Below are 56,008 nucleotides of genomic sequence, written 5' to 3'. Positions count from 1 at the left end.
CCGACAAGGCCTACGCCACCATCATCACGCCCGAGATGATCGAGCCCGGCATGCACATCAACGGTGTCGGCGGTGACTGCCCCGGCAAGACCGAGCTGCATGCCGATGTGCTGCGCGCGGCGCGCGTCTTCGTCGAGTACGAGCCGCAGACGCGCATCGAAGGCGACATCCAGCAGCTGCCGGCGGGTTTTCCGGTGGTCGACCTGTGGCGCGTGTTGGCCGGCACCGAGACCGGCCGGCAGAGCGCCGAGCAGATCACCGTGTTCGACTCGGTGGGCTTTGCGCTGGAGGACTGCGCCACCTTGCGCTATGTGAATGCGCAGGCCGAACGCCTGCAGTTGGGCAGCCCTGTGCAACTGGTGCCCACCGCCGATGACCCCAAGGACCTGTTTCGCCACACCCGCACGGGTGCGGCACGGGCGGTGATGCGGCGCGTGGCCTGAAGGCGCTGGCGGAGTCCAAGGCATGTGGCAGGGAGCGCAAAGTCAAGTCAAAGTGGTTGACTTGATTGGCGCAGTTCGATGGGGCTCTGGAACTGTTCGCCGCTTTGTTCCCCGCCTTGGTTGAGGCGACCCCCTCGGCTGCGTGGCCGTCACTTCGCAGCAGTTCTCGTCGGACGATATGGCACGGTACAGGGCGGTTGCGTCGGACTGTCCGAAGGCAATCGGATCAGACATTCGGCCTGATGCCTGGGCCCTCGCCCGCCCCCCGCGCCAGAACCGCACGGAGTGGTCTGTCGGAATTGTTTACATGGCGATGTGCATCCGGCCCGTTGCACACCGGCTTGCCAACAAGCGGAAAAAAAATACTTTTGAATTCATCGGGTTACATGCGGCTTCATGGTAAAGCCGTATTTTTGGCACGGTTAATGCTTATCGGTTTGATGGGAAAAGCCCGTTTGTTGTAACCGTTGTTTGGAGGTTTAAGATGAAGTCAGTCATTCGTGTATTTCGTACTCTTCGTTCGGTCGGTCTGGTCACCGCGGCGTTGTCGCTGGTTGCTAGTGCAGCCATGGCTGCGCCTGTCGCGAGCTGGAACTACTCGACGAACTCCAAGTTCACAAGCGCGACCTTCGGGAGCGGCTCTGGGACGACGAACCAACAGGATTACGAACTGTCCTGGGGCAGTGGGTCCGGAAACTTCCAGAGCCCATCAGGGAATTCCGACAATAACCGCAGCGCGCTGACCGTTGGCAACGGCCAGACGGGTGCCCGTACAGGCGGTGGCCCCGTTACCGGCAGCGTGAACACGGCGATTGGGGTGACGCCATCTGTCGGTGCGGGCCAGGTTGGCATCGGCACCTCGTTTACCCATTGGAACAACCCGATCAGCGCGAGTTTCCGAACGCTTCAATCGGGGACCATCAATGACACGCTCACGCTGACGCCGACGGCGCCAAGTGAGTACGTCGGGCAGCCTTTGGTGAATGCCCCGACACTGAACTTCAACTTCAAGTTCCTTGAGACTTCGAATGACGGGACAAATGGGCGCTGCGAAGATGGGCTAGCGGTGCCCGCAAGTGGTTGCGAAGATCTGTTTGGCTTCGACATCACCACCTTGAATCAAGCCTTCCAATATGCTGATTCGGGCGCTGACGGCATCTTGGGCAATGGCGACGATTTCATGCGCACCTACTTCGCCAGCGTTTTCGTGCTGGATCCGAACGGAGGTGCATTCCCGATTGCCCAGCTTGTGGCTGGCGAATGCTCGGCCCTTGGTTTGAACGCTGGCTGTTTTGGATTCCGCACGACAGAGGCGGCTCAAACGACGGCGATCTTCGGCTTTGCTGTGACGACAGATCCGCTTGAAATCCCTGAGCCGGCTTCGCTGGGTCTGGTCGGCTTGGCTCTGGCTGGTGCAGCAGCTGCACGCCGCCGCAAGGCTTGAGCTCTGGCTTCGAGCACGCTGCCATTCCTATGCTCAGGTTTGGCAGCACAGTGAGCGCCCCACGGGGCGCTTTTTTACGGGTGCGATGCTCCGCGCTACTGACTCGAGCGCCTTCATCTTAGGCGGGCAGGCGGTGTGCTTGCAGTCGGCATCGGTCAGCATCTGGCGTTCCCCGGTGTCCCGGATCAGGGAGCCGGGGAACAACTCCCCCAATTTGCCCCGTTACCCCGGTTTGTTCCCCTGGCTACTCTGCGCTGTAGAGCTCGGTCCTGAGTCGTCCTGATAAAGAAAAAGCCCCTAAGCCGTTGATTTGCTTAGAGGCTTGATGCCTTGCGAGGCCTTCTGAAATCTTGCCTTGGTCCCTCCGGCGGGAATCGAACCCACATTTGCCGCTTAGGAGGCGGCCGTTCTATCCATTGAACTACGGAGAGACGCTGGCCCCGGTGAGACAGGGCGGCGCGGATTGTCGCATGAGCTTTGCGCCGGTCAGGCCCAGTTTCACTGCCACTTCCACTGCCAGATCAAGTCCACCGCGTTCTGCTCGCCGCTTTGCGCGCGCAGCGTGAAGCGCTGCGCGATGCGGTAGATCAGCTGCCAGCTGCCGGTGGTGGCGTTGAGGCTGCGTTCGTAGCCGACATACCAGCGGTTGGAGAGTTGCTTTCCAAGCCGCACCACCGTGCCGCGCGTCTCGTCAGCATCCTGCGCCACCGAGATGTCGTCCAGCCCAAGGTTCTTGATCAGCTTGCCCGAAGGGCTCTGGCCTTCGCCGGCCAGCAGGGCCAGCGCGGCGCGCTGAAGCAATGCGGTGTCGGCGCGGCCCAGGCCCTCAGGGCCGCGGCCCAGCAGCAGCCAGGACAGCTTGTCGGTTTCAGCCATTTCGGGCTCGGAGTAGAGCTTGACGCGCGGGTTCTGCGCCGAGCCGCCTAGCGTGACGCCGACGCGCACATCGGTGTTGGGCCGCACCGCCAGCACGTCCAGGCGCGGGTTGTCCAGCGGGCCGATGAAGCTGATCTCACCTTTCTCGATCTCGAGCTTCTGGCCGTAGGCCTCGTAGGTGCCGCCGGCTGTTCGCACCGTGCCGGTCAGTGTCGGTCGACCCTGCGCATGGCTCAGCAGCAGTTCGCCGCGCAGGCGCGTGTCCAGGCCACGGCCGAAGACGCGCAGCTGATCGCCCAGGTCCAGCGCCAGGCGCAGATCGATCTGGCGCGCCACCTTGCTTTTTGGCGCTGCCGCTTCGGCAAGCACGGCCTGCGGCCTGCGCACGCGGACATCGTCATCCAGGCTGGGGGCATCGGCCCGCGAAAAGTCGAACAGGCCTTCATCAGCCCTGAATCGGCCCTCCAGCTTCAGCGACTGCTCGCCTAGATCCAGCCTGGCCTGGCCGCTGGCGGTGAGCCGACGGTCGACGCGCCCGAGCAGACGGAATTTGTCGGCCTGCAGCTCCAGCCGTGCCTTGGGCGACTCGCCCAGTTCGGCGCTGCCCTGCGCGCTGAAGGTGCCCGTGCCGCCTTTGGCGCTCAGCCGCTCCAGCGTGGCGGTTTCGCCCTCCAGTTTCATGGCGAAGCTGCCTTCGCTGACATCCACGCCTAGCAGCGGATTGCGCAGCCCGATGTTTATGCCCTCGGCCTGGCCCTTGATCTCCGGTGCGCCAAGGCGCCCGGCCAGGCTGATGCCGGCTTTGAACTGACCGGCCAGGCGCCAGCCCGGCGGCAGCCAGGCGCCCCAACTGCCGAGCTTGTCGACCTGGGCACTGAGCACACCTTCCAGCGGCGAATCCGGCCCGGGCCACAGCGCGCGCGGGTCGGCGCGAGCCGTCAGTGCGCCGCCGAGCACGCCCAGATTGTTGCCCGCCACCGCCTGTGTGAAGTGCCAGGTGCCGGCGCGCGCCAGCAGCCCCAGTCGCAACTCAGTCAGACCCAGGGCCTGGACACCGGCGTCGTCGGTCACGCTCAGATCGCCATCGCTGCGCTGCAGCGCGATATCGATCTCCACCTCTGGCGCACTGCGCAGCAAGGCGCGTCCGCCCATCACCAGATCGCCCCCCCAGCCGAAGTCGGGCTGCCAACGGGCCAGCAGCGGCGCCACTGCCAGTGGGGCCAGCTCGACATCAGCCAGCACCAGCGGCGCCGCGCCAGCTGTCGGCGCAGCCTGCCATTGCAGCTGCCTCCAGCGAAGCAAGGCCCCGGCGAGCTCGGTGCGTCCTGGCGCCAGCGCCACTTGCTGCAAGTCGCCGCCCGGGCCGAGGCGGGCTGTCATCGAAAGCGACTCGGCATCCAGCCAGGCGGGCAGGCCTGGCTTGCCGGGGCGCAGCAGCACGGATGCGTTGCGGGCCTGCCAATCCATGGCGGCCTTGGCGCGTCGGGCTTGCCAGGGATTGACCGGGAAACTGCCCTCGAGGCTCACAGCCGCATTGAGCGCTGCGCCGTCCTGCCCCGCCAGCACGGTGGCCCAGGCGGGAAGCGGAAGGGAGCCCTGGCTGTCGATCTTCAGCCGGTGGCGCGCCCAGCTGCCTTGCAAGTCGAGCCGGGACTGGGCCATATGCGCGCTGCCCAGCGTCAGTTGCTGCATGCGTGCATCCAGGCGCAGCGCAGCGTCGGCTGCCGTGCCTGCGTCAAGATCGAGCGCGGCGCTGGCGAGCCTGAGAGCGCCCAGCCCTGGCAGGCCCCTGAGCTGCAGTTGCTCGATGCTGACCTGGCCTGTGGCCCGCCACTCGCCGGCCAGCGGCTTCTCTGCAGAGGCCTCACCTTTAGGCATGAGCTCCAGTTGCGCACGTGCGCTGCCGCTGAGCTGCGCCTGTGGCGCCCACAAGGCCAGCACAGGCTGCAGCGAGGCGAGCTGCCGGGCATCCAGCCCGAGCGAGGTCTGTCCGGGCGCCTTGGCCAGCAGCTTCAGCGTGTTCGTGCCCAGCTGCAGCTCAGCTTGCAAGGCCGGGCTGCCGGTGCTGGGGTCTGACGCAGCGCTGCCGCGGTAGTCCAGCGCACCGGTGAGTGCTGCACCATTGAGCATGCTCGGCTCAAGCACCAGTCGAGCCTGTCCCTGCGGCCAGCGCGGCCAGCTGCGGCCGGGCTGCTGCAGCGAGGCTTGCAACGAAAGATTCAACTCGTGGCGGCCGCGCTGCCAGGCACTGCTGGCAGTGCCGGCCCACAGCAGGCGCGGATCGAAGGCCCGCGCGCTGACGCTGCCATCCAGCTGCCAGGCGCCGGACTCACCGAGCAAGGCCTGGCCCCGGGCTTCCAGCATCGAGCCGCCAGCACTGAGTCGCGCCTGTTGCAGCTCCAGGCGGCGGTCCTTGTGGCGTGCCGTCAGAGTCAGCGTCAGTGGCTGCACACCACGGGCCGAATTCCAGACGCCGCTCAGGGCTGTTTCCAGCTGCAAGGCCGGCAGTGGCGTGCCGGTGCTGGCCTGGCCCTTCAGCGTTGCAGGGCCTGAGAGCTGGACGCTAGGCAGGCGCGCGTCCAGCGCGGCCGGTCGCAGCTCGCTGACGCGCGCTTGCAGATCCAGTGCCGAGCCCTTGGCGACGATGCGCCCGCCGGGCTCGGCCGAGCTGCCGAGTTCAAGGTCCAGCGCGTCGATGCGCAGCTTGGCCAGATCCTCTGCCTGGTCCGGCCGGCCCTGCACATCCAGCGTCAGCTGGCGCAGCGCCAAGCGGCCCTGGTCCCAGCGTCCGGCCAGACCGTTGCTGAGCCTGGCCTTGACGAAGGCGGGCTTATCCCGGCTGCTGGCCTGCAGCTGAACATGGCCGCTCAGCGCCGTGTCAGGCAGGCTGCTGTGCAGGCCGGCAAGGTCGAGCTTGTCTGCGCGCAGTTCGGCGCTGTGTAGCGGCCAGGCGGCCAGCGGCCTGAGCTCGGCGCTGGCGCTCAGGCGCTGGCCGGCTCCGCTGACTTCCGCCTTTGCCTGCGGCGCAGCCAGCGGACCCTGCAGGTTCAGATCGGCCTGCCAGTGCGCACCGCCGCCGCCACGCCGCGCCTGCACGTCGGCCTGCAGCATGAAGTCTCGCTGGCTTGCGATCCGGGCCTGTCCGGTGAACTGCCACTGGTCCCAGTTCAGGCCCTGCAGTTGCAGGCGATGCTGCAGGCCTTGCTCGGTGCCGAGCTGCACGCTGGCCTGCAGATTCCGCAATGGCTGCGTGCTGCCCAGGCCAGGAAACTGCAGCTCCATGATCTGCAGACTGTCGACGCGCAGCCCGAAGGGGAGCTCCAGGCTGGCTGGCAAGGCGCTATCGCTCGGCGCGCTGTCGGGCCAGTTCAGCGCGACACGTTCGGCCTGCATCGAGGTGGCGTCGATCTGGGCCCACAGAAGCGGCGAGCTGGTCCAGCTCAGCTTCAGTCCGTGCCAGCGCAGGCTGCTGATTTCAAGCGTCAGGCCGTCGCGACCTTGCCAGTGCAGGCGCCGCGCGGAGAAGTCGCCCAGCAGTGCCCCTTGCGGTTCTTCAACGCGCAGATCCGGCACCTGGCCCAGCAGCCAACGGCTGCCGCCCTCGGTGCTGAGGCTCCACCAGAGCGCCAAGGCGCCGGCAGCCGCAATGCCTGGCAGCAGCAGACTGGCCGTCAGCAGACCGTGGCTGCGCAGCCGTCGGCGCGCCTGGGGCGCCGACGCTGGCGCCGGGTCTGGCTGCGGCTTGCCGGGCGGAAGGTCCGGGGCGAGTTGGCTCACGAGGCGCACTCCGCATTGATGGCTGCAGCCGCAGTGCCCTGCTTCATAGCGCAATCCCGACGCTGAAGTGCAGGCGCCAGCGGCCCAACTCATGGCCGCGCGCCAGATCCAGGCGCAGGCTGCCCACCGGGCTGCGCACGCGCAGGCCGGCACCGTAACCCAGCACCGGCTTGAGCGCGCCGAAGTTCTCCGCCGCATCGCCCGCGTCGACGAAGACTGCGCCCCACAGGCCGGGGTAGCTCTTCGAGATCGGATGCGCGAGTTCGGCGCTGCCGGTCAGCAGGGCGCGGCCGCCGACCTCCCGGCCTCCGACAGTGGGGCCGAGGCTGCGATAGGCATAGCCGCGCACCGAGTTGTCGCCACCGGCGCGGAACAGCAGGCGGTCCGGCATCGCGATGCCGCCCTTCACCAGTACCTGCGCCGCATCCAGATGCAGCTCGCTGTGCCAGCCCTTGGGCAGCGGGCGGTACCAGCCCAGCTTGATCTGTGCGCGGCCGAAGGCGCCGTTGATGCCGCCGGAGTTGTCGGCCCGGCCCAGGCCCAGTTGCAGCCAGGCGGTGTGGCCATCGGTGGGCAGCAGCTTGTCGTCGACGCGCCGTCGCGTCCATTGGCTGTTGATCGACAGCGCGCCGGTATCGGTGCTCAGCGCGCCATTGCGCTCGCGCGAGCGGATCAGCTCCAGATAGATCAGGCGTTCGTCCTGGGCATGTTCGCGCAGCCGTCCCAGGCGCCCGATCAGGCTGGTGTTGATGGTGCTGGATGAGCGGTCTTCCTCGAACGCCAGCGAGCCGAGGTTGCGCTGCATATCGGTCTGCGGATGCGAGGTCAGCTCCAGCTCGGCCGATCGCAGATCGCGGCCGAAATCGATCTTGCTGCGGCTACGCATGTCCAGGCCGAAGGGCTTGCGATGCAGATGCTCCAGCGTGACGCGCTGGCCGGTGTTGGCGTTGAACCCCAGGCCGGTGGTGGCCTGCTGGCGCGGCGCCTCGCGCAGGCGCACCAGCACAGGCGCGCTGGCGCTGCCGGACTCGGCGCTGTCGAGCTCGACGCTGACGCGGTCGAACAGCAGCGTGGCCTGCAGCCGTTCCTGGAAATCCAGCAGCAGCTTCTCGCTGTAGGGCGTGCCGGGGCGGAAATCCGCCAGGCGCAGCACGGTGCTCGGTGGCTGATGCTGAAGGCCTTCGATGCGGATCTCGCCAAGCCGGAACAGCGGCCCCGAGTCGAGGCTGAGACGCAGCACGGCACGGCGTGATTCGGTGTCGAGCTCAGCATCGCTGAGGGCCAGGCGTGCCAGTGGATAGCCGGAGGCGCGGCTGCGGGTCAACAGGGCGGTCTTGGCAGACGACCAGTCCGATTGGCGGAAAGGCCGGCCCTCGGGCAGGCCCCAGCTGCGCTGCAACTCGGCGCGCAGACGCTCGGCCCGCTGCCGCTCGGCGGCATCAGCGGGCGGGGCGTCGCCCTCGGGGGGCTGCAGCGCGCCGCTGAAATCGATCTGCACCGCATTGATGATGACGCGCGGCCCGGGGTCGACCGACACGATGAGGCGCTCGACCGGGCCGCTTTCGCGGCGCAGTTCGATCAGTGGCTCGAAGTAGCCCTCGGTCTCCAGCAGGCTGCGCGCCTGGGCCGGCGCGGCGGTGGCCAGGCGGGCCAGCTCGGAGGCGCTCAAGGCCTGGCCCTCGTCGAGCAGGCGAAAGCGCGCCAGATCCAGATGCTGCAGCAGCAAGGCCCGCAACTCGCCCGGCGCCCGGACTTCCAACTCATAGGCCAGTTTTTGAGGTGCGTCGCTGGCGGCCGCACTGCGCGGCACCGGCGAGGCGCCGCCGAGCAGGGCCGACAGACTTGCGCATCCCGACAGCAGGACGCAACTGGCACCCAGCAGCAGGGCGCCGAGGGCGCGTGGAGTCATTTGCTGAGCAGTCGCATCGCGCCTTCCAGCCCTTGCAGCGAGAGCGGGAACATACGCTGGTGCATCAGCTGCTGGATCAGCGAAATGCTCTGGCGGTACTGCCAGACGCCTTGCGGCTCGGGGTTGATCCAGGCGTACTTGGGAAAAGCGTTGGTGAGCCGTTGCAGCCATTCGGCGCCGGGCTCCTCGTTGTTGTATTCGACGCTGCCGCCGGGCTGCAGGATCTCGTAGGGGCTCATCGTCGCGTCGCCGACGAAGATCAGCTTGTAGTCCTTGTTGTACTTGCGAATGATGTCCCAGGTCGGGAACTTCTCAGCAAAGCGGCGGCGGTTGTTCTTCCAGACAAAGTCGTAGACGCAGTTGTGGAAGTAATAGAACTCCAGGTGCTTGAACTCGCTCTTGACGGCGGAGAACAGCTCCTCTACGCGGTGGATGTGCTCGTCCATCGTGCCGCCCACGTCCATCAGCAGCAGCACCTTGACCTTGTTGTGGCGCTCGGGCTGCATGCGGATGTCCAGCATGCCGGCATTGGCGGCGGTCTTGTGGATGGTGTTGTCCAGGTCCAGTTCAAGCTCGGAGCCTTCGCGGGCGAAGCGGCGCAGGCGGCGCAGCGCCACCTTGATGTTGCGGGTGCCGAGCTCAAGGTTGTCGTCGTAGTCCTTGTAGGCGCGCTGCTCCCAGACCTTGACGGCACTCTTGTTCTTGCCGGCGCCGCCTATGCGCACGCCCTGCGGGTTGTAACCGCCGTGCCCGAAGGGGCTGGTGCCGCCGGTGCCGATCCACTTGTTGCCGCCTTCGTGGCGTTCCTTCTGCTCTTCCAGGCGCTTTTGCAGCGTCTGCATCAACTCGTCCCAGCCCATCTTCTCGATAGCGGCCTTCTGCTCGGGCGTGAGCTCCAGCTCCAGGTGCTTGCGCAGCCATTCGAGCGGCAGTTCCTTGTGCAGGTCGGTGGTCAGCATCTCCACGCCCTTGAAGTAGGCGCCGAAGGCCCGGTCGAACTTGTCGAAGTTGGCCTCGTCCTTGACCAGGCTGGTGCGGGCCAGGAAGTAGAACTTGTCGACCGTCGGACCGCCTTCGTCGTCAATCACGCCGCTCTTCAGCGCTTCCAGCAGGGTCAGGAATTCCTTGACCGAGACCGGCAGCTTGGCGGCGCGCAGCGTGTAGAAGAAGGGGATCAGCATGGGGCGTGGGGCCGTGGATCAGGGCTGAGACGATTATGCCGCCGGGGCGGTTTCAGCCGCGGCGCGGCGTTGGGCGTTTGCGGGCTGCCGGGGCGGCCTTGTCATGCGCCTTCAGCCAGCCGAAGAACTCGCCGTACCAGAGCTTGCTGTTGCGCGGCTTCAGGATCCAGTGGTTCTCGTCTGGGAACCACAGCAGCTTGGCCGGCACGCCGCGCGCCTTCAGCGTGTTGTAGTAGGCCAGGCCTTGGGCATCGGGCACGCGGTAGTCGAGCTGGCCGTGGATCACCAGGGTCGGCGTCTTCATGCTCTTGGCGAAGGCGTGCGGACTCTGCGAGGCGACCTTGGCCGGATCGTCCCAGTACCAGGCGCCCAGTTCCTTGGCATGCCAGGTGTATGCGTCGTCGGCGAACATGGCCTGCCAGTCATAGCAGCCGGCATGGCAAACATAGGCTTGGTAGCGGCCTGGCTTCACATGGCCATTCATCCACGCGACCATGTAGCCGCCGTAGCTGCCGCCGGTGGCGAAGACGCGGTTCTTGTCGGCCCAGGGCTTCTTCAGCAGTAGGTCGGTGGCGGCTTCCACATCCTGCAGCTCCAGCTCGCCCCAGCGGTGCGTGATCGAGTCCAGGAAGGCATGGCCGAAGCTCGATGAGCCGTGGTAGTTGACGCAGGCCACCACATAGCCCTGCGCGGCCATCACCTGGTGGTTCCAACGGAAATGCCAGCTGTCGCCGAAGGCGGTGTGCGGGCCGCCGTGGATCACATGCAGCAGCGGGTATTTCTTCTTGGCGTCGAAGCCGGGCGGGTAGACCAGCCACATCTGCACCTCGTCGCCCTGGGCGCCCTTGTAGAGCACTTCCTCGTGGCGCGAGAACTGGTGGTCGGCCAGCAGGCTGTCGTTGAAGCTCTCGATGCGGCGCGCCACGCAGTCGCTGCCTTCGCCTTCGCTGTCGAGCACCGACAGATGCGGCGGATGCTGCACGCTGTCGTGCTGCACCACCAGCGTGCCGGCCGCCAGCGCGAAGGCAGTGGCATTGCCGCCCTCGAAGAGCTTGAAGGCGGCGCAGGTCTTCACGTCGAAGCGCCACAGATGGCGGCGGCCTGTCTCTTCGGCGCCGAACAGCACGCCCAGATCGTCCTCGTCCCAGCGCAGCGGCGCGGTCACTTCATGGTCCCAGTCTTCCGACAGCACGGCCCAGTGGCCGTGGGTGTCCAGTACCGCCAGCTGATCGGGCATGGTGTGCTTCTTGCCCTGGTTCGAGGCCAAAAAGGCCAGGTGCTGGCCGGCGTGGCTGTAGCGCGGCGCGGTGAAGTGCCAGTCCTTGTCCTGCAGCAAGGTGCGGATGGCACCGCCGCGCAGCTCGATCTCGGCCAGCGCGTAGCGGTTGTCCAGGCGCTTCTCGGCCTGCGGGTCGTAGCTGAAGACGATGCGACGGCCGTCCGGTGCGATGTCGAAGCAGTTCGCGTCGGGGTCAGCGCGGGTCAGCTCGAAGTCGGTGCCCTCGAACAGGTCGCGGGTCTTCCCGGTGGCGATGTCGACGACGTGCAGATGCGCGACGCGGCCCATCGGCACATGGTGGTCCCAGTAGCGGTAGACGGCTTCATCGGTGAGGTAGCCGCTTTCCTTGCGCTCCTTGAACTCCTTCAAGGCTTTGGCTTGTGCCGCCGCGCCCTTGAGCTTGGGCCAGACCCAGGAGATGAAGGCGATGCGCTTGCCATCCGGGAACCACTTGAAGGCTTCGACGCCGGTGGCGATTCCGCCTGTCGGGCCGACGCGGCGCGCCTCGCCGCCGTCCGGCGCGATCACATACAGCTGCGCTTCCTCGTCCTTGCTGCCTTCCTGCTCGCGCCGTGCGACGAAGGCGATCAGCTCGCCGGAGGGGCTCCACTGGGGGGCGCCGTCCTTGTCACCAGCGCTGGTCAGTGCGCGCGGTGCACCGCCCAGCGTGGACAGCAGCCACAGGCTCGAGCTGCTCTTGTTCTTCTCCATCGAGTAGCGCGTCACCGCGGCCACGGCTTGCGCGCCATCGGGCGACAGACTGGGGGCGCCGATACGTTCGATCTGCCAGAGGGTGTCGACGTCGAAGTGCTTGCTCTTGTTCTTCTGGGTGGCCATGGGTGCTCCGGTAAGAGACAGACAATGTGGGGGGGGTTGCGCCTGGCCCGGCTGATCGCGCGCGGGCTCAGGCCGCCGGCGCCTTCAGCGCGGGCGTTCGAGCTGCCAGCGTAGATGGGTGCGGATGGTCGGCCATTCGGCCGCGGTGATGCTGTAGACGGCGGTGTCGCGCAGCGTGCCGTCCGCGCTGCGCTGGTGGGCGCGCAGGATGCCGTCGAGCTGTGCGCCCAGGCGTTCGATGGCGCGGCGGCTCTGAGTGTTCAGCCGGTGGGTGCGGAACTCCACCGCGATGCAGTCCAGCGTCTCGAAGGCATGCGTCAGCAGCATCAGCTTGCACTCGGTATTGAGGCCGCTGCGCTGCACCCGCCGTGCATACCAGGTGGAGCCGATTTCGACGCGACGGTGCTTGGCGTCGATGTTCATATAGGTCGTCATGCCAGCGATCCGGCCCTCGGCGTCGAACACCGTGAAGGGCAGCATGCTGCCGGCAGCGTGCAGTGCAAGGCGGCGTTCGATCTCGGCCGCCATGCCCTCGGCCGTGGGCACGGCGGTGTACCAGAGGCGATACAGATCGCCATCCGCGCAAGCCTGCTGCAGGCCCGCCAGATGAGCTGGCGACAGCGGCTCCAGCCGGGCATGGCGCCCGACCAGACCGACCGGCGCGCAGAGCTCGCTCACCGCTGCTCGCCCTTCAGGATCAGGCGCCGCATCAGCCAGCGGCCCAGGCCTGAGCCGGCCAGGATCAGCGCCAAGCCGGCCAGTTGGGTCAGGCCCCAGTTGGTATTGCCGATGAAGTCGATGCCGAACTGCAGGCCCAGGCCCCAGCCGGCCAGCGCGCCCAGCACGAAGCCCAGGGCGTCCGCCACGCCTTCGCGCAGGGCATTCTTGGTGTCATTGTTCATTGCTTGCGGCGCTCAGCGGTTGCGGCTCTGCATGAAGACCAGCTTCTCGAACAGGGTCAGGTCTTGCTCGTTCTTCAGCAGTGCGCCGACAAGCGGCGGGATCGAGACCTTGTCGTCCTGGCTTTGCAGCGCCTCGACCGGAATGTCCTCGGCCACCAGCAGCTTCAGCCAATCCAGCAACTCGCTGGTGGAAGGCTTCTTCTTCAAGCCGGGCAGGTTGCGCACGTCGAAGAAGGTCTTCATCGCGGCCGACAGCAACTCTTTCTTGATGTCGGGGAAGTGCACGTCGACGATGTTCTGCATCGTGGCTGCATCCGGGAACTTGATGTAGTGGAAGAAGCAGCGGCGCAGAAATGCGTCCGGCAGCTCCTTCTCGTTGTTGGAGGTGATGAAGACCAGCGGGCGGTAGCGCGCCTTCACCATCTGCCGGGTCTCGTAGACGTAGAACTCCATGCGGTCGAGTTCGCGCAGCAGGTCGTTGGGGAACTCGATGTCGGCCTTGTCGATCTCATCAATAAGCAGCGCGACCGGCCGATCCGCCTCGAAGGCCTGCCACAGCACGCCCTTGACGATGTAGTTGGCGATGTCGCGCACCTTGTCGCTGCCCTCGATGCTGGCCAGCTGGCTGTCTCGCAGTCGGCTGACTGCGTCATATTCATACAGGCCCTGCTGGGCCTTGGTGGTGCTCTTCACATGCCATTGCAGCAGCGGCATGTCCAAGGCGCGGGCGACCTCTTCGGCCAGCATGGTCTTGCCCGTGCCGGGCTCGCCCTTGACCAGCAGCGGACGCTGCAGGGCGATGGCGGCGTTGACCGCCAGCATCAGATCGGCGGTGGCGACATACTGGTCCGAACCTTGGAATTTCATGGTGTAGATCAACGACAGATGTTTGACGGGTCAGTATAAGAGCCCCCTTATAATCCCGGCCGGTGTCAGATCAGGAACGTTCGGGATCATGAAAAAACTGCTGAAGATTTCGCTGGCCGTGGCCGCAACCGTGGGTGCTGTGGCGCAAGCCCAGGCACAAGACGTGGCCGCCGGCCAGAAGAAGGTGGCGATGTGCATCGGCTGCCATGGCATTCCCGGCTACCAGTCGAGCTTCCCCGAAGTGCACCGGGTGCCGATGATCTCCGGCCAGAACGCGAAGTTCATCGCTGCCTCGCTGACCGCCTATGCCAAGGGCGAGCGCAAGCACCCGACCATGCGCGGCATCGCCCAGACGCTGACCGAGCAGGACATCGCTGACATCTCGGCCTACTACGAACAGCATGGCAAGACCGCCCCTGCCCCTGAGCAGGTGCCGGCGCCTTCCGCTGAAGTCAAGGTCCTGCTGGACAAGGGTGCTTGCATCTCCTGCCACGGCGCCAACTTCAGCAAGCCGATCGACGGCAGCTACCCGAAAATCGCCGGCCAGCACGCCGACTACCTGTATGTGGCGCTGAAGTCCTACCAGGTCGAAGGCAATCCGCTGGTGGGTCGCTCGAATGCGATCATGGCCGGCCAGGTCAAGCAGTACAAGCTCTCCGAACTGAAGGCAATCTCCAAGTACCTGGCCTCGCTGCCGGGTGAGTTGACGTCGACGCCGCAGCCTCGTCTGCGCTGAGCCACGCCCGCCGGGGCGCGCTCCCGGCACAGTTTGCTCCGACCCTGCCGCAGTGAACACGTAAAGCCGCCCGCGAAGGCGGCTTTTCTGCGTCTGCATGGCCGGGGGGGCTGTGTCCTAATTCGGTGATACTGAGAAAGTCGTCCGTTTTGTTTTCCAAGCGTCCTCCTCTCATGCTTAAGAAGATTCCTGTTCGGCAGATCAAACTCGGCATGTTTCTTCACGGCATGGAAGGGCCATGGCTGTCACATCCGTTCTGGAAGACCAAGTTCGTGCTGCGGGATCAGGCGGATCTCGATGCCTTGCTGCGCAGCGGCGTGCCTGCCGTGTGGATCGACTCCAGCAAGGGGTCTGACGTCGAAGGCGAAGCGATGGAGACCTTGGAGCCGCCGCCGCCCGAGGCAGCGCCCGAACCCGCGCCAGCGCCGGCGACAGTTGCAGCAGTCGCGGCTGTGGTCTCGCCGGCCAGTCCTGCGCCAGCGCAGCCCGAGGCACGTGTGGCTGCAGGCGAGGAGATGCAGCGCGCGGCCCAGCTGGTCAACCGCTCCCGCGAGGCTGTCGTCAAGCTGTTCGGTGAAGCGCGGCTGGGCAAAGCCATCGATGCTGAAGCGTGCCTGCCTCTGGTCGAGGACGTGGCGTCCTCGGTGGCGCGCAACCCTTCCGCGCTGATCAGCCTGGCCCGGCTCAAGACCAAGGACGACTACACCTATATGCACTCGGTGGCTGTGTGCGCCTTGATGGTGTCGCTGGGTCGGCAGATGGGCCTGAGCGAAACCCAGGCACGCGAGGCGGGCCTGGCTGGGCTGCTCCATGACGTCGGCAAGATGGCGATGCCGATGGAGGTGCTGAACAAGCCCGGCGCGCTGACGGATGATGAATTCGCCGTGATGCGCTCCCACCCGATGCGTGGTTTCGAGATGCTCAAGGAGGGCGCTGCCGTGCCTGAGTCGGCGCTGGATGTGTGCCTGCATCACCACGAGAAGATGGACGGCAGCGGCTATCCGAACAAGCTCAAGGGCGACCAGATCAGTCTGCTGTCGCGCATGGGTGCGGTCTGCGATGTCTACGATGCCATCACCTCGAACCGGCCCTACAAGACAGCCTGGGATGCGGCGGGCTCGATCCAGCGCATGTCGCAGTGGGCCGGCCACTTTGACCCGGCAATCTTCAAGGCCTTCGTCATCAGCGTGGGCATCTATCCGGTCGGCACCCTGGTGAAGCTGCACTCCGGCCGGCTGGCGGTGGTGATCGACCAGAACCCTGGCGCCTTGGTGTCGCCCACGGTGCGCGTGTTCTTTTCCACCAAGTCCAAGATGCCGATCCCGGTGCAGGTGCTGAACTTGGCGGATCCAGCGACGAATGACAAGATCGTCGGCCGCGAGATACCTCAGGACTGGGGCTTCAGCCACATCGACGACCTGTGGTCCAAGCCCGATGTGCGCGCCTGAAGCACTCGCTCGGTACAAGCCCCATCAGGTGAATCCCAGGTAAGAGAAGCACCGCTGCTTGCCTACACTCCCGGGCATTGTCACCCTTCGGGAGTTTCAGGATGAAGAGCATTTTCGTGATCGGCGCCATCGCTACCGCTTGCGCGCTGAGTGTCCAGGCGCAAACCCTGCGTTGGGCCAGCCAGGGCGATCCGCAGACCATGGATCCGCACTCTCAGAACGAGAGCATGACCAATATGATCAATGGTCAGGTCTATGAGCGTCTGACGCGGCGTGATGCCAAGTTGAACATCGTGCCGGGTCTGGCCACCGAATGGACCCAAGTCTCGCCCCTGGTCTGGCGCTTCAAGTTGCGCCCGGGCGTCAAGTTCCACGACGGCAGCCCCTTCAACGCTGATGACGTCGTGTACTCGATCAACCGCGGCAAGGAGCTGACTTCCCAGATCAATGCCTATGCCAATGCCTTGGGCACGCCCAAGCGCATCGACGATCTGACGGTCGAGTTCCAGCTCAGCTCGGTCAATCCCATCTTCCTGCAGCATCTGGACTCGATGTGGATGATGAGCAAGAGCTGGAGCGAGAAGCACAAGGTCACCAAGCCGCTGGATTTCAAGAACAAGGAAGAGTCCTACGCCAGCCGCAATGCCAATGGCACCGGCCCTTTCATGCTGATGACGCGTGAGCCGGGCGTGAAGTCGGTCTACAAGCGCAATCCGAACTGGTGGGGCAAGTTCGACGGCAACGTGCAGGAAATCGTGTTCACGCCGATCGGCAATGACGCGACACGCCTCGCCGCTCTGGTCTCGGGCGAGATCGATTTCGTGCTTGATCCTGCACCGCGTGATGTACCCCGTCTGCGCAACACCGCCGGCGTGAAGATCATCGACGGTCCTGAGAACCGCATCGTCTTCATCGGCATGGATCAGGCCCGCGACACCATGCTGTACGGCAAGGCGCCTGGCGACAAGAACCCGTTCAAGGATCAGCGTGTGCGCCGCGCGCTGTATCAGGCAGTCGACATCGAGGCGATGAAGACCAAGCTGATGAACGGGCAGAGCATGCCCACCGGCGGCCTGACGCCGTCGCCGCTGGGTGCCTATGGTGATGCAGCGCTCGAGTCTCGCTACCCCTTCGACCTGGCGGCGGCCCGCAAGCTGATGGCTGATGCCGGCTATGCGGACGGCTTTGAAGTCACGCTGGACTGCCCCAACAACCGTTACATCAACGACGAGGAAATCTGCCTCGCGCTGGCGTCGATGTGGGCGCAGCTGAAGGTCAAGGTCAAGGTCAACGCCATGCCGCGCGTGACCTACTTCCCCAAGCTGGAGAAGCTCGATACCAGCATGTACATGCTGGGTTGGGGCGGCGCGGTCACCGATGCGGAAACCACGCTGACCCCGGTGCTGCGCAACCGCGGCGAGAAAGGCATTGGCGCCTACAACTACGGCAATGCCAAGAACGACAAGCTCGACCAGCTGGCAGCGCAGAGCAGCGTCGAGGCCGACCCCAAGAAGCGCGAGCAACTGGTGAAGGCCGCGCTGACCGAGGCCAAGGAGCAGGTCCAGGTGATTCCGCTGCACCGCCAGATGATTCCTTGGGCTGCGCGAAGCAACATCAACGTCGTGCACCGTGCGGACAACTGGTTCGAGGTCAGCTGGGTGACTGTCGGCAGCAAGTGAGAGCCAACGCGCTGCAGGCAGCGCGTCGACTTCTGGAAAGGGCGGCTGTGCCGCCTTTTTCCGTTCTGCCCGGCGCAAACGGTAGCCTTGTTTGGGGGGCTAATGCGCCATTGATGCGGGGTTTGCCCGGGGCTGGGCGCGCCATACTGGCCGCGCCATCCTCTGCCCTGGTTTCATCACCATGCGAACCGCCGATTTCCCCCGTCTGCTTCTTGTCGTGAGCACTGTGCTGTCCCTGGTCGCCTGTGGTGGCGGAGGTGGGGGCGGTGATGCGGGATCGGGTACTACGCCGACGACGCCCGGCCTTGCCAGCGAGCCGGTGCTCAGCGGAGTTGTTGCCATCGGCGCACCCCTCGGCGGCGCCAGCATCACGGTGATCGACAGCAAGGGCAATGCGTTGGGCGGCACCACCGCCCATCCGGTGGATGGCAGCTACAGCCTCAGGCTCAGCAGCAAGGCCATCAGCACGCCGGTGCTGGTGCAGGCCAGGGGTCTGGATGCCACCGGCGCGCCGGTGCTGCTGCATTCGGTGGTGGCCACGCCGGCCGTCACGATGAATGCCAACATCACGCCGCTCAGTGATGCGGTCCTGCATCTGGCGCTGGGTACAGAAGTGGCACCTGTGTTTGCCAAGGCCGCTGATCAGCAGTCGGTGCTGGCGAATCTGAGCCTACTCACGGCGGCCTCCGACTTCCTGAAGACCCTGATCAAGACGCCGTTGTCCGACGTCAAGATCAGCGACAGCAAGACCCTGGACCTGCTGAATGCCAGCGGGTTCGCGGCCAACAAGAACCCGGCCGATCTGCTGCTGGATCTGCTGCGTGTCAACGTGGTGCGCAGCAATCTGGATGTGTTGCAGCTCCAGCTCAGCAACAAGCTGCAGCCCGCCGGCACCGCTGAGGTGGTGGTCGACCTGGCGCTGGCCAGGACCGAACTGGCCAAGACGACGGGCAGCACACCTACAGTCGCCATCACCTCGACTCTGAAGGCCACCACCGCTGCGGCGGCGACGGCGGCGAATCTGGGCGTGATCGATGATGTCGGCGTGGCGCTGAATCAACTGATTGCGCAGGGCGGTGAAGCGGCGGCCATCGCGGAGAACGCCTTGCTGGCTGCCTATGACAAGCACAACGGCGGCGGCGGCGGCGTGCTGTCAGCCAAGCTGGCCACCTTCGCCGCCAAGAACTGGCAGCTCAGCCGCTTCCAATTGCTCGGCTGTGCCGATGATGCGCTGGTCTCGGGCAACTGTGCGCGCGTGCTGGTGGGCGCCTTCGTCACCGACAGCAGCGGCAAGCGGGTGGACTATTTCAGCGATGCGTTGACTTACGACACCAGGACCAAGAAATGGCAGCTCAAGGGCAATGGCCGCGAGCTGGACTTCCAGCTCAGGCCGTTGGCCTGGTGGGCACTCGACGGCGCGGGTGCGCCCGAGACGGTCGCCGGCAGCCCCAACCCTGCGCTGGGCGTGCAAGTGCTGCTGCAGGCGCAAGACCCCACCAGCTCGACCGGTTTGATCGAGAAAGCCACGGTCCAGACCCCCAGCGGCTTCAGCCTGCCCTTTGCCTATTGCGAGCAGTACTGGATCTGCGTCAGCGAGGTCGCCGGCGCCAGCACCGTCACCGCCACCGGGGGGATCCGCGATACCTTGCTGGCATCGGCCAGCGTGGGCTGGCTCGGTGGCGCGGATACCGTGCGCGCAGCCCGCTACATCGCCAGCTACAGCCTGGGAGGTGCCAACAAGACGCGCACCGCTTTCCTGCCCAGCCACCTTCAATCCACCGCGCCGGCCAGCTCGCGCTATCCGGTCTTCAACGGTGTTTCGAGCAGCGCGCCGTTGACCCTGGCGGCCTTGCGGGCGGGCCTGGATCCGGTCTGGTCCACCTGGGCCACGGCCAATCCTGATCTGCGCCTGATCAGCGTCCGCGCGGTGATCCGCTATTCGGATGGCCGGGTGCAGCAGCGCGAGTTCACAGTTTCGCCATCGGAGACCACGCGCTTTGCCAGCCCCTTGCCTGGCGTGGCGGCGCTGGCGATCGGCGGCACGCCGGTGCATGAGCTGTGGCTGACGGCGCAGGACGGCCTGGGCCGGCGCCTGCTGACGCGCTACACGCTGAGGTCCTGACCCGGGTTTTCCACTAGTGCAGCCCGGCTTGTCGCTGTTGGGACAGCGATCGCGGGCGCGCTTTTCCTAGAATCGAACGAGCGTTCTATTTTTCCGGCAGGCCTGCCTTCTGGGGCTAAGCTGCCGGCTCGTTTTGCAGGTTTCTAGGAAGGGCTGAGCATGAGTGCGAACTATCAAGTCCGCGGCGCCATCGCCGTGATCACGCTGGACAACCCGCCGGTCAACGGCCTGGGGTATGCGACCCGCAAGGCTGCGGCCGCAGGCATTGAGCGTGCCGAGGTCGATCCGGCCGTCAAGGCGGTGATCATCACCGGCGCCGGCAAAGCCTTCTCGGGCGGCGCCGACATCCGTGAATTCGGCAGCCCCAAGGCGCTGGCCGAACCCAATCTGCTGAGCCTGATCGCGGTGGTCGAGAACTGCTCCAAGCCGGTGGTGGCTGCCGTGCACACCGTCTGCATGGGCGGCGGCCTGGAACTGGCCCTGGGCTGCCACTACCGTGTGGCCGCACCGGGCGCCAAGATCGCGCTGCCCGAGGTCAAGCTGGGCCTGCTGCCGGGTGCCGGCGGCACGCAACGCCTGCCGCGCGCCCTGGGCGTTGAGCCAGCGCTGAACATGATCGTCAGCGGCGAGCCGGTCAACAGCGAGCTGCTAGCCCAGGTGCCGGGGCAGCAACTGTTCCAGAAGATCGTCGAGGGCGATTTGCTGGAAGGTGCGATCGCCTATGCCAATGAAGTGGCTGACAAGCGCCCGCTGCCCAAGGTGCGCGAGCTCAAAGCCCGCCATGCCAGCCCTGAGGCTTTCTTCCAGTTCGCCCGCAATATGGTGGGCGGCATGAGCAAGAACTTCCCGGCGCCGCTGCGCTGCCTGGAAGCCGTGGCCGCTTCGGTGAACATGAAGTTCGACGAGGGCATGAAGGCCGAACGCGAGGGCTTCGCGGCGCTGATGATGACGCCGGAATCCAAGGCGCTGCGCCATGCCTTCTTCGCCGAGCGCGCTGCCAGCAAGATCGGCGACGTGCCGGACAGCACGCCGCAGCGTGAGATCAAAAAGGTGGGCGTGATCGGCGCCGGCACGATGGGCGGCGGCATCTCGATGAACTTCCTGAACGCCGGCATCCCGGTGACGATTCTGGAGACCAAGCAGGAAGCGCTGGATCGTGGCGTGGCCACCATCAAGAAGAACTACGAGGCCCAGGTCAAGAAGGGCAAGCTCAAGGAAGACAAGTACCAGCAGCGCATGGCCCTGCTGAGCACCACGCTGGACTACGCAGCGCTGGGTGATGCCGATCTCATCATCGAGGCCGTGTTCGAGGAGATCGGTGTCAAGGAAGCGGTGTTCAAGCAGCTGGATGCGGTCGCCAAGCCCGGTGCCATCCTGGCTTCCAACACCTCGACGCTGGACGTGGACAAGATCGCGTCCTTCACCCAGCGTCCGCAGGACGTGGTGGGTATGCATTTCTTCAGCCCGGCCAACGTGATGAAGCTGTTGGAAGTGGTGCGCGGCAAGGAAACCGCCAAGGATGTACTGGCCACCGTGATGGCGATTGGCAAGAAGATCAAGAAGACCGCCGTGGTCTCGGGCGTCTGCGACGGCTTCATCGGCAACCGCATGATCGAGCAGTACAGCCGCCAGGCCGGCTTCCTGCTGGATGAAGGCTGCAGCCCGCAGCAGGTGGACCGCGCGGTCGAGAAGTTCGGCTTCGCGATGGGCCCCTTCCGCATGGGCGATCTGGCCGGCAACGACATCGGCTGGGCGATCCGCAAGCGCCGCTATGTCGAGAAGCCGGGCATGAAGTACTCGGCCAGCGCCGACCGCCTGTGCGAGCTGGGCCGCTACGGCCAGAAGACCGGCGCCGGCTGGTACGACTATGTGCCGGGCAAGCGCGATGCGATCCCCTCGCCGGTGGTTGAGGAGATGCTGGCCAAACACCGTGCCGCCATCGGCATCCAAACCCGCCAGATCAGCGACGAGGAGATCGTGCAGCGCCTGGTCTTCGCGCTGGTGAACGAGGCCGCGCATCTGCTGGAAGAGGGCATCGCCCAGCGCGCCTCCGACGTGGACATGGTCTACCTGACCGGCTACGGCTTCCCGCTGTGGCGCGGCGGCCCGATGTGCTACGCCGACACCGTGGGTCTGTTCAATGTGGTGCAGGCGATGAAGCGCTTCGCCAAGAACCCCAACGACGACGCCAGCTTCTGGCAGCCGGCGCCGCTGCTGGCGCGCCTGGTGGCCGAAGGCAAGAGCTTCAACGACTGACAACAGACACCCTGCGCCGCGCCACGGGTCGCATGATCCGGCGCGGCTCCTGAACGAACAAGTTAGGAGAGAGCCATGAGCAAGGCTGTGATTGTTTCTACCGCACGCACCCCGCTGGCCAAGAGCTGGAAGGGCGCCTTCAACATGACCCATGGCGCCACGCTGGGCGGCCACGCCGTCAAGGCGGCGGTCGAGCGCGCCGGCATCGAAGCCGGCGCCATCGAGGACGTGCTGATGGGCTGCGCCACGCCAGAAGGCGCCACCGGCGGCAATATCGCGCGCCAGATTGCGCTGCGCGCCGGCCTGCCGATCACGGTGGCCGGCGTCACCATCAACCGCTTTTGCTCCTCGGGCCTGCAGACCATCGCGATGGCCGCGCAGCGCGTGATTGCCGGCGAGGGCGACGTCTATGTGGCTGGTGGCGTGGAGAGCATCTCCTGCGTGCAGAACGAGGCCAACCGCCATATGTACGCCGACACCTGGCTGGTCAAGAACAAGCCCGAGATCTACTGGAGCATGCTGCAGACTGCCGAGCAGGTGGCCAAGCGCTATGGCATCGGCCGCGAACGCATGGATGAGTACGGCGCCGCCAGCCAGCAGAAGGCCTGCGCGGCCCAGGCTGCCGGCAAGTTCGCCGACGAGATGGTCAGCGTCACCACCACCATGGGCGTGGTCGACAAGGTGCTGGGCATGAGCACCAAGGAAGTGACCATCAGCACCGATGAAGGCCTGCGTGACGGCACCACCTACGACGGCATCAAAGACCTGCGCTCGGCCCTGCCGGGCGGCCTGATCTCGGCCGGCAATGCCAGCCAGTTCAGCGATGGTGCTGGCGCCTGCGTGGTGGTCAGCGAAGACTATGCACAGAGCCACAACCTCAAGCCCCTGGGCCGCTTCCTTGGTTTCGCGGTGGCGGGTTGCGAGCCTGACGAGATGGGCATCGGCCCGGTGTTCGCCGTGCCCAAGGTGCTGAAGAAGCTGGGCCTGAAGGTCTCGGACATTGACCTGTGGGAGCTCAACGAAGCCTTCGCCGTGCAGGTGCTGTATTGCGCCGACACGCTGGGCATTCCGATGGAGCGCCTGAACGTCAACGGCGGCGCCATCGCGGTGGGTCACCCCTACGGCGTGTCGGGCCAGCGTTTGACCGGCCATGCGCTGATCGAAGGCAAGCGCCGCGGTGCCAAGCGTGTCTGCGTGACGATGTGCATCGGTGGCGGCATGGGCGCAGCCGGGGTGTTTGAAGTTCTGTAAGCCTGACTCAAAAGGCTTGCGGGCGCGGCACATCGCGCTGTCCTTTTTGATAGAGGAGGGCGCGATGCGCCAGACCCTGGATTTCCTGCTCAATGACTGGCTCAAGGTCGCAGACCTCACCCAGCGCGAGCGCTTTGCCGAGCATTCGGCCGAGACCTTCGGCGCGGTGCTGGACACCTGCGAGAAGATCGCCCGCGAGAAGTTCGCGCCCTTCAACCGCCTGGCCGACACGCAGGAGCCGCACTTTGATGGCGAACGCGTGCACCTGCCGCAGGCCACGCATGAGGCGATGGCCGCCTATGTCGAGTCCGGCATGCTGGCCGCAGCGCAGGATTACGAGATCGGCGGCATGCAGCTGCCCTGCGTGATCGAGATGGCGGCCAACGCCTTCTTCAGCAAGGCCAGCGTCGCGATGGGCGGCTACGCCATGCTCACCAGCGGCAATGCCAGCCTGCTGATGGCCCACGGCTCGCCGCTGCAGCGCGAGGTCTTCGCCAAGAACGAGTTCGCTGGCCGCTGGTTTGGCACCATGTGCCTGTCCGAGCCGCAGGCCGGCTCTTCGCTGTCGGACGTGGCCACCCGCGCCGAGCCGGATGGCGAAGGCTTCGAGCAGGAATCGCTGGGGCCGCGTTATCGCCTCAAGGGCAACAAGATGTGGATCTCGGGCGGCGAGCACGAGATCAGCGAGAACATCATCCATCTGGTGCTGGCCAAGATTCCTGGCCCCGATGGCAAGACCGTCTCTGGCACCCGTGGCATCTCGCTCTTCATCGTACCCAAGCGCATGGTCAACGAGCGCGGCGAGCTGACCGGCGAGCGCAACGATGTGGCACTGGCCGGCCTGAACCACAAGCTGGGCTATCGCGGCACGACCAACACGCTGCTGAACTTCGGCGAAGGCAAGTTCAAGCCAGGTGGCAGCGCAGGTGCGGTGGGCTATCTGGTCGGCAAGCCCGGCGAAGGCCTGAAGTGCATGTTCCACATGATGAACGAGGCCCGCATCGGCGTGGGCCTGGGCGCCGTGATGCTGGGCTATGCCGGCTATGAGGCCAGTTTGGACTACGCGCGCCAGCGTCCGCAGGGGCGGCCGATGACGGCAGCCGGAAAAGATGCGGCGTCGCCGCAGCGGCCCATCATCGAACACGCCGATGTGAAGCGCATGCTGCTGGCGCAGAAGAGCTATGTCGAAGGCGGGCTTGCACTGGAACTGTTGTGTGCCCGCCTGGTGGACGAGCAGCACAGCGGCGCGCCCGAGGCGGCGGCCGAGGCCAAGGCGCTGCTGGAGGTGCTGATTCCGATCGCCAAAAGCTGGCCCAGCGAGTGGTGCCTGGAGGCCAATTCGCTGGCCATCCAGGTGCTGGGCGGCTACGGCTACACGCGCGACTTCCCGGTGGAGCAGTACTGGCGCGACAACCGCTTGAACATGATCCACGAGGGCACGCATGGCATTCAGGGCCTGGACCTGCTGGGCCGCAAGGTGGTGATGGACGGCGGCAAGGCCCTGGCCGTGCTTGCCGCGCGCATCAACAAGACCATCGAGCACGCCATGGCTCGGCCCGAGCTGGCTGAGTCGGCCAATCAGCTGGCCGCGGCGCTGGCCAAGGTGGGCCGCGCCACCAAGATGGCCTGGGCCACTGGCCAGCCCGAAGAAGCGCTGGCCAATGCCACCGCCTATCTGCAGGCCTTCGGCCACACAGTGCTGGCCTGGCTGTGGCTGGACGTGGGCCTGAGCGTCCACGGCGATAGCGATTTCGCCCAGGGAAAGCGGGCCGCGCAACGCTATTTCTACGCCTACGAGCTGCCCAGAATCGAGGCCTGGCTGGGCGTGGTGGAGCGCCGCGAAGCGCTGTGCCGCGAGATGCGCAGCGAGTACTTCTGAGCGCAGCGGCCATGAGCAAGAACGCCCTGGTGTGGATGGAGCGACTGATCTGGCTGCTGATCTTCGGCGGCTTGGTGCTCGCCTGCCTGGGGCTCTTTCTCGTGCGCGGCGGCGATCCTGTCTGGGGCTGGGTGTTGATCGGCAAGGGCGGCACCGCAGTCGCGGGCGGCGTCTTGCTGATCTGGCTGCGCTCGCTCTGGCCCTGACGATTGATTGATTGAACCCGACAAACCCACGGAGACATTGAGATGAGCGAACAAGCAGCAAGCAAGCCGGTGATGGACCTGTTCAGGCTGGACGGGCAGGTGGCCCTGGTCACCGGCGGCTCGCGCGGCCTGGGCCTGCAGATCGCCGAGTCGCTGGGCGAGGCCGGCGCCAAGATCATGCTGAGCTCGCGCAAGGCGGCTGATCTGGAAGAGGCTGTGGCCCATCTGCAGGATCGCGGCATCGACGCACGCTGGATCGCCGCCGACGCAGCGGATGAGGCGCAGGCGCGCGGCGTCGTCAGCCAGACCATGGAGCGGCTCGGCCAGATCGACATCCTGGTCAACAACGCCGGCGCCACCTGGGGCGCACCGGCCGAGGACCATCCGGTCGAGGCCTGGGACAAGGTGATGAACCTGAACATCCGCAGCCTGTTCGTGATGAGCCAGGAGGCCGCGCGCCAAAGCATGATTCCGCGCCGCTACGGCCGCATCATCAATGTGGCCTCGATCGCCGGCCTGGCCGGCAACACGCCGATGATGAAGACCATCGCCTACAACACCAGCAAGGGCGCGGCCGTCAACTTCACCCGTGCGCTGGCCGGCGAATGGGGCCAATACGGCATCACCGTCAACGCGCTGGCGCCGGGCTTCTTCCCGAGCAAGATGACCAAGGGCCTGCTGGCCGCGCTGGGCGAGGAGAACATGGCTGCCAAGGCGCCGCTGAACCGCATCGGCGATGATGAAGATCTGAAGGGCGCCGCCCTGCTGTTCGCCTCGCGCGCCGGCAAGCACATCACCGGCCAGATCCTGGCGGTGGACGGCGGCGTCTCGGCCATCCACGGAGCCTGAGTGAATGAAGCATGAGCAGCCGGCGCCGCCGCTGAAGTTCCCCGCCCACATCCCCTTTGTCGAACAGCTCGGCTTCGAGCTGCATCGGATGGGGCAGGGCGAGGCGGAGTTGCGCGTGGACCTGAACGAAGGCCACCTGAACTCCTGGCGGGTGGCGCATGGAGGCCTACTGATGACCTTGCTGGATGTGGCGATGGCGCATGCTGCGCGCAGCATCCATGCCGACCAGCCGGACTTCGGCCCCGGCGTGGTCACCATCGAGATGAAGACCTCCTTCATGCGTCCCGGCGAGGGGCAGTTGCGTGCGGTGGGTCGCTTGCTGCACCGCTCCACCACCATGGCTTTCTGCGAAGGCTCGGTCTATGGGGCGGAGGACAAGCTCTGCGCCCATGCCACCGGCACCTTCAAATACCTGCGGGCGCTGCCGGGCAAAGGGCGCGCGCTGAAGACGCTGAACCCGCCAGCTGAGCCGGGCTGATTCGCAGCCGCGATGGGGCGGCGCCAGAAACCGAACGATCGTGCTTTTCTTGTCGCCCATGAGACGCCGCGGTGGCCGCGTCGCATGCTTCAATTCCGTTTTCCCAAGCAGGAGACATTCCATGAGCATCGTCAATCGCCAGATCCAACTGGCCTCGCGGCCTGTCGGTGAACCCAGCGCCGCCAACTTCAAGCTGGTCGAAACCGCGCTGCCGGCGCTGGCCGAGGGCCAGGTGCTGGTGCGCAACCACTACCTCAGCCTCGACCCTTACATGCGCGGTCGCATGAACGACGGCAAGAGCTACGCTCAGCCGCAGCCGCTGAACGAGGTGATGATCGGCGGCACCGTCGGCGAGGTGGTGGAGTCCAAGAACGCGCATTTCGCGGTCGGCGACAAGGTGGTGGGCATGGGCGGCTGGCAGGAATACCAGCTGGTCGATGCCAGCCAGCGCGGCGTGCTGCAGAAGGTGGACACGACCCACATCCCGCTGTCGGCTTATCTGGGCGCGGTGGGCATGCCTGGCGTCACCGGCTGGTATGGCCTGGTCAAGATCATCAACCCCAAGGCCGGCGAGACGGTGGTGGTCAGCGCTGCCAGCGGCGCAGTGGGCGGCGCGGTCGGCCAGCTGGCCAAGGTGCGCGGCGCGCGCGCAGTGGGTATTGCCGGCGGCGCTGACAAGTGCCGTTATGTGGTCGAGGAGCTGGGCTTCGATGCCTGCATCGACTACAAGGAGCACAAGGATGTGAAGAGCCTGTCGGCGGCGCTGAAGGCAGCCTGCCCGAACGGCATCGACGGCTACTTCGAGAACGTCGGCGGCATGATTCTCGACGCGGTGATGCTGCGCGCCAATGCCTTCAGCCGCATCGCCATGTGCGGCATGATTTCCGGCTACAACGGCGAACCGATCCCGATGACGGCGCCCCAGCTGATCCTGGTGAACCGCATGAAGGTCGAGGGCTTCATCGTCTCCGAGCACATGGAAGTCTGGCCCGAGGCGCTGAAGGAGCTGGGCACGCTGGTGGCCACCGGCAAGCTGAAGTACCGCGAGAGCGTGGCTGACGGTATTGCCGCTGCGCCGGAAGCCTTCCTGGGCCTGCTCAAAGGCAAGAACTTCGGCAAGCAGCTGGTGAAGTTGATCTAAGACGCTGTGGCGCTGACCTGGACCTGCTGCGCGCTCGATGCGCTGGGCGCGCGTGAGCTCTATGCGCTGCTGCAGCTGCGCAGCGAGGTCTTCGTCGTCGAGCAGCGCTGCATCTATCTCGACCCGGACGGGCAGGACCTGATGGCCCTGCACTTGCTGGGCCGGGATGCGTCCGGCGCCTTGCTGGCCTGTGCGCGCCTGATCCCGACAGCGGCCGGCCCCAAGATCGGCCGCGTGCTGACCGCGCCCGCCGCCCGCGGCGCCGGTCAGGGCAGGGCGCTGATGCAGCGTGCCATCGCCGAATGCGAGCAGCGCTGGCCCGGCCAGGCCAGCGCCTTGAGCGCGCAGGCGCACCTGCAGGGCTTCTACGCCAGCCTGGGCTTTGTGCCCATCTCGGCCGTCTACGACGAGGACGGCATTCCCCATATCGACATGCGCCGGGAGCCACAGCAGCCATGAGTGATTCGATGATCCTGCACCACTACGCCGGCTCGCCCTTCTCCGAGAAGATGCGCTTGATCCTGGGCTACAAGGGCCTGGCCTGGCGCAGCGTCACCGTGCCGGTGATCAAACCCAAGCCCGATGTGATGGCGCTGACTGGTGGCTACCGCCGCACGCCTTTCTTGCAGATCGGCGCCGACATCTATTGCGACACCGCGCTGATGAGCCGCGTGATTGATGCGCTGCATCCCGCCCCCAGCCTCTACCCGGCCGAGGCTGGCGGCGCGGCCGAAATCCTGGCGCAATGGGCCGACAGCGATCTGTTCTGGGTGGCGATTCCATACACCATGCAGCCGGCGGGTGCTGCCGCCATCTTTGCCGGCGCCCCGCCCGAGATGCTGCAAGCCTTTGCTGCCGACCGCGCCGCGATGACGGCCGGCATGAAGCGGCCCAGCACGCGCGACGCCACGGCTGCGCTGCAGACCTACCTCGGCTGGCTGGAGCAGCAACTCGACGGCCGCTGCTTCCTGTGCGGCAGCGTGCCCAGCATCGCTGACTTCTCGGCGGTGCAGAGCCTCTGGTACATCCGCCGCGCGCCGCCGGTGGCCAGCATCCTCGATGCCTTCCCGCGCCTGGCGGCCTGGTTTGATCGCATCGCCGCTTTCGGCCACGGCCGCAGCGAGAAGCTCAGCAGCGCCGAGGCCATCGCCATCGCGCACGCGGCGACGCCGCAGCCCACCGAGGTGCAGGCGGGGCAAGGCTTCGAGGCCGGCGATCCGGTCGAGGTGGTTGCCACCGATTACGCCTGCGATGTTGTCAGCGGCATGCTGGTGGGCTTGAGCGCCGGCCAGATAACGCTGCGCCGCGAGGACCCACGCGCGGGCACCGTGCATGTGCACTTCCCGCGCATCGGCTATGCGCTGAACAAGGCAAAGCAGCCAGCCTGAATAGGCAAGACAGAACTATCAAGGAGACCAGCCATGAAGACTTACCAGGGCCGCACGGCCGTGATCACCGGCGCGGGTTCGGGCTTCGGCCTGGAAGTGGCGCGCCTTGCTGCCGCGCGTGGCATGAACCTCGTGCTCTGCGATGTGCAGCAGGACGCGCTGGACAAGGCAGCGGCTGAGTTCGAGGGCCGCGTGCCGGTGCTGGCACGTCGCGTGGACGTGGCCAAGGCCGATCAGATGCAGGCGCTGGCCGATGCGGTGCAGGAACGCTTCGGCGCACCCAGCTTCGTCTTCAACAATGCCGGCGTCGGCTCGGGCGGCCTGGTGTGGGAGAACACGCTGGCCGACTGGGAATGGGTGCTGGGCGTCAACCTGATGGGCGTGGTGCATGGCGTGCGCCTGTTTACGCCGATGATGCTGGCGGCCGCCAAGGCTGATCCCTCGTTTGAAGGCCATATCGTCAACACGGCGTCGATGGCCGGCATGCTGAATGCGCCGAACATGGGTGTCTATAACGTCAGCAAGCATGCGGTGGTGAGCTTGAGCGAGACGCTCTATCAAGACCTGTCCCTGGTCTGCGAGCAGATCCACTGCTCGGTGCTGTGCCCCTATTTCGTGCCCACCGGCATTTCGCAGAGCCACCGCAACCGGCCGGGCGAGCTGGCCGCGTCCAAGCCGACGCAGAGCCAGCTGATCTCGCAGGCCATGAGCGACAAGGCCGTGTCCTCCGGCAAGATCAGCGCCGCCGATGTGGCGGCCATGGTGTTCGCCGCGATGGATGAGGACCGCTTCTACATCTTCAGCCACCCGCAGGCGCTTGCCGGCGTGCAGACGCGCATGGAAGACGCCATGCTGCTGCGCAATCCGACCGACCCTTTCAAGGACAAGCCCGAGCTAGGGCAGAAGCTGCGCGGGGCGCTCAAGCAGGGCTGAGTGCGCCGCCCGTCAGCGAGCGGCTTCGACCGAGCGGTGCAAGGGCAGCTCCACAAAGCTGTCGTTGTGCCACTTGACCCGCAGCGGAGCGCCGGCGTCGGCAATCGACTCGTCGCTGACATCCTTGCCCGTGCCGTGGTTGACCTGGGCGTGAGGGTTCATATTGATGTTGAGCGTCACCAGCAGGCGGCTGCCCTTGCTGAGTTGGCGACTCACCATGCGGCCGGTCTCGAAGGGAATGGCCGTCTTGCGGCCCGGTGTGAGCAGCTGCCGGCGGGTCATGTCGCGCGCATGGCTGGCGCGGCCGATGAAGTAGCCGAGATGGAACAGCTTGCCGTCCGGCATCACTTCATACAGCACGACCCCCACGTCCACGTCGCTCTTGTTGATGGTGAGGTTCAGGCTGCCGTTCATCAGCCCGCTCAAGCGCATCGCTTCGCCCAGCGGCTCGCTGATGAAGCTGAAGCCGTTGGACAGGTCGGGCTCTTTGCCCAGCACCGGGTAGGGGTAGTAGTCGTTGTAGGTGCGGCTGCGGTCGGCCAAGTCCACCTTCATGGCGAGATGGCCGGTCTTTGCCGGTTTGACAGGCGACAGCGCGTGATGGTGGGCCTGCTCGCTGCTGTTTTTGCTGCTTCTGTCTGAGAGATAGAGCCGCATCGGCCGACCCTGCAAAGCCTCCAGCGACGGCTCATGGCGCCAGACATTAGCCCCCATCACCTGATGGTTGATGCGGTCCTTGATCAGGGCCGGGCGCTCGGCGCCGCGCAGCACATGGTCCAGCCACTGGAAGGTGATCTCTCGCACATTGAGGTGCGCCACCGGGTCGATGGCATAGCCGGCATGCACCGCGGCTGGCCGGTTCTGCGCGCCGAAGTGGTCGTAGGGCCCGATCAGCAGGTAGTGCTGGGCGTCCGGCTTGTACTTGTAGTGTTCCTTCAAGTAGTGCAGCGCCGAGATCTGGGCATCGTCGAAATAGCCGGTCACGGAGAGCACCGGGATGTTGATGCGCGCAAAGTCCTGCTGCCACGGAGTCATGGATTGCCAGTAGGCGTCGAAGGCAGGATGGCGCAGCCAGCGCTGCAGCGCGGGATTGAGCGTGCCGTCGACGGCGTCGATCTCGCGGTAGGGGCGGCCGCTGGCATACCACTTGTGGGGCAGCGCGTTCCAGCGCTCGCGGTCGTTGTAGACGGCGTTGTCCAGGTACTTGTTGTTGCCCACATAGAACGCCCAGCCGTAGTTGGCGTTCAGGAAGATGTTGTTCTCCATCGGCAGGCCCAAGCCCGGAACAGCGGCGGCGTAAGGCACGATGGTCTTCAGCGCCGGGTGCAGCTTCTTAGTTGCCGCCCATTGGGCGAAGCCGGTGTAGCTGCCGCCATACATCGCGACGCGGCCGTCGCTCCAGGGCTGGCGCGCGATCCATTCGATGGCGTCATGGGTGTCCTGCACCTCGTTCTCATAGGGCACGAAGGTGTCCGGACTGAGCCGCTTGCCCCGCACGTCCACCACCACGCCTACATAGCCGCGGGCGGCCGCCTGCCTGGCCTCCTTGAGGCTTTCGGCCAGATTGGCATAGACGAAGTAGTACAGCGCCGCCGGCTGCGGCGTGCTCATGTCGCGCGGCCGCGCCACGACGGCCGACAAGGTGGCGCCGGCGGGCGTCTGGATCAGCACATCGGTCTGGATCACATAGCGACGTGCATCGTCCTGAGCGAGCTGCGCCGCGATGAAGGGCTGGGCGCGCCGGTAGACAGCCGCCTGAGCACATCGGCGCAGCGGTGTCAGCGCTTCGGCCAGCGGCACGAGCTCCTTGTCGCCCAGTGCATTCAACGCTCTTGTGCAGTCGGACTCCAGCCTGGCCAGACTGGTGCCGAAATCGAACTCGGCTCGCAGCGCCTGCTTGTTGCTCAGGCGGCTGAGCACAGCCGTGAAGGCTTGTGGATAGGCCTCGTCGAGGGGCTTGCCGGACGCCAGCAGCTGGCGCGCCTTGGCATCGATTTCAAGGGGCGTGAAGGCGGCGTCCACGTCGGCGTCGCTGGATTGGCGAGCCTGGCGCAGCAGACCGAGTTCATGCAGCGCAGCCGCGTGGTCGCCGCTCGTCAGCTGGAGCAGCACGCGGGCGCTGAGGGCGTCCGGTGTGCTGGCCGGCGGCAACTGGCTCAGGGCCTGGCGAGCCAGGTCGGGCAAGACGCTGGCCAGCGCGGCCGGGGTCGCGCGCGCAGACGGCGGGAATGTCAGCGCCTGTGCCTGCGCCTGCGCGGCCGCCGGCAGCAGCAGTGCCGCCAGCAGCAGGCGGTGCAGGCAGAGGCACATCGGGGATGTCTTCATCGTGGGTGGGTGCCGACACAGCCTCACATCTTGCGCGCGATGATGACCACCCGGATGTCCTTGCCGCGCGTGCCATGGCGTTCGACGGCCTCGAGATGCAGGCCCTGGCGCTCGAAGGCCGCCACGAGTTGCGCTTCCTTGAACAGCAGCACGGGCGGCGCCTTGCCGATCAGCCGGGCCAGCGGCAGGGCCAGCTGGGTGATCAGCGGGTTCATCTCCCCCACGCAGGCCGTCTTGGAGATGAACAGGCCGCCAGGCTTGAGCGCGCGCAGCATGGCCGCCAGGCTGGCGTCGAGGTCGGGCAGCAGATGCACGGCGTTGAAGGCCAACAGCATGTCGAAGCTGCGCCCTCGCGGCGAGCAGGCGTCGGCCACCTCGAACTGCAGCTGGGCCACGGGGTGGGCCTGCAGCTTCTCGCGGGCGATGGCAATCATCTCGGGTGCTACGTCGGTGGCGTGGTAGCGCCGCGCCCCGCCGGCAAGGCGCAGGGCCGTGCTGCCCGTGCCGCAGCCGACTTCGAGCACGTCCTGGTCAGCGTGCAGCAGCGCCTGCACGCGGCGCAGCGTGGCCTCGTAGCCCGCCTCGTCGGCGATGGGGTCGGAGGCGTACTTGCGGGCGATCCGGTTCCAGAAGGCGACTTGAGGGTGGGCGAGAGCGTTCATCGGCGCGAGGTGTTGGGACGGAGTCGAGGCGTGGCCGCATGCTACGCATGCAAAGGCCTTTCGTCTCAGGCAATCCCGGATATCAACCATGCGAAAACGCATGGATTCACGCGAATGGAAGCAAGCCCGGGCCTTTTCTGCTGAGTGCTGAGGTGGGCTATCGCACACGACAGCGTGGGCCAGGCCCTGCAAGCGGCCGGAGCGCCCACGCGTCTCAGGGGTTACAGAGCTCGCAGCGTGCCGCCGGCACGGTCTCGCGCAGCGCCTTCTCTTCCTCGTGGCGGCAGACGGGGCATTGCAGACGCTGAGCGCGCGCGGCGGAAGTGGCGTGGCCGCAGCAGTCGCAACGCGCGCCGCTGATCAATCCGACCGGCGCCCAACCCCTGGCCTCGCAGCGCGGGCAGCGCTCGTGCAGGCGCTGCGCCAGCGCCTGGCCGGCCTGCGCGATCATGGCCATGCGGCTGGGGTTGCGGTGGGCGCGCATATCGGTCTCCAGCCACAGCTCGCCGTGCAGCAGGGCCTGTTCAGCCCGCTGCCTGAGCTGTGCCAGTTCGCGCGCTTCCTTGTCAAACCAGGGCTCGTCCGCGCGGCCGATGATCAGTCCTTGGGCGGGGAAGCCGATCTCGGTCGCGAAGGCGATCGCAGCGTCCAGGCTGCTGACGCTGAGCTGGCGGTAGGCCGTCGCCGGCCCTTGGGCCACCGCATGCACCTGGCTGTTGGTCTGCGCGTCATGCAGCACCAGCAGCTCCACGCCCCAAGGTGCCTGGGCCAGATAGGGGTCGGGCCCGAAGCTGCCTTCGCTGCCCAGGCCCCAGCGGCAGCCCGACAGCTCGCAAGCCAGCTGGGCCTTGGCCAGCGCGGCGTCGAACTGGCTGCCCAGCCGCGGCCGCTCCAGCGTGAAGGTGCCAAGGCTGTCGGTATCGAAGTCGTCGATCAGCTGCAGCTCAAGCCCTAGAGCCTCGGCCACGCCACCCAGCACCGCTGCCTTGCCATGGCGCGTCAGCAGCGCCAGTCGGTCCGCATGCTTCATCCGTGCACCGCTGCGTAGCCTGGGGCCCCGTCGAAGGTGTAGAGGTTCTCCGTCTTCACCACATCGAAGGCCTGGGCATGCAGCCGCTCCTGCAGGGCCAGCACTTCCTTGAAGCACAGCGTGCCCGCCGTTGCCGTGAAGCGGCAACGCCAGTGGTCGACGCAGAAGGTCTCGGGGAAGCCCTGCGGCCAGACCTTGACGCCGCGGTTGGTGATCAGCTGGAGCGGCAGATCCGGCGCGGCCACCGCTTGCAGCTGCGGGCCGAGCTGCTCGGGCGTGCCGTCGCGCCACTGCAGGAACACGTCCACGCCGACCAGCTGCTTGTCCAGCGGCGCCGGGCGCACCGGGGTGGGCAGCACCAGCGGCGCCTGCTCGGTGTAGCTGACGGCCTTTAGAACTTCAGGCTTCTTGCCCAGGCGCGCGATCAGCGCATCGGCGAAGGCCTGCGTGCCGACGCGGCTGTGGCTCTGGCCCTCGCGGTAGATGTCGGCGGTGTGCAGGCCTTCTTCCAGTGTGCGCAACCAGGCGTTGTGCACTCGTTCGGCCACGTCGGCCTGGCCGATGTGCAGCAGCATCTGGACGGCGCCGTTCAGCAGGCCCGACGGGTTGGCCAGATCCTGGCCGGCGATGTCGGGGGCAGAGCCGTGGATGGCTTCGAACATCGCGCACTGGTCGCCGATATTGGCCGAGCCGGCCATGCCCACCGAGCCGGCGATCTGTGCTGCCACATCGGAGAGGATGTCGCCGTAGAGGTTCGGCATCACGATGACATCGAAGCGTTCGGGCGTGTCAGCCAGGCGCGCCGCACCGATGTCCACGATCATGCTGTCGCGCACGATGTCCGGGTATTCGGCACCGATCTCGTCGAATACGCGATGGAACAAGCCATCGGTGAGCTTCATGATGTTGTCCTTCACGAAGCAGGTGACGCGCTTGCGGCCCTGGCGGCGCGCGTACTCGAAGGCATAGCGCACGATGCGCTCGCAGCCCGGGCGGGTGATCAGCTTCAGGCACTGGTAGACCTCGTCGGTCTGGCGGTGCTCGATGCCGGCGTAGAGGTCCTCCTCGTTCTCGCGCACGATCACCACATCCATCGCCGGGTGGCGGGTCGGCACAAAGGGAGCGTAGGCCAGGCAGGGGCGCACATTGGCGTAAAGGCCCAGGGCCTTGCGGGTGCTGACGTTCAGGCTCTTGTAGCCATTGCCCTGCGGGGTGGTGATCGGCGCCTTCAGGAAGACGCGGGTGCGCCGCAGCGACTCCCAGGCGGCCGAGCCGATGCCGCTGTTGTTGCCGGCCAGGTAGACCTTCTCGCCGATCTCGATCACCTCGGGCGCCAGGCGGGCGCCGGCGGCTTCGAGCACGCGCAGCGTGGCTTTCATGATTTCGGGGCCGATGCCGTCGCCGTAAGCGACAGTGATGGGGGTCTTGCTCATGGGTGGAACCTTTCCTTTGCAACAGCCGTTGTGCGGCGATGGGGCGAATTCTGGAAGTTCCGATGAATTTGTGAAAATAGATTTAAATACTATTATTCATCTACGATAGGCTATGAGAAAGCGACTCCACACCCGTCAGGCGACCTTCCGCCAGCTCGAAGTCTTCCGCGAAGTGGCCGAGCGGCTCAGCGTCACCGATGCGGCGCGCGTGCTGCATCTGGCCCAGCCGACGGTGTCCACCCAGCTGACGCGGCTTGCGCAGGCGCTGGATGCTCAGCTGTTCGAGCAGATCGGCAAGAAGCTCTACCTCACCGATGTGGGCGAAGAGCTGCTGACCACCAGCCGCGAGCTGTTCGAAGTGCTGGACCGGCTGGAGATGCGGCTGGCCCAGCGCGCCGGCCTGGCGGTGGGGCGGCTGCGGCTGGGGGTGGTGACGACCGCCAAGTACCTGGTGCCGGGTCTGCTGGGGCCGTTCTGCAAATCGCATCCGCAGGTGGAGGTCGAGTTCCAGGTCGGCAACCGCGCCGAGATCCGCCGCCGCCTGCAGGACAACCTCGACGACCTCTATGTGTTCAGCCATCCGCCGCGCGAGCTCGATATCGAGCTGACGCTGCTGACCGAGAACCCGCTGGTGGTGATCGCGCCCAGCGAGCATCCGCTGGCGCGGCGCAAGCGGGTGCGCTGGGACGAGCTGGCCGGCGAGCGCTGGCTGATGCGCGAGCAGGGTTCCGGCACCCGCCACGCCATCGAGCGGCACTGCGAAGCCCAGGGCCTGCGCCTGGACAACCCCATCACCATCGCCAGCAACGAGGCCATCAAGGAGTCTGTCGCCGCGGGGCTCGGCATGGCGATCCTGAGCCGCCTGGCCCTGACCCATATGGCGCCGGGAAATCTGGTGGAACTGCCGGTGGAAGGCTTCCCGATCGCCAACAGCTGGTACCTGGTGGTGCCACGCGGCAAGCAGCTGTCGCCGATCGCCGAGGCCTTCAAGCACTATCTGCTGAGCGAGCTGGGCGCAGCGGCTTGAGCGTGCCTTGCCATCTGGCACACTAGCCCGCCAGTTTCCCGCGTGAGTTCCCGATGTCCCAGTCCGCCCAATCCGCATCAAGAGCCGTTGTCATCGGTGGTGGGCCGGCCGGCCTGATGGCGGCCGAGCGGCTGCGCGCGGCCGGCTGCGACGTGGAGGTGTTTGATGCCATGGCCTCGGTGGGTCGCAAGTTCCTGCTGGCAGGCAAGGGCGGCCTGAACCTCACCCATTCCGAAGACAGCGCGCTGTTTGCCAGCCGCTTTGCCACCGGACGTGCCGAGCCTTGTGTCGAGGTGGCGCAGTGGCTCGGCCGCCTCGATGGACCGGCACTGCGCAACTGGGCCCGCGAGCTGGGGGTGGAGACCTTTGTGGGCACTTCAGGCCGGGTGTTCCCGGTGGACATGAAGTCGGCGCCCTTGCTGCGCGCCTGGCTGGCACGGCTGCGCGCCAGCGGCGTGCGCTTTCATATGCGCCATCACTGGCTGGGCTGGACCGAGGACCAGGCCCTGCGGTTTCGGCACGGTGACGAGGAACGCGTGGCGCCGGCCGATGTGCTGGTGCTGGCCTTGGGCGGCGCGTCCTGGCCGCAGCTGGGATCCAACGCCGGCTGGGTGCCCATTTTGGCCGCGCGCGGCGTGGCAGTGGCGGGCCTGCGGCCGGCCAACTGCGGCTTCGATGTGGGCCGGGTTCGCACCGCTGCCGATGCGCCGGGCTGGAGCGCGCTGTTCCGCGACAAGTTCGCTGGCCAGCCGCTCAAGCCGGTGGCGCTGCACTTCGAGGGCCGCAGCGGCCGCAGCTTCAGTCGCCAGGGCGAGTTCGTCATCACGACTAGTGGCGTCGAGGGCTCGCTGATCTATGCGGCCTCCAGCCTTTTGCGCGAGGAGATCGAGGACCACGGCGAAGCGGTGATTCACCTCGACCTGCTGCCTTCGCGCAGCGAAGAATTCGTGAAGGATGAAGTGGCGCGGCCGCGCGGCCCGCGCTCGATGTCGACGCACCTGAAGAGCCGGCTGGGGATCGAAGGCCTGAAGGCCTCGCTGCTTCACGAGGTGCTGAGCAAGGACGAGTACGCCGACCCGGCCACGCTGGCGCGCACACTCAAGCGTCTACCCTTGCGTCTGCAGGCGCCGCGCCCGGTGGCCGAAGCCATCAGCAGCGCCGGCGGCGTGTGTCTGCCTGAGCTGGACGAACGGCTGATGCTGGACAAGCTTCCTGGCGTGTTCTGTGCCGGCGAGATGCTGGACTGGGAAGCGCCCACCGGCGGCTACCTGCTCACCGCCAGCATGGCCAGCGGTGCGGTGGCGGGCGAGGGCGCGGCAGCCTGGCTGCAGCGCAAGTCAACTACAGCTTGATCTCCAGCCGCGCCTGCCAGTTGGTGAAGGTGCGGCCGGCGCTTTCGGTGCTGGTCTGCAGCTTGCTGGTGGTGATCACGCTGGCGCTGCTGTAGTCCAGCGGCGCGATATTGCTGGCGGCGATGCGCAGGCCGATCTCGCGGTTGATGTTCCACAGCACGAAGGCGTCGCCCACCAGCTTGCGGCTGCTGCTGCTGGCCAGCAGCGGGGTCTGCTGCACGGTGGTGGCCGGCGTCCAGTTGAGGTTGCCGCCAAAGCTCAGCGGCAGGCCACGCATGCGGTAGTCGGCGCCCAGATTGGCGGTGGCCTTGGGCTGCTGGTCGAGCCGGTTGTTGGGGCCGGGAATGCCGTCGACGCTGGAGCGGAACAGGCTCAGATTGCTGCGCAGTGAGACGGGCAGCGCGTCGCTGATGAACTCGTCGAGGCGGAACTTGGCTTCCAGCTCGATGCCATAGGTCGTCGCATTGCCGATATTGCGCGGGCGCTGCACCCAGCGCGGTGTGCCGGACCAGCTCACCGTCTCCAGCGCGGTGACGTTGCGGATCAGGTCAGTGATGCGGCGCGCGAATGTGCTGACGCTCAGCACGCCACCCTTGCTCAAGTAGCGCTCAAAGGCCAGGTCGATGCCGGTGGCCAGCTCGGGCTTCAGCGCGGGGTTGCCGGCGCGGTCGGGGTAGCTGCCGGTGTCGGGATCGAGCTCGTACTGTGTGTTGATCGTCGGCCGCGCGATCAGGTTCTGCACATCGGGCGCGCGGTAGCTGCGCGTCAGGCTCAGGCGCACCTGGTCGCGGCTTTTCTCATCCGGCTTCCAGACGGTGTGGAACAGCGGCGTCCAGACGCTGGAGTTGTTGCGCACCGCGTAGTTGGCGGCATCGCTGCTGGTGCGTATGCCTTCCCAGCGCAGGCCGCCATAGGCCGACCATTGCTTGCTGATCTGAAACTCGTCCTGCGCATAGGCGGCCAGGCGCAGCGTCGAGGCCTGCAGCTCATCACCGAAGTCGGCGAGCTCGGGGCGTGGCAGTCCGTTGACCAGGCTGATGCGGGTCTGGTCGCGCTTGACGCCTTCGGCTTCCAGGCCGCCGACCAGGCTGTGTTCGCTGGCCTCCAGCTGGTGCGAGAACTTGCTCGCCAGGTTCCAGGAGCGGTCCAGGCTGTCGGTCGTGTCGTCCTGGCGCCTGGAGGGTAGCAGTGCACCAGGCGTGCCACGCCATTCCTGGCGCAGGCTGCTGCTGTCGAGCTTGGCCTGGCCGATGCCGCCGCGCAGCTCCAGCCGGCTGCTGCCCGACAGCCGCTGCATCCACATGCCGTTGAGCCGGCCCATGCGGAACTGGTTGTCGCCTTCGGTCTGCACCCGGTCGTAGTCGCGGCCGGGCACCTGCGTGAAGGCGCTGCTGTTCTTGCCCTGCGCGGCCACCAGGATGGGCATCAGGTTCAGCGTGTTGCCGCCGTCCAGGCGCAGCTGCACGCGGGCATTCAAATTGAGGCTGTCGCGCGTGCTTTCGCTGCTGCCGGTCTGGCGGATCACGCTGCTGGACCTGTCCGCCAGATTGAGCGTGGTGATGCGCGTGTCCACATCGTCCATGCGGCTGGCGCGGTTGGCCACCAGCGTGGTGGTGTAGGCGCCCACGCTGCCATCCTCGCCCAGCGTGTCGTTGCGGGTCCATGAGAACTGGGGGCTCCACAGGCCCTTCTCATAGGCCGTGCCGACGCGCAGATCGTTGTTGCGCCTCACCAGCGCCTCACGCAGCACGATGTTGATGGTGCCGGCCACGGCGCGCGCGCCGAATTCGGCGGTGGGCGCGCGCATCACCTCGATGCGCTCCACCTGCTCGGGCGGCAGGTCGTCCAGCGAGAAACCGGCCGGCATGCGCTCGCCATTGACCAGCACCTGGGTGTAGCCCGCACCCATGCCGCGCATGCGCGGTGCACCGCCGCGGCCCGGGCGGCCACCGGTGGTGACGCCGGGCAGGCGCTTCAGCGTCTCGGCCACGCTGGCATCGCCGAAGCGCTCGATGTCCTCGCGGCCGATGATGATCTTGGATGCGGTGGAGGCGCGGCGCTGCGCGCTGTCACTGGCGCCGCCGCTGACTTCCACACGCTCCAGCTGCTCGGCCTTGGGGTCGGTCTTTGGGGTGACCTTGGTCGGGGCTTGCTGTGGCCGGGGTGTCGGCTGGGGCACTGGCTTGTCCGCCTGTGGCGTGCTGGCGGCCGCGGCTGGCGGGCTGGGGGCTGTCTGTGCGCCGGCCCAGTGGGTGGTGCCGAGCAGCGGCAGCAAGGCCAGGGTCAGGGGCGTGAGCGAGGGGCGACGGCGCATGGTGATCGACGAGGGCGTGATGTCTTGGGCGGGGAGGAGCATCGCATGCGCGCCTCCTGTCTGTCGGCCGCAAGGCCTGGACTTCAAACTTCTTTACTTGCGTTGCGGCGCTCGAAGCGCAGGCCCTTGACACGGGCGGTGTCGACGCACAGCGCCTGTACGCGACCCTGCTCATCGCGCTGCGGATGCAGCAACTGCCGGCCTTGCATCCAGTAACCCTGGCTCAGGAGCTCGACCGTGCCCGCATCCAGGCCTTGCAGGGCCCAGGGCTGGGTGGGCTTGAGCAGCGGGCCTTCGGCCCAGACCGCGAGCCCGGCGCCGCAGGGCCGGATGCGCCACCAGGTGGCAATGTCCTCGCACCAGTAGTCGCCAGCCAGACCCTCGGGCAGCGCTGCCGGCGCATTGAGCCGCTGCAAGCCATGCTGCTGGCCGCGGCCCGCCTGCAGCTGCAGGCGCCCGTCCGGGCCTAGGCCCAGCAGCTGCAACTCGTAGGCGCCGCGCAGCGGCAGCCAGCGTCCGTCGGCCGTGGCCTGCAGCTCGAAGCTCACGCCCCACTGCTGTGCCATCAGGCGCTTGCCCTGCAGGCTCAGTTCCAGCAGCTGGGCACTGGCCATATCCCACCAGCGGCCCAGCAGCGCGGCATCGGGCGCAGCCGCTGCGGGCGGTGGCAGGTCCAGCGCCAGCCGGGCGATCTCGCGGGCGGTCTTGTAGGGGTTGTGGCCGCCGTCGTTGCTGATCACCACCACCGCCAGTTCGCGCTCGGGCAGCAGTAGGAACTCGGTGCGGAACCCCGGCCACAGGCCGCCGTGGCCGATGCAGGCCAGGCCGTCCAGCGTGCTGCGCTCCAGGCCGCGCGCATAGGGCGAGGCTTCGCCGCCGTTCAGCGAAGCGGCATGCATCAGATCGGCGGCCATATCAGGCGCCGCGCCGGCCGGGCGCAGCAGGTGGGCGGCCCACTGCAGCATGTCCTGCACGCTGGAAACCATGCCGCCTTCGCCGCCATGCTCAAAGCCATGCTGGGCCCGGCGCCAGCCGCCGCCGGCTTCGGCGGGCACCGGCAGATAGCCGGACGCCAGGCGCGGCAGCGGCACATCGCTTTCGACCAGCATGCGCGTCTGGCGCATGCCCAGCGGGCCGAAAAACTGCTGCTGCAGCAGCTCGCCCAGGCTCTGGCCAGTGATGCGCTCGACGATCAGCCCCAGCAGCGCGAAGCCGCTGTTGCAGTACAGAAACTGGCTGCCCGGCATGAAGTTCAGATGCCGGTTGCGCAGCATCGCCTGCAGCAGCGTGGCACGGTCCACGCGCAGGTCGAGGTTTACGCCGCCCAATCGCAGCAGCTCCAGCACGTCGGGCAGGCCGCTGGTGTTGCGCATCAGGTGTTCGATGCGCACCACTGCGCCGTCCAGATCCCAGGGCCCCAGCTCGGGCAGATGCTGGCGCACATCGTCCTGCTGCGACAGCCGGCCCTGGCGTTCCAGCAGCAGCGCGGCGGCCACGGTGAACTGCTTGGAGACCGAGGCGATGCGCAGCACGCTGTCGGCCTTCAGCGGTGTTAGCTGGGACAGGTCCGCCATGCCATAGCCCTTGGCATGCAGCACCTCGCCGGCCTGCAGCACGCCGACCACCAGGCCCGGCGCGCTGCGCCCGGCGAGATCGGTGAACAGGGCATCGATGCGGGCTTGGAGGGCGGAATTCATGGCACGTCCCGTGGCTGTCTAAGGCGGTGGCGCGCAGTGTCGCACGCAGCTTTTGGCATGCCGGAGCTCACGTGCGCGCTGCGCCCGCCGCTGCATCAAGCGCCGCCGCGCTTGCTGGCCAGACGCTCGCGCGCGCCCCGGCTGCGGGCTTTCCACTCGGCCAGCTGTTCGCGCCTTTGCTGCAGGTCCATCTGGCCGCGCTCGGCTTCGCGCTGCAGCTTGTGGAAGCTCTTCAGCCGCGTCGGGTCCAGCGTGTCGCGTACCGCGCAGCCGGGCTCGTTGCCGTGGCTGCAGTTGCGGAAGCGGCAGGCCGGCGCCAGCCGGGCCACATCGTCGAAACCGGCGGCCAGATCTGCCTCGTCGGCATCCAGCGCCAGGCCGCGCAGGCCGGGCGTGTCGATGATGCAGGCACCCTCAGGCGTGCGGTGCAGGCTGCGCGCCGTGGTGGTGTGGCGGCCGCGGCTGTCATCGGCGCGTACGCCGCCAGTGTCCTGCAGGGCCAGGCCGCACAGCGTGTTGGTCAGCGTGCTCTTGCCCGCGCCGCTGGAACCCAGCAGCACCAGCGTGCTGCCTGCGGACAGCCAGGGCACCAGTTGCAGGCGCGCTTCCGGCTGCGTGCCGTCCAGCGCCAGCACTTCCACGGCGGCGCTGTAGGCCAGGTGGGCGCGCAGGCGCTGCATGCGCTGGCCCACGAAGTCGCACTGGTCGGCCTTGCTGAGCACTACCACGCTGGCCACGCCAGCGGCGCGCGTCAGCAGCAGATAGCGGTCCAGGCGCGCCAGATTGAAGTCATGGTCCAGCCCCATCACCAGCAGGGCGGTGTCCACATTGGCCACCAGCGCCTGCAGCCGGCCGGCGGGCGTGCGCCGGCTCAGCGCGTTGAGCGGCGGCACGCGCTGGTGGATCCAGTCGTCTTCGGCCACCAGCACCCAGTCGCCCACGGCCAGCGCTTCGCCGCAGGCCTGCAGCTCGCGGCTGAGTTCGGGCACGCAGCCAGCGCTGCGCGCACCGGCGGCGTCGGTGATGGTGTAGCGGTCGCGGTGGACCTCGGTGATGCGGGCCGGCCAGGTGCCGGTGGTGTCGCGCAGGCTGGCCAGGCGGCTCAGCAAGGCATTGTTGAGTCCCAGGCCACGCAGGGCCGTGAGCGTCTTGGAGTCGAGTTCGAGCATGTCGAGCACATCGCTTGATGAGAGCCCGGCACGGCGGCCTTGGTGGCCGTCGCGCAGGCGCGATCAATCCAGCCTGAACCAGGGTTCAGGTGCGGGAGGTGGGGCGATGTCGGCCGCGGCTGCGGCGCTCAAGTGATGCTCAGGAAGCCACGCGAGGCGTGGCGTGCCGGACTCAGGCGTGGCGCGGGAGCGCAGCCGACAGGAGGTGGGCAATATCAGTCTTGGCCATGGTGTGCTCCTGTGTGAGTGGAAGGAAGGGACGTAGTGTGCATCCGCGCTGGCGCAATGGTCAAGGCGCTGTCAGCGCCGCGCCACATCAATCGGGGCTGAAGAAGTAGACCTCGTGGATCAGCCCGTCGCGGCAGTGATAGACCACCATCACCGGCTGTGCCTCGGCGCTGCGGCCATGCACCCACTCATAGTCCACCACCTTGCTGCCCATCACCAGGCGCTCGCGCACCTCGGCACGGATGGCAGGGTTGGCAAAGGGGCCGCCCGCATAGCTTTCGCGGAAGCTGCTGATGCCCGAAGTACGCGGCATCGGGTCGGGCATCCGCCAGACGCGCACCTCCTCGGCGTAACAGGCGCAGAACGCGTCCAGATCCTTGGCGTTGTAGGCATCGAGCTGGGCCTGGGCCAGCTCGGCAGGGCTGCGCGTTGCGTTGTTGCTGGGTGAAGTCATGAGTTGGAAGCGTACTTGATGCTGCAGCCATAGGCTTGCGAGCTGCTGCGGCCCACCGGCTTTCCGGCGCGTAGATCGGCCAGGGCCAGGCGCACGAACTGATCGGCCCGGGCGATGTCTTCGTCGCGCGCGCTCGGGATGCTGTCGATGCCGCCGGCATAGGCCAGTCTGCCTTCGGGCGTGATGACGTACATGTGCGGCGTCGTGCGGGCACCATACAGCCGGCCGATCTGGCCGGTCGGGTCGAGCAGAACCGCCGCGGGCTTGGCGCTGCGCTCGGTGTTAAGCCGCAGCGCTGTGGCACCGTCGACATGGCCTTGCGTGGCAGGCGCTGACGAGATGATCTGCAGCCAGACCACGCCCTGGCCGGTGGCGTCCTGCTGCTGCTGCGGGATGTTGCCACTCCGGTAATGCTTCTTGACGTAGGGGCAATCGTGGTTGGTCCATTCCAGCACCACGGTCTTGCCGCGCAGGGACTTCAGCTCCAGGGTTCGGCCGTCGGCGGTGCTGGCGCTGAAGTCGGGTGCAGCCTGGCCGATGCTGGCTGTCGCGACAGCCAGACTGGAAAGCGCAGCCAGCGCGGTGCCACCCATCAGTCGCAGGACGAGACGACGAGCCGCGAGGCGCGAGTGCTGGACAGTCTTGAGCATTTCGGGTCTCCAGGCAAACGCAAGCTGCGTGCAGTGTCGCATCCGATTCGAGTCCCCAAAAAGCAAAGGGCCACCAGACGGTGGCCCTGCTTACCGGACAAGAAGCGACGTTTATGGTGTCGCCTCAAGACGGCTTCCTCTGGCGCTGGTGACGGGTTCCAGTTTTCTGCCCAATCTGCAGCCGGTTTGTCGCCTTGGATGCCTTGCATTGTGCCCCTCGTTTGTGACGTTGATTTGACGATGAGCAAAGGTTTCGCAGGCCAGTTCTTCGTCTGCAGCCGGCGCTTGCAAGGCCGGCGTCAGGCCAGCCGGCTCAGCAGCAGGCCCAGCACCGCGCAGGCCGCGATGACCTCCAGCACCGAGCGCTTGAAGCGCAGCAGCGCCACGGCCGCTGCTGCGGCCAGCAGCGCGGCGACAGCGTCGAAGCGGCCTTCGAGGCCCTGCGGCCACAGCAGGTGGTAAGCGAAGAACAGCGCCAGATTCAGGATCACGCCGACCACGGCCGCGGTGATACCGGTCAGCGGGCCGCTGAACTTGATGTCGCCATGGGTGGACTCCACCAGTGGCCCGCCGGCCAGGATGAAGACGAAGGAGGGCAGGAATGTGAACCAGCTCACCACGCAGGCCGCCAGCGCGCCGGCCAGCCATTGGCGATCCGGGCCCAACAGTGCGGCCAGCTCGGGGCTTTGCCAGGCGCCGACGAAGCCGACGAAGGCCACCACCATGATCAGCGGCCCGGGCGTGGTTTCGCCCAGCGCCAGGCCGTCCATCATCTGCGTGCCGCTTAGCCAGCCCTGCTGAACGACCGCGCCCTGGTAGACATAGGGCAGCACCGCGTAGGCGCCACCAAAGGTTAGCAGTGCGGCCTTGGTGAAGAACCAGCCCATCTGTGTCAGCACGCCTGAGCCGCCTTGCCAGGCCAGCAGCGCCGCCATCGGTGCCAGCCACAGCAGCGCGCCAGCGAACAGGACCAGGGCCAGGCGCAAGCCCTTGAAGCGTGCGTGTGGCGGGCTTGGGGTGTCATCGTCGATCTGGGCAGCAGCATGGGTGGCCTGGCCAGCAGCCTGGCCGCCGCCCGGGCTGAAGCACTGCGGCGCCAGCCGTGCGCCGATCGCACCAGCCAGCGCCGCGGCGGCCACGATGGCGGGGAAGGGCAGCTTCAGCGCGAAGATGGCGACGAAGGCCGCCGCCGCGATTGCCCACAGCCAGGCGTTCTTCAAGGTGCGCTGGCCGATGCGGTGCGCGGCCTGCAGAACGATGGCGGTGACGGCGGCCTTGATGCCGTAGAACAGTCCGGCCACCAGGGGCTGGTCGCCGAAGGCCATGTAGAGCCAGGACAGCAGGATCAACAGCAGTAGCGAGGGCAGCACGAACAGCGCGCCGGCGGCGATGCCGCCCCACGTGCGGTGCATCAGCCAGCCCAGGTAGGTGGCGAGCTGCTGCGCCTCGGGGCCGGGCAGCAGCATGCAGTAGTTCAGCGCGTGCAGAAAACGCCGTTCGCTGATCCAGCGCCGCCGCTCCACCAGCTCAGCATGCATCAGGGCAATCTGCCCCGCCGGGCCGCCGAAGCTGATGAAGCCAAGCTTGAACCAGAAGCGCAGCGCTTGGCCGAGAGGGATGGGGCTGTCGGGCAGGGAGGACATCGGCCCGCAGCCTACCCGATGCGCAAGGTCGGCAATGTGTCAGCGCACGCTGATCTGGTCGAATACGCCGCCGTCGTCGAAGTGCGTCTTCTGCGCCGCGCGCCAGCCGCCAAACACCTCGTCCACCGTGATCAACTGGGTGTGGGCGAACTGCTTGGCGTACTTGGCGGCAACCTTCGCGTCACGCGGGCGGTAGAAGTGGCGGCCGGCGATGTCCTGACCTTCGGGGGTGTACAGATACTCCAGGTAGGCCTCGGCCAGCTTGCGCGTGCCGCGCTTGTCGACCACCTTGTCGACGACAGCCACCGGTGGCTCGGCCAGGATGGACAGGGACGGCGTGACGATCTCGAACTTCTGCGAGCCCAACTCCTTGACCGCCAGGTAGGCCTCGTTCTCCCAGGAGATCAGCACGTCGCCGATGCCGCGCGCGGTGAAGGTGGTCAGAGAGCCTCGTGCGCCCGAATCCAGCACCTTTGTGTTGGCATAGATGCGCTTGACGAGGGCCTTGGCGGATTCGCCATTGCCGCCCGGCTGCTTCAAGGCGTAGGCCCAGGCCGCCAGGTAGTTCCAGCGCGCGCCGCCCGAGGTCTTGGGATTGGGCGTGATCACGTCGATGCCGCTGCGCGCCAGATCCGGCCAGTTGGTGATGCCTTTCGGATTGCCTTTGCGCACCAGGAAGACGATGGTCGAGGTGTAGGGGCTGCTGTTGTTCGGCAGGCGCTTCTGCCAATCGGCGGGGAGCAGCTTGGCCTTGTCATGGATGGCGTCGATGTCGTAGGCCAGGGCCAGTGTCACGACATCGGCATCCAGGCCGTCGATCACCGAGCGGGCCTGCTTGCCCGAGCCGCCGTGCGATTGCTTGACGCTGAGGCTTTCGCCGGTCTTGGCCTTCCAGTGCTTTGCGAAGGCGGCGCTGAAGTCCTGATAGAGCTCGCGCGTCGGGTCGTAGGAGACGTTGAGCAGCGTGGCCTGGGCTTGTACGGCGGCGGCGCTGCCGAGCAGCAGCGCGCTGGCCAGGATCGTGTAGAGGCGACGGTTGATCTTCATGGCAATGGTTCAGCAAGGGAGGCGATGGGAACCCTCACTCTATGCAGTGCCCGCGGTGGCGGGAACCAAGAACTTCTGCATTGCTTAGCAGCCGTCAATGGAAAGCTGACCTTGCGTCAGCGCCGATGGCTCAGCTCAGTCCACCGACAACGCCGCCTTCACCGCATCCTCGTCGAGATCAGCCGCGCACTCTTGCAGGAAGCGGTAGGCGTAGCCGCGCAGATAGTGGCCGCGCTTGAGCGCGATGCGCGTGGTGTTCTGCGGGAACAGGTGCGCGGCGCTGATCAGCTGCAGGCCGGCGTCGCGCTGTGGCTCGAAGGCCATGGCCGCGATAATGCCCACGCCCAGTCCGACCTGCACGTAAGTCTTGATCACATCGGCATCCAGCGCCGACATCACCAGGTCCGGCGTCAGGCCGGCGGCGGCGAAGGTGGCGTCGATCCGCTCGCGGCCTGTGTAGCCCTCGTGGTAGGTGATCAGTGGCAGTTCAGCGAGTTGCTCGATCGTCATCGGCTCTGGCTGCTGCGCGAGCGCGTGGCCCTGCGGCACGACGATCGCGTGGTGCCAGTCGTAGAAGGGAAACGTGACGAAGGCATGGTTCTTGTCCAGTGCCTCGGTGGCGATACCGACATCAGCCTCGCCGGAATCCAGCATCGCGACGATTTCGGCCGGGCTGCCCTGGTGCAGCACCAGGTGCACCTTGGGGAAGGCGGCCTTGAAGCGCGCCACCACTTGCGGCAGGGCATAGCGCGCCTGCGTGTGGGTGGTGGCAATCGTCAGCTGGCCGGTGTCGGCGTCGGAGAACTGGTCAGCCAGGCGCTTGATGTTGCGTGCGTCCTGCAGCATGCGGTCGACGATCACGGCCAGTTCCTTGCCCGGCTCGGTCAGCCCCAGCAGGCGCTTGCCGCGCCGCACGAAGAGCTCGACGCCCAACTCGTCCTCCAGGTCCTTGATGTGCTTGGAGACGCCGGACTGCGAGGTGAACAGCACCGCGGCCACATCGGTCAGGTTGAAGTTCTGCTGGACCGCCTCGCGGATGATGCGCAGTTGCTGGAAGTTCATGAACCCGGTGGCACCCTGTTACTTATGCGGCCTCGAACAGGCTCAAGCGCGAGGCTTGCAGGCGCACCGCCTGGCCGGACTGCAGCTGCAGCAGCTCGGCCTGCTCGCGGCTGAGCTCAGCTTCAAGGTGCTGGCCATCCGGCCCGGTCAGCTCGACACGCGCTGCAGCGCCGAAGCTCAGCACGCGCTCCACGCGTGCTGCGAGGCCCTCGGCGCCGGGCGTCGTGAGGATCTGCAGTTCGTGCGGGCGTGCATAGGCCTGCAGCAAGGCGCCGTTCGCCGGGGCCAGTTCATGCGCCTGGCCGTGGGTCAGCGTGTGCTCGCCGATGTGCAGCCGGCCGTTCTCGCTGCGACCCTCGAAGCGATTGACTGCGCCAAGGAAACCATAGACGAAGGGCGTGGCCGGGCGTTCGTAGACTTCCTGCGGTGTTCCCACCTGCTCGACGCGGCCGTGGTCCATCAGCACCACGCGGTCGGCCACCTCCAGCGCTTCTTCCTGGTCGTGGGTGACGAAGATGCTGGTGATGTGCAGCTCGTCGTGCAGGCGGCGCAGCCAGCGGCGCAGCTCCTTGCGTACCTTGGCATCCAGTGCGCCGAAAGGCTCGTCCAGCAGCAGCACGCGCGGCTCAACCGCCAGTGCGCGCGCCAGCGCGATGCGCTGACGCTGGCCACCGCTGAGCTGCGGCGGGAAGCGGTCGGCCAGCCAGTCGAGCTGGACCAGGTTCAGCAACTCATGCACTTTCTTCTTGATGGCCGCCTCGCTGAGCCTTTCCTTGCGCGGCTTGACGCGCAGGCCGAAGGCCACGTTGTCGAACACCGTCATGTGGCGGAACAAGGCGTAGTGCTGGAACACGAAGCCGACCTGGCGCTCGCGCACATGGGTGTCGGATGCGTCTTCGCCATCCAGCAAGACCTGACCCCGGTCGGCCGTCTCCAGCCCCGCGATGATGCGCAGCAGCGTGGTCTTGCCGCAGCCGGAGGGGCCGAGCAGCGCGACCAACTCGCCGGTGGGGAAGTCCAGGCTGACGTCGCCCAGCGCGGTGAACGCGCCGAAGCTCTTGTGGATGTTCCTGACTTGAATGCTCATGACAGCCCCTCGTCCGATGCGTGCTTCTTCTGATCCCCCGAGAGGATCTGGGCTGGCTTGGGAGCGGCCCGGCGCGCGGCCCGTTCCGCTTTGGTGGCGATAGTCATCATTGGACTTCCTTGATGGCAGCGGCGTGCCGCCATTCGACGATTTGTTTCAGCACCAGCGTCACCAGCGCCAGCAGCGCCAGCAGAGAGGCCACCGCAAAGGCAGCGGCGAACTGGTACTCGTTGTAGAGGATCTCGACATGCAGCGGCAGCGTGTTGGTCTGGCCGCGGATATGGCCGGACACCACGGACACGGCGCCAAACTCGCCGAAGGCGCGTGCATTGCACAGGATCACGCCGTACAGCAGGCCCCATTTGATGTTGGGCAGGGTCACTCGCCAGAAGGTCTGCCAACCCGAGGCGCCCAGCACGGTGGCGGCTTCCTCCTCGTCGCGGCCCTGGGCCTGCATCAGCGGGATTAGCTCTCGGGCGACGAAGGGGAAGGTGACGAACAGTGTCGCCAATACGATGCCGGGCACCGCGAAGATGACCTTGATGTCGTTCGCCTGCAGCCAGGGACCGAACCAGCCCTGCGCGCCGAAGATCAGCACATAGACCAATCCGGCCACCACCGGCGACACCGAGAACGGAAGGTCGATGAAGGTGATCAGCAACTGCTTGCCGCGGAAGTCATGCTTGGCAATGGCCCAGGCCGCGCTGACGCCGAAGACCAGGTTCAGTGGCACGGAGATGGCGGCCGCCAGCAGCGTCAGCTTGATGGCGGAGACGGCATCCGGCTCGATCAGTGCGGCCAGATAGGTGTCCCAGCCCTTGCGCAAGGCCTCGGTGAACACCGCCACCAGCGGCAGCACCAGAAAGAGGGCGAAGAAGGCCAGGCCCAGGCCCAGCAGCGTGCGCCGCACCCAGGGTGCCTCGCGCGTGGCCGGGTTGCTCTGGTAGCGGCCCTTGGCAGCGCCCAGTGAAGAAACAGCGCCTGACATTATTTGCGTCCTTCCTGGCCCATGCGCCGGCTGCTCCAGGCCTGCAGGCCGTTGATCGCCAGCAGCAGCACGAAGGAGAACAACAGCATCACCGTGGCAATGGCAGTGGCGCCGACGTAGTCGAACTGCTCAAGCTTGGAGATGATCATCAGCGGCGTGATCTCGCTGACCATTGGGATGTTGCCGGCGATGAAGATCACCGAGCCGTATTCGCCCACGGCCCGTGCGAAGGCCAGCGCGAAGCCGGTCAGCAGACTGGGCAGCAGGATGGGCAGCACGACCATGCGGAAGGCTTGCCAGCGCTGCGCGCCCAGTGAGGCTGCAGCCTCCTCAAGCTCGGTCTCCATGTCCTCCAGCACCGGTTGCACCGTGCGCACCACAAAGGGCAGGCCGATGAAGATCAGCGCCACCAGGATGCCCAGCGGCGTGAAGGCCACCTTGATACCCAATGGGGCGAGCAACTGGCCCATCCAGCCATTGCCGGCGTACAGCGCCGTCAGCGAGATGCCGGCGACCGCCGTCGGCAGCGCGAACGGCAGATCGATCAGCGCGTCGACGATCTTCTTGCCGGGGAACTCGTAGCGCACCAGCGACCAGGCCAGGACCAGGCCGAACACCACATTGATGCTGGCCGCCAGCAGCGCGGTGCCGAAACTCAGCTTGTAGGACGCAATCACCCGCGGCGCGGTGGCTGCGGCCCAAAAGGCGTCGAAACCGTGGCCGGCCGCCTTGAAGAAGACCGCCGACAGCGGGATCAACACCAGCAGTGACAGGTAGAACAGGGTGAAGCCCAGAGTGGGCGCGAAGCCCGGCAGCACGCGGCGCGGCTTGCGCCGGGGCGCAGCGGCGGCGGCGCCGGGCGCGCTCAGAACGGCAGCGTTTGTCATCGCGAAACCACGCTCAGCGCTTGAGGACCAATTGGTCGTAGACACCGCCGTCGGCGAAGTGCGTCTTTGTCACGGCCGTCCAGCCCCCCAGCAGCGAGTCCACCGTGAAAGTCTTGACCACAGGGAAGCGCGCTGCGTTGGCCTTGGCGACCGCCGCGTCACGCGGGCGGAAGTTGTGCTTGGCGATGATCTGCTGGCCTTCGGGCGAGTAGAGGAAGTCCAGATAGGCCTTGGCCGCTGCCGCCGTGCCTTTCTTGGTCACCACCTTCTCGACCACGGCCACCGGGGCCTCGGCCTCGATCGTGATGCTGGGGTAGACCACGTCGAACTTACCCTTGCCGACTTCGTTCTCGATCAGCTCGGCTTCGTTCTCGAAGGTCACCAGCACATCGCCGATGTCGCGCTGCGTGAAGGTGGTCGTCGCGCCGCGGCCGCCGCCGTCCAGCACCGGCACATTGGCCAGCAGCTTGGCGACGAAGTCGCGCGCCTGGGCATCGTTGCCGCCCTTGGCGATCACCGAGCCCCAGGCTGCCAGATAGGTGTAGCGGCCGTTGCCCGAGGTCTTGGGGTTGGGCACGATCACCGAGACGCCGGTGCGGGTGAGGTCAGCCCAGTCCTTGATGGCCTTAGGGTTGCCCTTGCGCACCAGGAAAACCGTGGTGGTGGTGTAGGGTGCTGCGCCATTCGGGAACGCTTTGCGCCAGTCGGCGCGGATCAGACCCTTCTCGGCTAGCAAATCCAGGTCGGTAGCCTGGTTCATCGTCACCACATCGGCTTCCAGGCCGCTGGCGACCGACAGGGCCTGGCGGCTTGAGCCGCCATGGGACTGGGTGACCGTGACGGTTCGGCCGGTCTTGGCCTTGTGCTGCGCCGCGAAGGCGGGATTGATGTCCTTGTAGAGCTCGCGGCTCACGTCATAGGACACGTTGAGCAATTGAATGTCCCCGGCCGGCTGTGCCAGCACGGCTTGCGGTGCGAGTGCGGCGCTGCCAAAGGTGGCAAGGGCGATCAGGAGGTGGCGGCGATCTGGCAGGTTCATGGCGGAGCTTCAACAAGAGTCAGGCCGTGAGAGTGCCAAGCGGAGCCAGTTTTGGGAACGATTGATTTCTTCTTTGCTTATTCGAGGCCGTGGCTTGTTGATGCCTCGTCTGACCGGCCGCCTGCCGTGCCGCCGGCGGTTGCAGGCCGGGTCGGGTGCTGTGGGCCGGTCTGGCCGATCAGCCGCGCAGTCGGCGGCGGCTGGCCCAGCCCAGCGCCGCCAGGCCGGCCAGCAGCAGCGCAATGCTCTGCGGTTCGGGCACGGCGTTGTTCGGGGGCACGAAAGGCTCGTGGCCCAACTCGAAGGCTTGCGAGACCGATTGACCGATCACCGTGCCTTCCACATGGCCCTGGCCGCGGAAGTCGGCCTTGGGTGCGAGGATGCTGCCCCACACAAAGGTGTTGATGGAGATCTGGCTGGCATCGGTGAAGTTGAACAGCACGCGGCCACCCAGATCATCGAACAGGCCTTCGAATCCGCCGGTGAAGGCGATAGCGCCGCTGCTGCGCACATTGATCACCGCCCAGGAGTCGGCTGCCACATCACGCAGCTCCAGCGTGCCGATGGCCAGCTTGCCGTCCCAGCCGGGCTTGGCCAGCAGATCGAAGAAATCGATCACACCGCTCCTGCCAGAACCCGTCAGGCGGGTATCGGACCACGGGGCCTCGACCTTGCCGGTGCCACGCTGGCTGCCGAGCTCCACGGACAGCTGGCCCAGCTGTGACTTGGCCTGCGCGAAGTCGATCACGCCGCTTTGCTGGCGCAGATCCATGCCGGCCGTTGCGCCGCTGAGGCGGCCGCCGTAGACGCCGTAGCCCGGCGCTTTCGCGTAGCCGGTGATCGGGCCGACCGATGCGTTGGTGTTGGTGGCAGCCGTGGGGCCGTTGAAGATGCCGCCATTGCTGTTGAAGTGGGCGTTGCCGCCGACCACCAGGCTAGGCCCGCTGGAGCCATGCGCGTTCCGGTAGCCGATCGAGCCATTACCGGTGAAGTTGCCGCCCACCGCCAGGCGCCCCTCGACGTCGTTCTGGGCTTTCACATCGCCGAAGAAGAAGCCGCTGTAGCCCTGGGCGGCGCCGAGGCTCAGGACCGGTGCAGCGAGCGCACGGGTGCTGGCCAGACCCACCATCAGAATTGCTACCAAAGAGATACCAATAGTTTTGCTGGTGAGGCCGAGTGCTTGTTTCATACCATGCTCTTCGTTAATCAGGAGGTGCGGATGGGCCTGTTTCATGGGCGCAGCGCATTCTTGAGCGATGGGGTGATCAGGGATACCCCGTGTGTGAGTGGTATTTGATTGGTTTGTGTCCTTGTTCACGCGCCAGCGTCGGGGCGTCTAGAAAAGTTGGCCCTGCCCGGCCGGCGTCTTGTCCTTGCGCACCGGGCGGCGCGGGCTGGGCGGCAGGCCGCTCTTTCTTGAGCCATGCTTGTGCTGGATGGCCTCGGCCTCGGCGCGGGCCTCGCCGGTGCGGCGCAGCGCGTAGAGCTTGTCCTTGATGGCCGCCAATGCGGCCCGCTCGTCGACGATCGGTGGCGGGTAGGCGGGGCTGCCGATCTCGGGCACCCAGCGCCGGACGTAGAGGCCTTGCGGGTCGTGGTCGCGTGCCTGCTTGGCGGGTGAGTAGATGCGCAGCGTGTTGATGCCGGTGGTGCCTGACTGCATCTGCATCTGGCTCCAATGGATGCCGGCCTCGAAATCGAGAAACTGCCGGGCCAGGAACAGCCCGGGCTCGCGCCAGTGCAGGCCCAGGTGATAGGCCGCGAAGCTGACCAGCATGGCGCGCATGCGGAAGTTCAGCCAGCCGGTGGCCCGCAGCTGGCGCATGCAGGCATCGACCATGGGATAGCCGGTGCGGCCTGCGCACCAGGCCTGTAATCGTTCCTGGTCGACCGGTTCCGGATGCCGTCCGTCACCGGCGCGCAGGCCATCGACCGAGCGCGCGACGTTGCGCCACTCGATGGCTGGCTCGTCTTCGAGCTTCTGCATGAAGTGGCAATGCCAGCGCAGGCGGCTGGCAAAGCCGCGCAGCGCGTAAGCCAGCTGCCGGTCCGAGGTGGTGGCGATGCGGGCCTCGGTGGCCTGGTGTACGCAGCGCATCGAGATGGTGCCGAAAGCCAGGTGCGCGCTCAGGCGGCTGCAGCCCTCGGCGGCGCTCAGCGGGCTGGACAGGGCCTGGCGGTAGTCTCGTCCCCGACCTTCCAGAAAGCTCGCCAGGGTGGCCCAGGCGGCGCGCTCGCCGCCAGCGGGCATCGCGGTCTGTGGCACAGGCAGTCCGAGTTCATGCAGGCTGGGCAGGGCCTTGGGCAGCAGGCTGGTGGCTGGCTTGAAGCCGCTCGCGTCGCGCGCCTCGGGTGCATTCATGCGCTGCGCCCAGCGGCCGGCCCAGCCAGCACGTGATTGCAGCCGGCGCACCACGCCGGTTTGCGGCGATTCGAGCCAGAGCACACCCTGGCTGCGGCACCAGACGGCCACAGCCCGATCGCGCGTGTAGCTCCAGCTCGGGCCGGTTTCCTCGTGGCTGAACAGATGCGTGAAGGGAAACTCGCGCCGCAGCGACTGCAGCACGCCCGGCATCTCGCCCTGGCGCACCAGCATGCGCAGCCCGCGCCTCGCCAGCTCGGCCTGCAGCTCGGCCGCACAGTCCAGCAGGAAGGCGACATGGCGCGGGTCGCACTCGGGGCTGCCCAGCCACTGCGGCTCGATCACCAGCAGCGCCAGCGCCTGCTCGAAGTGCAGCGCCTCGGCCAGCGGCGCGTGGTCGCGCACGCGCAGATCACGCTTGAACCAGACCAGGGCCGCCGGCTTCATGCCGGCAGGTCGTCGCCGCCTGACGCGCCCGGGGCTTGGTTTGGCAAGGCCGCCAGCTGTGGTTCTTCTGGGCCGATCGGTGCATGACACATCTTGATGCCATCCCACTGCTGGCCGCACCAGCAGCGGCCTTGCGTGTCGATGATGCATGTGCCGCTGCCGCAGCAGCGTGGGTCGTCGCTCATGGCGTTCTCCTTACTTCACCAACGGCCGGATGGTGGTGAATCCGCCGTCGACTGCGATCACCTGGCCGGTGACACGGGACGATGCCGCGCTCAGCAGCCAGGCCATCACATCGGCCACCTGTTCGGCGGATTGCAGGCCGCCCAGCGGGTATTGCCGCGCGGCGCCGTCGCGCATCGCCGGCAGCTTCAGCATGCTGGCCGTCATCGGTGTCTCGGTCATGCCGGGTGCGACCGCGTTGATGCGCAGGCCTTGCGCGGCATAGGTGGCGGCGGCGCTGCGCACCAGTGCCTCGACGCCGCCCTTGGCCGCCGCGATAGCCTCATGGTTAGCCACGCCGATGCGTGCCACCACCGAACTGGCGAAGACCGCCGCGCCTGGCCCACCCTGCAGCGCGCCCACCCAGGCCTGCAATATGAAGAAGGCGCTGTCGAGGTTGACGCGCATCACCTCCCGGTAGGCCTCGGCGCGGGTGCGATGCAGCGGCGCGATCAAGGTGCTGCCTACGCAATGCGCCAGCAGGCCAGGCGCGGCGCCGAGCGCCTCCTCGCAGGCCGCGAGGGCCAGCGCGGCGCCTTCGGGGGTGCTGGTGTCGGCGCTGATGCGCAGCGTGGCCTCAACCTCGGCCAGGCGATCGTCGTCGCGTCCGACGGCGACGACGCGGTGGCCTGTGGCCAGCAGTTGACGGGCCAGGGTGCGGCCGATGCCACCGCTGGCACCGGTGATGAGGGCAATGGAGTTCATGGGCGGATCGCTTTCGTGAAGAGGTGTGAGGCAGCTTGATCAGGCGGGTCGGTCGAGGTGGGCTGCCCAGCGCTGCAGCCGCGGCCGCAAGCGCAGGAACAGGCGATAGGCGCGCTCCATCGTCCAGGCCACACCGGGCAGGCGACCGAGCCGGGCCAGCCAGCGCCAGCCAGGCAGCGCGGCCCACAGCGCCAGAAAGGCGGCAGCACCGCTGAGCAGTTGGCCGTCGGCGGCGCGCACATGGAAGCGGGCCATCAGCTGTGCGCGCGTCGGGCCGCTCACGCCATCAGGTAGCGG

The 56,008-nt window shown here is 66.7% G+C and carries 45 protein-coding genes, 1 tRNA gene and 1 pseudogene; 18 read left to right on the top strand and 29 right to left on the bottom strand.

Features of this window, described 5'->3' with window-relative positions; genetic code table 11:
• Together ACIQ67_RS06795 and ACIQ67_RS06790 are read left to right on the top strand one after the other, a co-directional pair.
• Positions 1–443, top strand: a pseudogene (locus ACIQ67_RS06795) (ornithine cyclodeaminase); the annotation flags it as partial.
• Positions 444–927: 484 nt separating this feature from the next.
• On the top strand, positions 928–1,887 hold the full coding sequence (locus ACIQ67_RS06790) for a THxN family PEP-CTERM protein (RefSeq protein ID WP_397533604.1): 960 nt from the start codon (positions 928–930) through the stop codon (positions 1,885–1,887).
• 356 nt (positions 1,888–2,243) lie between these two features.
• Here ACIQ67_RS06790 and ACIQ67_RS06785 read toward each other — a convergent pair.
• The 8 genes from ACIQ67_RS06785 to ACIQ67_RS06750 all read right to left on the bottom strand — a co-directional run bounded on the left by ACIQ67_RS06785 (position 2,244) and on the right by ACIQ67_RS06750 (position 13,515).
• Positions 2,244–2,318: transfer RNA gene (locus tag ACIQ67_RS06785), tRNA-Arg, on the bottom strand.
• A 67-nt stretch (positions 2,319–2,385) separates the two neighbouring features.
• Positions 2,386–6,540 (bottom strand): translocation/assembly module TamB domain-containing protein, encoded by a 4,155-nt coding sequence (locus tag ACIQ67_RS06780; RefSeq protein ID WP_397533603.1) that lies wholly within the window; start codon positions 6,538–6,540, stop codon positions 2,386–2,388.
• A gap of 43 nt (positions 6,541–6,583) precedes the next feature.
• Entirely contained in the window at positions 6,584–8,449 is a 1,866-nt protein-coding gene (locus tag ACIQ67_RS06775; RefSeq protein ID WP_397533602.1) for an autotransporter assembly complex family protein, read from the bottom strand.
• Positions 8,446–9,630: a VWA domain-containing protein gene (locus ACIQ67_RS06770; RefSeq protein WP_397533601.1), complete on the bottom strand. Its 1,185-nt coding sequence runs from the start codon at positions 9,628–9,630 to the stop codon at positions 8,446–8,448. Before ACIQ67_RS06770 ends, ACIQ67_RS06775 begins: the two co-directional genes overlap by 4 nt.
• Before the next feature lie 52 nt (positions 9,631–9,682).
• Positions 9,683–11,746 (bottom strand): S9 family peptidase, encoded by a 2,064-nt coding sequence (locus ACIQ67_RS06765; protein WP_397533600.1) that lies wholly within the window; start codon positions 11,744–11,746, stop codon positions 9,683–9,685.
• Between the two features lie 84 nt (positions 11,747–11,830).
• Positions 11,831–12,424: a GNAT family N-acetyltransferase gene (locus ACIQ67_RS06760; protein ID WP_397533599.1), complete on the bottom strand. Its 594-nt coding sequence runs from the start codon at positions 12,422–12,424 to the stop codon at positions 11,831–11,833.
• Positions 12,421–12,648, bottom strand: a complete 228-nt coding sequence (locus tag ACIQ67_RS06755; RefSeq protein WP_397533598.1) for a hypothetical protein — start codon at positions 12,646–12,648, stop codon at positions 12,421–12,423. Before ACIQ67_RS06755 ends, ACIQ67_RS06760 begins: the two co-directional genes overlap by 4 nt.
• A 12-nt stretch (positions 12,649–12,660) precedes the next feature.
• Positions 12,661–13,515, bottom strand: a complete 855-nt coding sequence (locus ACIQ67_RS06750) for an AAA family ATPase (RefSeq protein ID WP_397533597.1) — start codon at positions 13,513–13,515, stop codon at positions 12,661–12,663.
• Positions 13,516–13,603: 88 nt separating this feature from the next.
• Between ACIQ67_RS06750 and ACIQ67_RS06745 the strand changes: the two genes are divergently transcribed.
• The 14 genes from ACIQ67_RS06745 to ACIQ67_RS06680 all read left to right on the top strand — a co-directional run bounded on the left by ACIQ67_RS06745 (position 13,604) and on the right by ACIQ67_RS06680 (position 29,881).
• Positions 13,604–14,251, top strand: coding sequence for a c-type cytochrome (locus ACIQ67_RS06745; protein WP_397533596.1), 648 nt, complete (start codon positions 13,604–13,606; stop codon positions 14,249–14,251).
• A 173-nt stretch (positions 14,252–14,424) separates the two neighbouring features.
• Positions 14,425–15,699, top strand: coding sequence for an HD-GYP domain-containing protein (locus ACIQ67_RS06740; RefSeq protein WP_397533595.1), 1,275 nt, complete (start codon positions 14,425–14,427; stop codon positions 15,697–15,699).
• Between the two features lie 101 nt (positions 15,700–15,800).
• Entirely contained in the window at positions 15,801–17,378 is a 1,578-nt protein-coding gene (locus ACIQ67_RS06735) for an ABC transporter substrate-binding protein (protein WP_397533594.1), read from the top strand.
• Positions 17,379–17,559: 181 nt separating this feature from the next.
• On the top strand, positions 17,560–19,500 hold the full coding sequence (locus ACIQ67_RS06730; protein WP_397533593.1) for a hypothetical protein: 1,941 nt from the start codon (positions 17,560–17,562) through the stop codon (positions 19,498–19,500).
• 159 nt (positions 19,501–19,659) lie between these two features.
• Positions 19,660–21,756 carry a 3-hydroxyacyl-CoA dehydrogenase NAD-binding domain-containing protein gene (locus tag ACIQ67_RS06725; RefSeq protein ID WP_397533592.1) on the top strand — a complete coding sequence of 699 codons (2,097 nt, stop codon included), beginning with the start codon at positions 19,660–19,662 and terminating at the stop codon, positions 21,754–21,756.
• Between the two features lie 75 nt (positions 21,757–21,831).
• Positions 21,832–23,007: an acetyl-CoA C-acyltransferase gene (locus tag ACIQ67_RS06720; protein ID WP_397533591.1), complete on the top strand. Its 1,176-nt coding sequence runs from the start codon at positions 21,832–21,834 to the stop codon at positions 23,005–23,007.
• 64 nt (positions 23,008–23,071) lie between these two features.
• Positions 23,072–24,886 carry an acyl-CoA dehydrogenase gene (locus tag ACIQ67_RS06715; RefSeq protein WP_397533590.1) on the top strand — a complete coding sequence of 605 codons (1,815 nt, stop codon included), beginning with the start codon at positions 23,072–23,074 and terminating at the stop codon, positions 24,884–24,886.
• Positions 24,887–24,897: 11 nt separating this feature from the next.
• The gene (locus ACIQ67_RS06710; RefSeq protein WP_397533589.1) at positions 24,898–25,092 is read left to right on the top strand and encodes a hypothetical protein; all 195 of its coding nucleotides are present in this window, start codon (positions 24,898–24,900) and stop codon (positions 25,090–25,092) included.
• A gap of 42 nt (positions 25,093–25,134) precedes the next feature.
• Entirely contained in the window at positions 25,135–25,941 is an 807-nt protein-coding gene (locus tag ACIQ67_RS06705) for an SDR family oxidoreductase (RefSeq protein WP_397533588.1), read from the top strand.
• Between the two features lie 4 nt (positions 25,942–25,945).
• On the top strand, positions 25,946–26,419 hold the full coding sequence (locus ACIQ67_RS06700) for a PaaI family thioesterase (RefSeq protein WP_397533587.1): 474 nt from the start codon (positions 25,946–25,948) through the stop codon (positions 26,417–26,419).
• A 121-nt stretch (positions 26,420–26,540) separates the two neighbouring features.
• The gene (locus ACIQ67_RS06695) at positions 26,541–27,560 is read left to right on the top strand and encodes an NADP-dependent oxidoreductase (RefSeq protein WP_397533586.1); all 1,020 of its coding nucleotides are present in this window, start codon (positions 26,541–26,543) and stop codon (positions 27,558–27,560) included.
• 6 nt (positions 27,561–27,566) lie between these two features.
• Positions 27,567–28,019, top strand: a complete 453-nt coding sequence (locus ACIQ67_RS06690) for a GNAT family N-acetyltransferase (RefSeq protein ID WP_397533585.1) — start codon at positions 27,567–27,569, stop codon at positions 28,017–28,019.
• Positions 28,016–28,948, top strand: coding sequence for a glutathione S-transferase family protein (locus tag ACIQ67_RS06685; RefSeq protein ID WP_397533584.1), 933 nt, complete (start codon positions 28,016–28,018; stop codon positions 28,946–28,948). The genes ACIQ67_RS06690 and ACIQ67_RS06685 overlap by 4 nt, the downstream gene beginning before the upstream one ends.
• Before the next feature lie 33 nt (positions 28,949–28,981).
• Positions 28,982–29,881 (top strand): SDR family oxidoreductase, encoded by a 900-nt coding sequence (locus ACIQ67_RS06680; protein WP_397533583.1) that lies wholly within the window; start codon positions 28,982–28,984, stop codon positions 29,879–29,881.
• A gap of 12 nt (positions 29,882–29,893) precedes the next feature.
• On the opposite strand, the gene ACIQ67_RS06675 is transcribed toward ACIQ67_RS06680, so the two are convergent.
• The 4 genes from ACIQ67_RS06675 to ACIQ67_RS06660 all read right to left on the bottom strand — a co-directional run bounded on the left by ACIQ67_RS06675 (position 29,894) and on the right by ACIQ67_RS06660 (position 35,331).
• Positions 29,894–32,206, bottom strand: coding sequence for a CocE/NonD family hydrolase (locus tag ACIQ67_RS06675; protein WP_397533582.1), 2,313 nt, complete (start codon positions 32,204–32,206; stop codon positions 29,894–29,896).
• 23 nt (positions 32,207–32,229) lie between these two features.
• Positions 32,230–32,868, bottom strand: coding sequence for a class I SAM-dependent methyltransferase (locus ACIQ67_RS06670; RefSeq protein WP_397533581.1), 639 nt, complete (start codon positions 32,866–32,868; stop codon positions 32,230–32,232).
• 214 nt (positions 32,869–33,082) lie between these two features.
• A complete protein-coding gene (locus tag ACIQ67_RS06665; RefSeq protein ID WP_397533580.1) occupies positions 33,083–33,898 on the bottom strand; it encodes a DUF6671 family protein in 816 nt (271 codons plus the stop codon).
• Positions 33,895–35,331: an NADP-dependent isocitrate dehydrogenase gene (locus ACIQ67_RS06660; protein WP_397533579.1), complete on the bottom strand. Its 1,437-nt coding sequence runs from the start codon at positions 35,329–35,331 to the stop codon at positions 33,895–33,897. The genes ACIQ67_RS06665 and ACIQ67_RS06660 overlap by 4 nt, the downstream gene beginning before the upstream one ends.
• 112 nt (positions 35,332–35,443) lie before the next feature.
• Between ACIQ67_RS06660 and ACIQ67_RS06655 the strand changes: the two genes are divergently transcribed.
• Together ACIQ67_RS06655 and ACIQ67_RS06650 are read left to right on the top strand one after the other, a co-directional pair.
• The gene (locus tag ACIQ67_RS06655) at positions 35,444–36,358 is read left to right on the top strand and encodes a LysR family transcriptional regulator (protein WP_397533578.1); all 915 of its coding nucleotides are present in this window, start codon (positions 35,444–35,446) and stop codon (positions 36,356–36,358) included.
• A gap of 53 nt (positions 36,359–36,411) precedes the next feature.
• Positions 36,412–37,710, top strand: coding sequence for a TIGR03862 family flavoprotein (locus ACIQ67_RS06650; RefSeq protein ID WP_397533577.1), 1,299 nt, complete (start codon positions 36,412–36,414; stop codon positions 37,708–37,710).
• Here the strand turns inward: ACIQ67_RS06650 and ACIQ67_RS06645 are convergent.
• From ACIQ67_RS06645 to ACIQ67_RS06565, 17 genes are all read right to left on the bottom strand, one after another.
• A complete protein-coding gene (locus ACIQ67_RS06645; RefSeq protein WP_397533576.1) occupies positions 37,700–40,066 on the bottom strand; it encodes a TonB-dependent receptor plug domain-containing protein in 2,367 nt (788 codons plus the stop codon). The genes ACIQ67_RS06650 and ACIQ67_RS06645 overlap by 11 nt on opposite strands.
• A gap of 41 nt (positions 40,067–40,107) precedes the next feature.
• Complete coding sequence (locus tag ACIQ67_RS06640) at positions 40,108–41,721, bottom strand: serine hydrolase domain-containing protein (protein WP_397533575.1); 1,614 nt, start codon at positions 41,719–41,721, stop codon at positions 40,108–40,110.
• Positions 41,722–41,816: 95 nt separating this feature from the next.
• The gene (rsgA, locus tag ACIQ67_RS06635) at positions 41,817–42,890 is read right to left on the bottom strand and encodes a ribosome small subunit-dependent GTPase A (RefSeq protein WP_397533574.1); all 1,074 of its coding nucleotides are present in this window, start codon (positions 42,888–42,890) and stop codon (positions 41,817–41,819) included.
• A gap of 316 nt (positions 42,891–43,206) precedes the next feature.
• Positions 43,207–43,572 carry a nuclear transport factor 2 family protein gene (locus ACIQ67_RS06630; RefSeq protein ID WP_397533573.1) on the bottom strand — a complete coding sequence of 122 codons (366 nt, stop codon included), beginning with the start codon at positions 43,570–43,572 and terminating at the stop codon, positions 43,207–43,209.
• Positions 43,569–44,222 carry a redoxin domain-containing protein gene (locus ACIQ67_RS06625; protein WP_397533572.1) on the bottom strand — a complete coding sequence of 218 codons (654 nt, stop codon included), beginning with the start codon at positions 44,220–44,222 and terminating at the stop codon, positions 43,569–43,571. Before ACIQ67_RS06625 ends, ACIQ67_RS06630 begins: the two co-directional genes overlap by 4 nt.
• A 299-nt stretch (positions 44,223–44,521) precedes the next feature.
• Entirely contained in the window at positions 44,522–45,865 is a 1,344-nt protein-coding gene (gene chrA, locus ACIQ67_RS06620; RefSeq protein WP_397533571.1) for a chromate efflux transporter, read from the bottom strand.
• 39 nt (positions 45,866–45,904) lie between these two features.
• A complete protein-coding gene (locus ACIQ67_RS06615; protein ID WP_397533570.1) occupies positions 45,905–46,912 on the bottom strand; it encodes a sulfate ABC transporter substrate-binding protein in 1,008 nt (335 codons plus the stop codon).
• A gap of 135 nt (positions 46,913–47,047) precedes the next feature.
• The gene (locus ACIQ67_RS06610; RefSeq protein WP_397533569.1) at positions 47,048–47,974 is read right to left on the bottom strand and encodes a CysB family HTH-type transcriptional regulator; all 927 of its coding nucleotides are present in this window, start codon (positions 47,972–47,974) and stop codon (positions 47,048–47,050) included.
• A 22-nt stretch (positions 47,975–47,996) separates the two neighbouring features.
• On the bottom strand, positions 47,997–49,061 hold the full coding sequence (locus ACIQ67_RS06605) for a sulfate/molybdate ABC transporter ATP-binding protein (RefSeq protein WP_397533568.1): 1,065 nt from the start codon (positions 49,059–49,061) through the stop codon (positions 47,997–47,999).
• A 106-nt stretch (positions 49,062–49,167) separates the two neighbouring features.
• Positions 49,168–50,049 carry a sulfate ABC transporter permease subunit CysW gene (gene cysW / locus ACIQ67_RS06600; protein WP_397533567.1) on the bottom strand — a complete coding sequence of 294 codons (882 nt, stop codon included), beginning with the start codon at positions 50,047–50,049 and terminating at the stop codon, positions 49,168–49,170.
• Positions 50,049–50,936, bottom strand: a complete 888-nt coding sequence (gene cysT, locus ACIQ67_RS06595) for a sulfate ABC transporter permease subunit CysT (protein ID WP_397533566.1) — start codon at positions 50,934–50,936, stop codon at positions 50,049–50,051. Before cysT ends, cysW begins: the two co-directional genes overlap by 1 nt.
• 13 nt (positions 50,937–50,949) lie before the next feature.
• Positions 50,950–51,975, bottom strand: a complete 1,026-nt coding sequence (locus ACIQ67_RS06590; protein ID WP_397533565.1) for a sulfate ABC transporter substrate-binding protein — start codon at positions 51,973–51,975, stop codon at positions 50,950–50,952.
• 178 nt (positions 51,976–52,153) lie between these two features.
• Positions 52,154–53,164, bottom strand: coding sequence for a collagen-binding domain-containing protein (locus tag ACIQ67_RS06585; protein WP_397533564.1), 1,011 nt, complete (start codon positions 53,162–53,164; stop codon positions 52,154–52,156).
• 147 nt (positions 53,165–53,311) lie between these two features.
• A complete protein-coding gene (locus ACIQ67_RS06580; RefSeq protein ID WP_397533563.1) occupies positions 53,312–54,784 on the bottom strand; it encodes an FAD-binding domain-containing protein in 1,473 nt (490 codons plus the stop codon).
• Positions 54,781–54,969 carry a hypothetical protein gene (locus tag ACIQ67_RS06575; RefSeq protein ID WP_397533562.1) on the bottom strand — a complete coding sequence of 63 codons (189 nt, stop codon included), beginning with the start codon at positions 54,967–54,969 and terminating at the stop codon, positions 54,781–54,783. The genes ACIQ67_RS06580 and ACIQ67_RS06575 overlap by 4 nt, the downstream gene beginning before the upstream one ends.
• Positions 54,970–54,979: 10 nt before the next feature.
• Entirely contained in the window at positions 54,980–55,711 is a 732-nt protein-coding gene (locus tag ACIQ67_RS06570; RefSeq protein WP_397533561.1) for an SDR family NAD(P)-dependent oxidoreductase, read from the bottom strand.
• A 39-nt stretch (positions 55,712–55,750) separates the two neighbouring features.
• On the bottom strand, positions 55,751–56,008 hold a 258-nt coding region (locus tag ACIQ67_RS06565; protein WP_397533560.1), incomplete at its 5' end, for a DCC1-like thiol-disulfide oxidoreductase family protein.

Origin of the sequence: Roseateles sp., assembly GCF_044373315.1 — a bacterium.
GTDB lineage: Bacteria > Pseudomonadota > Gammaproteobacteria > Burkholderiales > Burkholderiaceae_C > JACDQM01.
Note: the sequence above shows the minus strand (reverse complement) of the source record. Positions and strands in the feature narration are given on the sequence as shown.

Coding starts and splice junctions, on each gene's coding strand:
- ACIQ67_RS06790 (WP_397533604.1), top strand. CDS start 928: ATGAAGTCAGTCATTCGTGTATTTCGTACTCTTCGTTCGGTCGGTCTG.
- ACIQ67_RS06775 (WP_397533602.1), bottom strand. CDS start 8,449: ATGACTCCACGCGCCCTCGGCGCCCTGCTGCTGGGTGCCAGTTGCGTC.
- ACIQ67_RS06770 (WP_397533601.1), bottom strand. CDS start 9,630: ATGCTGATCCCCTTCTTCTACACGCTGCGCGCCGCCAAGCTGCCGGTC.
- ACIQ67_RS06765 (WP_397533600.1), bottom strand. CDS start 11,746: ATGGCCACCCAGAAGAACAAGAGCAAGCACTTCGACGTCGACACCCTC.
- ACIQ67_RS06755 (WP_397533598.1), bottom strand. CDS start 12,648: ATGAACAATGACACCAAGAATGCCCTGCGCGAAGGCGTGGCGGACGCC.
- ACIQ67_RS06750 (WP_397533597.1), bottom strand. CDS start 13,515: ATGAAATTCCAAGGTTCGGACCAGTATGTCGCCACCGCCGATCTGATG.
- ACIQ67_RS06745 (WP_397533596.1), top strand. CDS start 13,604: ATGAAAAAACTGCTGAAGATTTCGCTGGCCGTGGCCGCAACCGTGGGT.
- ACIQ67_RS06740 (WP_397533595.1), top strand. CDS start 14,425: ATGCTTAAGAAGATTCCTGTTCGGCAGATCAAACTCGGCATGTTTCTT.
- ACIQ67_RS06735 (WP_397533594.1), top strand. CDS start 15,801: ATGAAGAGCATTTTCGTGATCGGCGCCATCGCTACCGCTTGCGCGCTG.
- ACIQ67_RS06730 (WP_397533593.1), top strand. CDS start 17,560: ATGCGAACCGCCGATTTCCCCCGTCTGCTTCTTGTCGTGAGCACTGTG.
- ACIQ67_RS06725 (WP_397533592.1), top strand. CDS start 19,660: ATGAGTGCGAACTATCAAGTCCGCGGCGCCATCGCCGTGATCACGCTG.
- ACIQ67_RS06720 (WP_397533591.1), top strand. CDS start 21,832: ATGAGCAAGGCTGTGATTGTTTCTACCGCACGCACCCCGCTGGCCAAG.
- ACIQ67_RS06715 (WP_397533590.1), top strand. CDS start 23,072: ATGCGCCAGACCCTGGATTTCCTGCTCAATGACTGGCTCAAGGTCGCA.
- ACIQ67_RS06710 (WP_397533589.1), top strand. CDS start 24,898: ATGAGCAAGAACGCCCTGGTGTGGATGGAGCGACTGATCTGGCTGCTG.
- ACIQ67_RS06705 (WP_397533588.1), top strand. CDS start 25,135: ATGAGCGAACAAGCAGCAAGCAAGCCGGTGATGGACCTGTTCAGGCTG.
- ACIQ67_RS06700 (WP_397533587.1), top strand. CDS start 25,946: ATGAAGCATGAGCAGCCGGCGCCGCCGCTGAAGTTCCCCGCCCACATC.
- ACIQ67_RS06695 (WP_397533586.1), top strand. CDS start 26,541: ATGAGCATCGTCAATCGCCAGATCCAACTGGCCTCGCGGCCTGTCGGT.
- ACIQ67_RS06685 (WP_397533584.1), top strand. CDS start 28,016: ATGAGTGATTCGATGATCCTGCACCACTACGCCGGCTCGCCCTTCTCC.
- ACIQ67_RS06680 (WP_397533583.1), top strand. CDS start 28,982: ATGAAGACTTACCAGGGCCGCACGGCCGTGATCACCGGCGCGGGTTCG.
- ACIQ67_RS06675 (WP_397533582.1), bottom strand. CDS start 32,206: ATGAAGACATCCCCGATGTGCCTCTGCCTGCACCGCCTGCTGCTGGCG.
- ACIQ67_RS06670 (WP_397533581.1), bottom strand. CDS start 32,868: ATGAACGCTCTCGCCCACCCTCAAGTCGCCTTCTGGAACCGGATCGCC.
- ACIQ67_RS06665 (WP_397533580.1), bottom strand. CDS start 33,898: ATGAAGCATGCGGACCGACTGGCGCTGCTGACGCGCCATGGCAAGGCA.
- ACIQ67_RS06660 (WP_397533579.1), bottom strand. CDS start 35,331: ATGAGCAAGACCCCCATCACTGTCGCTTACGGCGACGGCATCGGCCCC.
- ACIQ67_RS06655 (WP_397533578.1), top strand. CDS start 35,444: ATGAGAAAGCGACTCCACACCCGTCAGGCGACCTTCCGCCAGCTCGAA.
- ACIQ67_RS06650 (WP_397533577.1), top strand. CDS start 36,412: ATGTCCCAGTCCGCCCAATCCGCATCAAGAGCCGTTGTCATCGGTGGT.
- ACIQ67_RS06645 (WP_397533576.1), bottom strand. CDS start 40,066: ATGCTCCTCCCCGCCCAAGACATCACGCCCTCGTCGATCACCATGCGC.
- ACIQ67_RS06640 (WP_397533575.1), bottom strand. CDS start 41,721: ATGAATTCCGCCCTCCAAGCCCGCATCGATGCCCTGTTCACCGATCTC.
- rsgA (WP_397533574.1), bottom strand. CDS start 42,890: ATGCTCGAACTCGACTCCAAGACGCTCACGGCCCTGCGTGGCCTGGGA.
- ACIQ67_RS06630 (WP_397533573.1), bottom strand. CDS start 43,572: ATGACTTCACCCAGCAACAACGCAACGCGCAGCCCTGCCGAGCTGGCC.
- ACIQ67_RS06625 (WP_397533572.1), bottom strand. CDS start 44,222: ATGCTCAAGACTGTCCAGCACTCGCGCCTCGCGGCTCGTCGTCTCGTC.
- chrA (WP_397533571.1), bottom strand. CDS start 45,865: ATGTCCTCCCTGCCCGACAGCCCCATCCCTCTCGGCCAAGCGCTGCGC.
- ACIQ67_RS06615 (WP_397533570.1), bottom strand. CDS start 46,912: ATGAAGATCAACCGTCGCCTCTACACGATCCTGGCCAGCGCGCTGCTG.
- ACIQ67_RS06610 (WP_397533569.1), bottom strand. CDS start 47,974: ATGAACTTCCAGCAACTGCGCATCATCCGCGAGGCGGTCCAGCAGAAC.
- ACIQ67_RS06605 (WP_397533568.1), bottom strand. CDS start 49,061: ATGAGCATTCAAGTCAGGAACATCCACAAGAGCTTCGGCGCGTTCACC.
- cysW (WP_397533567.1), bottom strand. CDS start 50,049: ATGTCAGGCGCTGTTTCTTCACTGGGCGCTGCCAAGGGCCGCTACCAG.
- cysT (WP_397533566.1), bottom strand. CDS start 50,936: ATGACAAACGCTGCCGTTCTGAGCGCGCCCGGCGCCGCCGCCGCTGCG.
- ACIQ67_RS06590 (WP_397533565.1), bottom strand. CDS start 51,975: ATGAACCTGCCAGATCGCCGCCACCTCCTGATCGCCCTTGCCACCTTT.
- ACIQ67_RS06585 (WP_397533564.1), bottom strand. CDS start 53,164: ATGAAACAAGCACTCGGCCTCACCAGCAAAACTATTGGTATCTCTTTG.
- ACIQ67_RS06580 (WP_397533563.1), bottom strand. CDS start 54,784: ATGAAGCCGGCGGCCCTGGTCTGGTTCAAGCGTGATCTGCGCGTGCGC.
- ACIQ67_RS06575 (WP_397533562.1), bottom strand. CDS start 54,969: ATGAGCGACGACCCACGCTGCTGCGGCAGCGGCACATGCATCATCGAC.
- ACIQ67_RS06570 (WP_397533561.1), bottom strand. CDS start 55,711: ATGAACTCCATTGCCCTCATCACCGGTGCCAGCGGTGGCATCGGCCGC.